Below are 57,671 nucleotides of genomic sequence, written 5' to 3' on the forward strand. Positions count from 1 at the left end.
CCGCGGGCGTGCTCGATCACCTCGAACGCCGCCGTGACACCGCCGACGGCCTCCACGACGTCGTCGGGGACGCCGTCCGGGGGCAGGTGGCCGGGGTCGGGTCGGTCGGCGGGCGTGTGGTCCTGTGTCATGCCGCCATCGTCGGCCGGGCGTGCCGGCGGCGCGCGTCGGCCGCACGGCCACGCCGCCTCCCGCGCCCGCCTGCTCCCCGCCGCTCCTCGCTCACCCTGCTCCCGCCTCCCTCCTTCGATTCCCGCTCGCCTGCTTCCGCTCCCCCTGCCGCGACCCGTCCGTGTCAGACCCCGGGTCGAACATGTGTTCTATGGATGACGGCATCGAGGACGGCGGGCCACGACGGGCGGCGATCCTGCACGCCGACCTCGACGCGTTCTACGCGGCCGTCGAGCAGCGGGACGACCCGCGCCTGCGCCGGCGGCCCGTGGCGGTGGGCGGCGGCGTGGTGCTCGCCGCGTCCTACGAGGCGAAGCGCCGGGGCGTGCGGACGGCGATGAGCGGCCGGCAGGCCCGCGCCCTGTGCCCCGGCCTCGTCGTCGTGCGCCCCCGGTTCGACGCGTACGTGGCGGCCAGCCGCGCCGTCTTCGCGATCTTCGAGGACACGACGCCCGCGGTGCAGGGCGTCTCCATCGACGAGGCGTTCCTCGACGTGCACGGGCTGCACCGCATCGACGTCCCGCCCCTGGAGATCGGGGCCCGGCTGCGAGCCCGCGTCCGCGACGAGGTCGGCCTCCCGATCACCGTGGGCGTGGCCCGTACCCCGTTCCTCGCGAAGGTCGCCAGCCGCGTCGCGAAGCCCGACGGCCTGCTGCTGGTCGAGCCCGACGGCGAGGAGGCGTTCCTGCACCCGCTGCCGCTGGAGCAGCTCTGGGGCGTCGGGGAGGTCACGGCGCGCAAGCTGCACGCGTACGGCCTCGTCACGGCGGGCGACGTGGCGGCCCTGCCCCGGCAGGTCCTCGTCGCGGCGCTCGGCCCCGCGCAGGGCGGGCACCTGCACGCGGTCGTGCACGGGCGCACCCCCGAGCGGGTCGAGACCGGCAGGCGGCGCGGGTCCGTCGGGGCGCAGCGTGCGCTCGGCCCCGGGCCTCACCCGCCGGAGCAGGTCCGCGCGGCACTGCTCGGCCTGGTGGACCGGGTGTGCCGGCGCCTGCGGACCGCGCACCGGCTGGCGCGGACGGTCGTGCTCCGGCTGCGGTTCGCCGACTACACGACCGCCACCCGCTCCCGGTCGCTGCCCCACGCGACGGCCGCCGGCACCCACCTGGCGGCGCTGGCGGTCGCGCTGCTCGACGAGGTGGCTCCGCTGCTCCGGGAGCGTGGCCTCACCCTGGTCGGCGTCGCGCTGACGAACCTGGAGTCCGACGCGCACGTCCAGCCCCAGCTCGACCTCGACGGGCCGGACCGCAGCGCGCTGGACACGGCCGTCGACGCGGTCGCGCGGCAGTTCGGCAGCCGCGCGCTCACCCGCGGCGCGCTGCTACGGCGCGGGTCCGGGACGGAGGTGCCGCTGCTGCCCGACTGACCCGCACCGGCGCAGCGACCGGCCCGGCGCGAGGTCACCCGTTCGAGTGTCGGGATCGCGGAGCGGCGCGTACGGTCGCACCAACGACCGCGCGGGGGTCCGGCAGGACCGTCCGGCGCACCGTGCAGGACCGGACGGGGGTGCGGGTCCCATGTCGGAGGTGATGAGCCCGGAACGCGTCCTCGCGCTCGGCACGCGGGCGACCGCCGGCGCCTACCGGCTCGACCTGCGCGACGGCGCGTGGTGGTGGTCCGACGAGATCTACGCGATGCACGGGTTCGAGCCGCACGAGGTCGTGCCGTCCACAGAGCTGCTCGTCGCGCACCAGCACCCCGCCGACCGCCGACGGGCCAGCGACGCCCTCGAGGAGGCGATCCGCACGGGCGCGCCGTTCTCGTGCGTGCACCGGATCGTGGACGCGCAGGGCCGGGAGCGCGTCGTGACGGTCGTCGGCGAGGGGCGCGAGCGCGGCCGGGACGCCGGCCGGGCGACCGTCCTGACCGGGTACTTCGTCGACGTCACGGAGGTCGTGCGGGACCGCGCCCAGGCTGCCGCCTCCGAGTCGATCTCCGCGGCCGCGGAGAGCCGGGCGACCATCGACCAGGCCGTCGGCGTCCTCGCGTTCACGTACGGGTACGAGCCCGCCGCGGCGTTCGCGGTCCTGCGGGCCGCGTCCAACGACGCCAACGTGCCGATCCGGCTCCTGGCCCGGGCGATCGTCACCGCGCTGCCGTCCCTGCGGGGGGACCCGCGCCGGGTCTCCGCCTTCGTCGACGGGCTGCTCGCGCCGGCGCACCGGGGCGACGGCGCGAGCAGCTGAGCCGTCAGACGGCGGGCACCGCGACGACGACCTCCTTGGTCGACGCCCCGTTCACCTTGGCGGCGCCGCTGTAGACGGCGGTGATCTTGTGGGTGCCGGGCGCCAGGTCGAGCTGCACGCGCGCGGACCCGCCGACCAGCGAGCCGGAGGCGATGACCGCGCCGGCCTCGACGAGCGTGTACGTGCCGGTCACGGCGCTGTTCGCGGGCGCCTTGACGGTGACCGTCGCGGTGTAGTCGGTGGTGACCGCCGTGCGCGCCACCGGGGTGACCTGCAACAGCACCTGGGCGGCGACCTTGGCCACCGCGGGCGGGGCGGGCTTGGCCGGGGCGGCCTTGACCGCAGCGGGCTTCGGGCGGCGGGGCCGCGACGCGTGGCGGCGGTGCCGGTGGACAGGGCGAGGAGGAGGGCGGCGGCCGCGACGGCGCGGCGGGGCATGGGGGTCATGGGGCTGTCTCCGTGGGGGGCACGACGAGGGCGCTTCCTGCCCTCGCTACCCCATCGCCCGCTCCCCCGGCCGCGTGACCGCTTCACCGCGCGATCACCCGGGTGAGGCGTCCCGCGCCGTCCGCGACCCGCTGCGGCAGGATGGCGCCGCGGGGACGCCCGGCCGGGCAGCCGCACGAGGAGGACCATGCCGCCGGCGACCGACCCCGCGCCGACCCCCGCGACCGATCCCGCGTCCGATCCCGCGTCCGACCGAGCGCCGACCCCCGCGGCGGCCCGGACCGGCGCACCCGCGGTCGGACGCCGGGTCGTCACGCTCCTGCTCGCCGCGCACCTGGCGCCGGCGGTCGCCGTGACCGCCATCGCCGGGGCGTACGCCGCCGGGCCGGCCGGGGGTGATGCCGGGCGCGCGCTGCTCGTGGCCGCGGCGGTCGGCGCGGGCCAGCTGTCGATCGGCTGGTCGAACGACTGGATCGACGCCGACCGCGACCTCGCGGTGGGCCGCACGGACAAGCCGGTCGTGCGCGGCGAGGTCACCCCTGCGCTGCTGCGCCGCTCCGCGCTGCTGGCCCTGGTCGCCTGCGCGGCGCTGTCCCTGGCGCTCGGCTGGCGGGCCGCCCTGCTGCACGCGGTGCTGGTCGCGGCGGGGTGGGCGTACAACGCCCGGCTCAAGGCCACCGCGTGGTCCTGGGCGCCGTACGCGGTGGCGTTCGGCGCGCTGCCCTCGGTCGCGACGCTCGGCGTCCCGGGCGGTGAGGACCTGGCGCCCTGGTGGGTGACCGCCGGTGGCGCGCTGCTCGGCGTCGGCGCGCACCTCGCGAACGTGCTGCCCGACCTCGAGGACGACGCCGCGACCGGCGTGCGCGGGCTCCCCCACCGCCTCGGCCGGCGCCGGACCGCGTTCGGCGCGGCGATCGTCCTGCTCGTCGCCGTGCTGGTCGTCGTGCTCGGCGCCCCCGGCGACCCCGGACCGGCGGCCCTCGCGGCGTCGGCGGGCGCGACGGCCCTCGCGGGGTCGGCCGTGGCGGTCGCGTTCGCCCGCCCGAGCAGCCGGTGGCCGTTCACCGCGGCGATGCTCGTCGCCGGGGTCGCCGTCGTGCTGCTGGTCGCGACCGGCTGACGCCAGCGAGGCCGCCCGCTCGCGTGCCGAGGCGCCCCCGGTCGCGTCCCGCGGTGCCCCCGGGTCGCGTCCCGCAGCGCCCCCGGTCGCGTCCCGCGGTGCCCCCGGTCGCGCGCCGCGGTGCCCCCGGTCGCGTGCCGCGAGGGCCCGCGAGAGGATCCGGGCATGTCACGCGTCGTGTCCGTCGCCCCGGTGCTCCCCGAGCACGCGTACCGGCAGTCGGAGATCACCGCCGAGATCAGCGGGCTGGTGACGCGGGACCCCCGCCGCCGGGCGCTGCTCGAGCGGGTGCACGCGTCGAGCGGCATCGACACGCGGCACCTCGTGCTCCCGCTCGAGAAGTACGCGGGCCTGTCGTCCTTCACCGAGACCAACGACGTGTTCCTGCGCGAGGGCGCCGAGCTCGCGGCCCGCGCCGTGCTGGACGCCCTGCGCGCCGTCGGGCTGCGCCCCGCGGACGTGGACCACCTGTTCTTCACGACGGTGACCGGCGTGTCGGCGCCGTCGCTCGACGCCCTGCTGGTCGAGCGGCTCGGCTTCCGGACGGACGTGCGGCGGGTGCCGTCCTTCGGCCTCGGCTGCGCCGGCGGGGCCGCGGGTCTCGCCCGGGTGCACGACCACCTCGCCGGCCACCCGGACGAGGTGGCCCTCCTGCTGTCGGTGGAGCTGTGCTCCCTGACCCTGCAGCACGACGACGACTCGACGGCGAACCTCGTGGCCTGCGGGCTGTTCGGCGACGGCGCGGCGGCGGCCGTCCTGGTCGGGGACCGGCGCGCCGCGGAGCTCGGGCTCGACGGGCCGTCCGTGGTCGGCACGCGCAGCGTCCTGTACCCGGGCACGGCCGGCGACCTGGGCTGGCAGGTCGGCTCCTCGGGGTTCCGCATCGTGCTCTCGGGCGGCATGGCCGACACGGTCGCCGCGCACGCCGCCGAGGACGTGGGCGCCCTGCTCGCACCGCTGGGCGCCACCACCACCGACGTCGCCCGCTGGGTCGTGCACCCGGGCGGGCCGAAGATCCTCGACGCCGTCGAGGACGCGCTGGGCCTGCCCCCCGAGGCGCTCGTGATCAGCCGCGACGTCATGGCCAGGACGGGGAACCTGTCGTCGGCCGCGGTCCTGCACGTCCTGGCGGGCACCCTCGCGGGACCACCGCCGGGGCCCGGTGCGCTCGGCGCGGTGCTGGCGTTCGGCCCCGGCGTCGGTTCGGAGCTGGTGGCCCTGCGGTGGCCCGAGGAGGAGGCGGCATGAGCTCCGTGCTGTGGTTCGACGTCCTGGTGGCGCTGACCGCGCTGGAGCGGCTGGCGGAGCTGGTCGTGTCCGCCCGCAACGCGCGCTGGTCGTTCGAGCGCGGCGGGGTGGAGTCCGGGCGTGGGCACTTCCCGCCGATGGTCGCGCTGCACACCGGGCTGCTGCTCGCCTGCGTGCTGGAGGTGCACCTGGCCGACCGCCCCTTCGTCCCGTGGCTCGGCTGGACCGCGCTGGCGCTGGTGGTCGCCAGCCAGGCGCTGCGCTGGTGGTGCATCGCGACGCTCGGGCACCGGTGGAACACCCGGGTGATCGTGGTCCCCGGGCTCGACCTGGTGCGGCGCGGCCCGTACCGGTGGATCCCGCACCCGAACTACGTGGCCGTCGTGGTCGAGGGCGTGGCGCTGCCGCTCGTGCACACCGCGTGGGTCACGGCGCTGGTCTTCACCGTGCTGAACGCGGTGCTGCTGCTCGGGTTCCGCATCCCGTCCGAGGAGCGCGCGCTCCGGGCGGCCACCGGCCCGGCACCGGCCACGGCACCGCCCGCGGGCCGGTGAGCGCCGACGTCGACGTCCTCGTCGTCGGCGGCGGGCCCGTCGGACTGGCCGCGGCCGTCGAGGCGCGGCTCGCGGGGTTGACCGCCCTCGTCGTCGAGCCGCGGCAGGGGCCGGTCGACAAGGCGTGCGGCGAGGGGCTCATGCCGCAGGCGCTCGTGGCCCTGCACCGCTTGGGCGTGGACCCGCCCGGCCACCCGCTCGCCGGCATCGCGTACGTGCGCGGCGACCTGCGCGCCGAGCACCGGTTCGCCGGGCCCGCCGGCCGCGGGGTCCGGCGCACGGTCCTGCACGCGGCGCTCTCCGACCGGGCCGACGCGCTCGGGGTCCAGAGGATGACCGGCCGGGTCGCCGCGCTGCACCAGGACGCCGACGGGGTGACGGCCGCCGGGGTCCGGGCGCGCTGGCTGCTGGCGTGCGACGGGCTGCACTCCACGGTGCGGCGGCTCGTCGGGCTCGAGGTGCCGGCCCGCGGCGCGCACGGCGGCACCGGCGCGCGCGGCGGTACCGGCGGGCGGGGCCCGAGCGCCCCCGGCGGCGCCCGCGACCCGCGCCGGCGGTTCGGCGTGCGGCGGCACTACCGCGTCGCGCCGTGGACCGACCTGGTCGAGGTGCACTGGGGGCGACGCACCGAGGCGTACGTGACGCCCGTGGCGCCCGACCTCGTGGGCGTCGCGCTCCTGGGGCCGGCCCCGCTGGACGTCGACGCGGAGCTCGCCGGCATGCCCGCGCTGGCCGAGCGGATCGCCGGCGCCCCGGTTGACGCCGCCGACCGCGGGGCCGGGCCCCTGCGCCAGCGCACGCGCGCCCGCACCGCCGGCCGCGTCCTGCTGGTGGGCGACGCCTCGGGGTACGTCGACGCGCTGACCGGCGAGGGGCTGCGGCTCGGGTTCGCGCAGGCGCGCGCCGCCGTCGCGCACCGGGACGACCCCGCGGGGTACGAGCGGGCGTGGTCCGCGGCGACGCGCGACTACCGCCTGCTGACCAGCACGCTCGTGGCCGCCGCGACCTCCCCGCTGCGGGGCGCGCTGGTCCCCGCGGCCGTGCGGCTGCCGCCCGTGTTCGCCGGCGCCGTGGAGCTGCTCGCCCGGTGACGCGGCGCGGTCGGTGACGCGGCGCGGTCGGTGACGCGGCGCGGTCGGTGACGCGGCGCGGTCGGTGACGCGGCGCGGTCGCGTCACGCCCCACCGCGTCACGCCCGGACGCGACCGACCGCCAGCCGCATCGTGTTGCGGAACCGGTACCCACCCTGCGCCGTCCGGTACGGCCGGGCGGCCGCCACGACGACCGGCCCCCGGTCGGCCAGCCCCGCGGCGTCCTCGCCGAGCAGCACGCCGGCCACGAGCTCCGCGTCGTCCGCCGCCTGCCACGGCACCCCGACCAGCTCGACCCGCTCGACGGCCAGGCCTGCCGAGCCCATGAGCTCCCGGAGCGGTCCCTCCTCGCGCAGCGGGTGCTCGGGACCGAGGGGCTCGCCGTCGTCGAGCGCGAGCGCGGCCTCCACGACGTCGATCTCGTTGCGCTCCCGCTCCGCCCAGCCGCCGACGGCGACCAGGCCGCCGGGCACGGTGACGCGCACGGCCTCCGCGAGGGCCGCCGCGGGGTCGTCGGTCAGCTGCAGCACGTTCACCGCGGTGACCACGTCCACGCTGCCGTCCGGCCACGGCAGCGCCTCCGCGGGCGCCACCCGCACGTCGGCACCGGGGGCGGCGCGGCGCGCGAGCGCGACCATCCCGGGCGCAGCGTCCGCGCCCGACACCACGGCACCGCGCGCCGCGGCGAGCGCGAGCAGCTCGCCGCTGCCGCACCCGACGTCCAGCACGCGGGTGCCCGGCCCGACGTGGCACGCCCGGAGCAGGGCCTGCCGGGCCGGGTCCGCGAACGAGCCCCACAGCGCCGCCCACTGCGCCGCGAGCGGCGACCACACGTCCGTCTCGTCCACGCCCGGATCGTCGCACGCGGGCCCGGCGCCGTCCGCCGCCGGGCTCAGTCCGCCCACACCCGCAGGTGCTCGAACCGGGCCGTCGCCTGCGGGTCGGTGCCGTTCCAGCCGTGCGCGACGAGCCCGACGCGCAGGTCCGTGCCCGCCGGGAAGGTCCACACCCCGCCGGCGACCCAGGTCTGGCCGTCGGTGCTGGTGAGCGCCTGCACCTCGTGCTCCCCCGCGTCGTCCGTGCGGTGCACGAGCCGCAGCCAGGTCGTCTCCGCCGGCGGGCCGACGATCGTGCCGCCGTACTGGAGCCGGCCGGCGTACGGGGTCTCGTACCCGAACTCCGTCTGCCGGGTGTTCCAGATCGCGACGTGCGACAACCGGGCGAACAGGTCGTCCCCGGCGTACGCCACCAGGCCGGCCTGCTGGAAGTTCCGGATCGCGTCGGTGCCCAGGTCGACCTCGACCACCGTCTCCGCCGTCCAGTCGCCGTCCGGGACGTCCCGCAGCAGGACGCCCGCGGTGTTGCCCGCGCCGACCAGGTCGCTCTGCTCGACCGGCCACACCAGGTCGCCGCCCTCGACGGTCACCTGCGGGTCGCGCACCGGCGTCCAGCCGTCACCGAGCCCGTCGTCGAACGTCGCCTCGTCCACCAGGGCCCCGGTCGACGGCAGCGGCACCGGGTCGCTCGCCGGGCGGGCGAGCGGGAGCGCGCTGAGGTCGTCGACGTGCACGCCGGCACCGCGCGCCACGGCCCCGGCCGCCCCGGACGGCACCCGGCGCGGCAGGTCGAGCGTCACGACGGCGAGCGGGTCGCCGAGCCGCGCCTGGCTCACCTCCGCGCGCGCGGTCCGCCCGTCCAGCTCCAGCACGACCGCGTGCCAGGCCGACCAGTCCACGCCGGCCGGCAGCGGCGCGGTCGCGTGCAGGCCGCCGGACTGGAGCACCAGCTGACCGGCGGCGGGGTCGACGACCGCGCTCACGCCCGACGGCCGGCCGTGGCCCCCGCGTCCGCCGTCCGCGCGGGCCCAGTCGGCGTCGTCGTACCGGTCGCCCCGGCCCGAGCCCGTGACCCCGGCGACGACGCCGCCCGCCGCACCGCCGTCGAGCCGGACGTCTGCCTCGACCCGCACGGCCCCGTTGACCGCGTGCTGGGTGACGAGCGTCCCGGGCCGTGTCGAGACGGCGTGCGGCCCGCCCTGCGGGTCGTCGGTCACCGCCGCCCACGAGGCTCCGCGGAAGGGCTGCCGGATCCCGTCGTCGAAGCCGGTCACCGCGCGCCCGCCGGTCGCCGGGCCGGGCTGCTCGCCCTCGGACGCCCACGCGCCGCCCCGGACCGTCGGCCAGCCGTCGACCCAGTCGAGGCGGTCGATCAGCATCGGCCGCTCGTTGATGCCGTCCGTCCCGTCCAGGTACGGGTCCGCGCGGTCGATGGCGTGGTAGACCATCCAGTCCTGCCCCGCCAGGTCGGTCACCACGGCGTTGTGGCCCGTGCCCACCCAGGCGTTGCCGTTCGGCGCGAGCACCGGCGTCCCGCCGGCCCGGGACTGCAGCAGCGGCACGCCCTCGCGGTCCAGGTAGGGGCCGGTCAGCGACTCCGAGCGCCCGACGTGCACGCTGTAGCCGGTCGTCGGCCCGGCGCAGCAGTTCGCGGACGACGCGAACAGGTACCAGTACCCGTCGCGCTGCAGCACGTACGCGCCCTCGTACGTGTTGTCGATCGCCACCTGCACGGGCGCGCCGACCGCCTCGGTGCCGGTCGCGTCGAGCTCCGTCACCCAGATCCCGCCGTAGTAGGAGCCGTAGAACAGGTGCTCCGTGCCGTCGGGCCCGACCACGTGCGACGGGTCGAACGTCCACAGGAAGTCGTCCGGCCCGCCGGCGCCCGGTCGCGGGTCCACGATCGGGTCCCCGGAGTCGGTCCACGGCCCGGTGGGCGTGGGCGCCGTCGCGACGCCGATCGCCCCGTCGTTCGCGCCGGGGGTCACCGTGGTCTGCGTGACGACGTAGTACATCCGGTACTCGCCGTCGACGTAGCGGATGTCCGGCGCCCACAGCGCCGCGAGCCGCGCCGGGTCCGTGTCGGCCCACGCCGGCAGCGAGTCCTCCGTGAACGCGTCGCCGACGTACTCCCACGTCACGAGGTCCGTCGACCGTGACATCGGCAGCAGGTGCCGCGAGCCCTCGCCCTCCCGCAGCGGGTCCGTCGTGCCGTACGCGTACCACCAGCCGTCCTGCCCGCGGATCACGGCGGGGTCGGCGTAGGTGTCGGCGAACGTGGCGCTGACCGGGTTCGTGTACGGGGTGCCGGTGACGTCACCACCGCCACCGTGCCCCGGGTGCCCGCCGCCGCCGCCGTGCCCCGGGGTCCCTCCCGCCAGCGCGGGCGGCCCGGCGAGCGCCAGACCCAGGACGAGGAGCGCGGTCGCGGTCCGGCGCAGGACGAGGCGCCCGGTGGTCTGCTTCATCGCAGGTTCCTGCCGTTCGACGGGACGGGTCGGTCCTCTTCTACGCCCGTCCGCGCCCCGGCGCCACCGGGGGCGCGCCGTCAGCGGTCGGCGACGGTGGACCCGCGGACGGCGAGCTCGACCGGCAGCAGCTCGACGCCCGACCCCAGCTCGTCGCCGGACAGGGCGGCGAACAACCTGCTCGCGGCGGTCCGCCCGAGCAGCTCCAGCCGGGTGTCGACGCTGGTCAGCTCGGGGCGCGTGTTCGTCACGACGAGCGACCAGTTGTCGTGCCCGACGACCGCGACGTCCTCGGGCACGCGCCGGCCCTGGTCCCGCAGGATGTCCAGCGCGGCGCGCGCCAGCTGGTCGGAGGCGGCCACGACGGCGTCGAGGTCGGGGTGCTGCTCGAGCAGCCGCGCCATGGCCGCACGACCCCACCGCTCCGTCCAGTTCCCGGACGCCAGGCCCGCGCCCAGCAGCGCCGCCCCACGCTCGGCGAGGGCGGCGGCGGCGCCGGCCTCCCGGTCCCGGGACGCGCTGTAGGTCGGGTCGCCGCCCACGTAGGCCACGTGGCGGCGGCCGATGTCCCACAGGTGCTCGGCGGCGAGGCGGCCCGCCTGCACGTTGTCCGCGGCGAGCGACAGGTCCTGCGGGTCCTGCGACGGCGCGTACGCGTAGACGACCGGCACCGGGAGGTCCTGCCCGAGCGACGGGCGGGGGTCGGTCCGCGGGCCCCCGACCACGATCAGCCCGTCGATCTGCCGCTCCAGCAGCGTCCGCAGCTGCTGCTGCTCCCGGATCGCGTCGCCGCGCGCGTCCGTCAGGATCACGGAGATCCGGCCCGCACCGAGCGCGTCCTCGGCGCCCATGAGGATCGGGATGACGAACCGGCCCTCCAGGTCGTTCGTGAGCACCCCGACCGTGCCGGTGCGGCCGCTGGCCAGGTTCTGCGCGAGCACGGACGGCGTGAAGGACAGGGCGTCCGCGGCCTCGAGCACGCGCCGGCGGGTCTCCGGGCGCACCTCGCCCCGGCCGTTCAGCGCCTTGGACGCGGTCCCCTTCGAGACCCCGGCCCGCCGCGCGACGTCGGCCAGCGTGGTGCGCCCGGGCGCCCGCTGCTCCACGACGTCGCCGCTCCCCGCACCCATCGGCCGTCGACTCCCGTCGCCCGCGTCGCGGCCCCGCCCGGAGGTGCCGGGCGAGGCCGTCGTGACGTCCACCTGTGTCCGCCGACCCTAGCGGGACGCGACGGTGGCGCGGGTCCGCTCGCGCCAGCGCGCCCGCAGGTCGGTGGTGCCGTACCGGCGCAGCACCTCGTCTGTCGCGTCGATCCCGACGGCGGAGATCCACGGCAGGCACGTCTTGTTGCCCTCGCCCTTGCCCCGGCCGCCGAACCCGGTGTCGACGAACATCGGGTCGTCGACCAGCCACCAGCTGACCAGCAGCCCCTCCTCCTGCAGCCCTGGCCGCGCATACCCCCAGTCGCACGCCTCGGTGGCGACCGTCTCGTTCGACCCGTGCAGGACGAGGTCGGCGACCTCGGCCAGCACGTCGTCGTCCGCGAGGAGCGCGGCCTCGAAGAGGTCCGGCACCGCGTGCAGCTCGTAGGGGTGGATGTAGCCCGCCCCGGCGGTGTCGCACGCGCTCCAGCCGGTGCTGCGGAAGCCGAACCGCGCCATGGTGCTGCCCGGGGGCAGCGGCACGTCCCACAGGTAGACCCAGGTGGCGAGCACCCGGGCGGCGTCCACCGCGGCCGAGCGCAGGTCGTCGTCCCCGGTCAGCTCGGCACCCGCGAGGCACGCGCGCAGGGAGAACAGGATGCTCTCCGAGTCGACCAGCTGCGCCCGCGCGTAGATCGAGTCGTGGATGCCGCCGTTGAACTTCAGCCCGCGCACGAAGTGCTCCGCGACGAACCGCGCGGCCCGGACCGCCGCCTCCTGCCACCGGGGGTCGCCGGTCGCCCGGTGCAGCTCCTCCAGGAACGGCACCGCGGTCGCGGTCGACGACTTCTGGTTGAGCTCCGCGCGACCGAACCAGGAACGCGGCTCCACCAGCGCCGATCCGTCGAAGGCGTACGCGCGGCGCCAGGAGCCGTCGGGCTCCTGCGCCCCGAGCAGGAACTCCCCGAAGGACCGGGCCACGTCCAGCCACCCGGCGTGCTCGGTGCCCGCCTCGCGCTCGGCGGCGTACGCGCGCAGCAGGGCGTGGTGCTCCTCGGCGACGCAGCGCAGGTACGTGCCGTCCGGCGCGCCCTGCAGCGCGTCGATCGCGTAGCCCATGTGCTCCACGACCGGGCCCATCAGCTTCTGCAGGTCGGCGCCCTCGTCGGCGTAGGCCAGCGGGAGCAGCAGGCCGCTCCACCAGCTGGCGTCCCGCTGCGTGTCGAAGTCGTACAGCGTGTGCACCAGCCCGAGCGGCGACGCGCCCGCCCGCCGGACGAAGCTCTCGACCGTCCGCAGCGCCTTGGCCCCGGCCTCGGCGTCGTCGAGCTCGGGCGCGTGCCGCAGGACGTGCAGCGCGTTCAGCACCGTCTGGCCCGTGAACCCGTACTGCAGGACGTCCCCGAGCTGACGGCCGTCCTGCGGGTGGCAGTTCGTGACGAAGCCCGCGGTCGTGGCGTTCTCCCGGTAGTACGGCAGCAGCGCGTCGAGGCGCAGCGCGGTGAGGTCCTCGACCGCCACCGGCAGCTCGACCCGGCGGGGCTGCAGGTGCTCGACCCGGGCCCGCCACAGCTGCCACAGGGCGTCCGTCGCGGATTCGCCGGTGACCACGCCGACGCCGTACGAGACGCGGAGGTCCGTCGCGTCGTCGACGGGCCAGAACGCCCCCCACGGCTCCCGGTCCCGCACCGTCAGGGCGTGGGACCGGGGACGCTCCACGAACGGGTAGGCCGCCGTCAGCGACCAGCCCCCCGGCCGGGGGACGAGGCCGAGCGAGCCGATGTCGGTCCGCTGCGCGAACGCCTGCTGGCCGCGGGCGCGGTCGGGCACGTCGTCGTGCGACGGGAGGTCCTGGCGCGTCAGCGCGAGGCCGATCCCGCGCCCCGCGGCGTACGCGAGGACCGCGAGGCCGGTGAGCCGGTCGTCCCGGAAGACCAGCTCGCGCGTGTCCAGGTAGTCCTCGACCCCGTCGCCGTCCACGTCGTTGAGGTCGTAGAGCGCCGGCGGCGCGAACACCTGCGCCCTCTCGTCGAAGCCGTTGCCCACCACGTCCAGGTCGAGCACGGCGCGCACGGCGGTGCCGGGCACGGCCGCGTGCACGCGCACGCTGCGGTCCACCCGGACGCCGTCGCCCTCGGGCGCCCACCGGTCGAGGACGTCGACCTCGCCGGCCGCGGTGGCGATCCGCGCGGAGGCGAGCAGGGCGTCGCCGTCGCGCTCGGCGTGCGTGTAGCCGCGGGCGACGCGCGTCCCCCTCCAGTCGGACGGGTCGCCGTCGTGGATCTCGAGGACGACGGGTGACCCCCCGGCCAGCAGGCGCTCGGGGCGGCCGGCGGGGTCGGCCCACAGCTCGATGCCGAGCGCGTCGTCGGGGCCGGTGGTGCGGATCTCGATCACAGGGGTGCTCCAGGTGGTGCTCGTGGCGCGCTCGTCGCGCGCGCCTGCGGAAGGAAGGAGTGCGGGTGCGGGCGCTCAGCCCTTGGTGGCGCCCGCGGTGAGGCCGGAGATGATCCCGCGCTGGCACAGCAGCGTCAGGACGAGGACGGGCAGGAGGTAGACCACCGCGGCGGCGGTCATGTCTCCCCACAGCGTCTGGAACTGGGTGATGTACCCGGCGATCCCGACGGGCATCGTCTGCGCGTCGGGGGTGCGGGTCAGCGACAGGGCGATGACGAACTCGTTCCACGCCGCCAGGAAGCCGAACAGCGCCGCGACGGCGACCGCCGGCGTCGAGATCGGCAGCACGATGCGCAGGATCGTGCCGATCGTCCCGGCGCCGTCGAGCCGGGCCGCCTCGAGCAGCTCCTCGGGCAGCTCCCGGAAGAAGCCCTCCAGCATCCAGATGATCAGCGGCAGCACGATCGGGATGTACGCGATCGCCAGTCCGAGCGACGTGTCGATCAGGCCGAGCTGGCGGAACTGGAGGAAGAACGGCAGCGCCAGCGCCACCGGCGGGAACATCCGGGTCACCAGCACCGAGCCCAGCAGCACGCCGGAGAACCGGTACCGGAACCGGGCGAACCCGAACGCGGCCGGCACCCCGAGCAGCAGCCCGACGACCGTCGCGCCGCCCGCCGCCACCAGGCTGTTGCGGAAGAACCGCAGCACGGTCTCGTCGCCCAGGACGGACGTGAAGTGGGCGGCCGTCGGCGCCTGCGGCAGGACGGTCGGCGGGATCGCGAAGATCTCGACGTCCGGCTTGAGCGAGGTCGCGACCACCCAGACGACGGGCAGCAGGAACAGGAACGCGGCGGCCACGGCGACGAGGACCGATGCGGTCCTGCGGGTGACCCGGCGCGCGGTGACGGGTGCGGCGGTCAGGGTGGTCATCGCTCACCTCGCGGGCGCAGCCAGAGGAAGACCGCACCGGCGCTGACGCCGATGACGATCACGAACAGCACCGACGTCGCCGCACCGCCACCGAAGTCGGTGGAGGTGAACATCTGCCGGTACAGGAAGGTGCTGAGCACCTCGGTCGACGACCCGGGCCCGCCGCCGGTCATCACGTACACCGCGTCGAACACGCGGAACGCGTCGGCCAGCCGGATCACGAGGACGATGAGGATGGACGGGCGCAGCAGCGGCAGGGTGATCCGCCAGAACGTCTGCCACGGGGAGGCGCCGTCCGTGCGGGCTGCCTCCTCGAGCTCGCCGGGGATGTTCGCGAGGCCCGCCAGCAGCACGAGCACGACGAACGGCACCGCGAGCCAGGCGTTGGTCACGAGCACGGTGGTCCGGGCGAACCACGGGTCGGCGAACCAGGCGGGGCCGGTGATCCCGACGAGCGCGAGTCCCTCGTTCACCAGGCCGTACCCCGGGGAGAACAGGAACTTCCAGGCCATCGACGCCACCACCGGCGCGATCATGAGCGGCAGCGCCAGCACGAGCCGCATCGCCTTGCGGCCGCGGGTCTCGCGCTGCAGGACCAGGGCGATCGGGATGCCGACCGCCAGCTCGACGACGAGCGTCGTGACGACGTAGCCGAGGGTCTGGGTCAGCGCCGTCCAGAAGGCCGGCGACCCGAGCACCCGGCTGTAGTTGTCGAGCCCCACGAACGACGGCGCGGGGCCGCCGACGGCGACGCTGAACTCCTGCAGGCTCAGGGACACCGTCCACAGCAGCGGGTACAGCGCGGTCGCGGCGAGCGCGAGCAGCGCGGGCAGCGTCAGCAGGACGCCGGCCCGTCGCCTCCCGGCGAGCAGGCTCCCCCGCCCGCCGCCGCGGCTCGCTGCCGGGGCGGCCGGTGTGGTCGTCCCCGCATCCCCGGTCCCGCCGCGGGTGGCGGGACCGGCCGGTGCGTGGTGGCGGGCGGGCGTCCCGGACCGCCCGCCACCACGCAGGTCAGCGGCCAGCTGCCTGCTCCATCTCGGACTGCGCGGCGGCGAGCGCCTCGTCGGGCGTCTGCTGCTGCGACATCACCGCGGAGACGGCCTCCGCGATGGCGGTCTGGTACTGCGCGTAGGCCGGTGTCATCGGCATCGTCGTGCTGTTCTCGACGGACTCCGAGAACACCGCCAGGGCGTCGCGGTCGGCCTGCGACAGCTCGGCAGAGCCGGCGAGCGTCTCCATCGACGACGTGCGGGGCACGGGCGAGAGCTGCTCGATCGCCTTGCGCGCGAGCACGTCGCTGCTCGTGGCCCAGCTGACCCACTGCCAGGCGGCGTCCTGCGCGTCGGACGACGCGGACACCCCGAAGCCCCACGAGAACGTCGTGCCGACCTGGTCGGGGTTGCCCGGGTTGAGCGCGACCGCGACGTCGTCGGCGATCTTCGACTGCGCCGGGTCGGTGGCCTGCGCCCACAGGTACGGCCAGATGGAGATCATCGCGACCTTGCCCTCGAGGAACTGCCCCTGCATGGCGGACAGGTCGTGCAGGCCCTCGGGGCTGGAGCCGTCCTCGAACTGGATGCCGGTCATGAGGTCGAACGCCTCGCGCGCCTCGGGCGAGTCGATCGCGGGGGCGCCGTCCTCGTCGACGATGTCGCCGCCGGACTGCTGGATGTAGCTCTCGAACCGGGTCGCCACCTCGCCGTCGCGGTTGCCCGGCACCATCGTGCCGAACACGCCGGTGGCCGGGTCGGTGGTCGCCGCCGCAGCCGCGCGGTACTCCTCCCAGGTGGTCGGCGGCCCGTCGACGCCCGCGGCCTCCAGCATGCTGGGCCGGTAGTAGGTCACGAGGTTGTGCACGAGGAACGGCAGACCGTAGAGCTCGTCGTCGTAGGTCACCGTGTCGAGCGTGTGCTCGACGAAGTCGTCGCGGTCCGCGTCCTCGAGCCGGTCGCCCAGCGGGGCGAGGTACCCGTTCTGGGCGAACTCGGCGATCCACGGCTGGTCGACCGTGAGGACGTCGTACGCCCCGCCACCGGCGATGGCGTCGGACAGGAACTGCTGGTGCATGTTGTCGTGCGGGACGCCGAGGATCTCGACGTCGATGCCGGTCTCCTCCGTGAACTCCGCCGCCATCTCGCGGTAGAAGGCCTCGTGCGGCGAGCCGGCCTCCATGCCGACGGTGATGCTGGTGGCGTCGCCGGCCGAGCCCGAGCCCGCGCCGGAGGGGGTGGACGGGGCGGACGGGGCGCACGCGGTGAGGGCGAGACCCGCCGTGCCGACCACTGCCGCGACCGCGAGGCCCCGGGACCACCGAGGTGTGCTGGACATGTCTAGCTCCCTTGCTAGGTCGTTTCGCAACCGGTTTCGGTAGCGCGACGCTAGCCCGGGCCGCGCGGGGTGTCAACGCGCGAGGACCGCCGCCACGCGGGTGATCCGCCGCCCGTTCGCCGGACAGCGCCGCCCCGGCTCCCCTACCGTCGTGCCCGCCGACGGGCGCCGACCGGTCCCGTCATCTCACGAAGGGGGCGTCGTGCTGCGTGCGCTGCCGGTCCTGATCCAGCTCGGGCTGCTCGTGTTCTGCCTGGTGGACTGCATCCAGACCGACTCGGTCCTGGTGCGGAACCTGTCGAAGACCGCCTGGATCCTGCTCATCGTGTTCCTGCCGCTGGTGGGCGGGGTCGCGTGGCTGGTGGCGGGACGTCCCGCGCGCGGCGCGCAGGCGCCGCGGGTGGCGTGGCCCAGCACCGCGACGGCCGGCTTCCCGGAGTACGAGCGGCCCCGCGCCGCCGGGCCCGACGACGACCCCGCGTTCCTCGCCGGGCTCCGCGCCTCCGACGACCAGCACGAGCGCATGCTGCGCGACTGGGAGGCCGACCTGCGCGCGCGGGAGCGGGAGCTGCGGTCCGACCCGCCGGCGGACGGCACGGACCAGCCCCGGGCCTGACCCGGCCCCACCGCGCGGGGCGCTGCGGGGTCGCCTAGCGTGGCTCGGGACCCCCGTCCCCCGACCCCGCGGCGCGTGCCCGCCCATGACCGACTCCCGGCCCCCTCAGCTCCCCCGGCACGACGTCCTCATCATCGGCGGCGGCAACGCGGGCCTCTCCCTCGCCGGTCGCGTCCGGCGCGACGGCTGCCGCGACGTCGCGGTGGTCGAGCCGAAGGACATCCACCACTACCGCCCGCTGCTGTCCTACGTCGCGTCGGGTCAGGCGACCCTCGCCGACCTGCGCCGTCCCCAGGTCGAGGTGCTGCCCGAGGGCGTGCACTGGTACCGCGACCGGGCCGTCGACGTCGACCCCGGGCGCTCGGTGGTCACGCTCGCCGACGGCACGGAGCTGACGTACGGGGACCTCGTGGTGTGCCCGGGCTCCCGCGTGGACTGGGACGCGATCCCGGGGTCGCAGGAGGCGGTCGCGACCCCGCACGCGTCGACGAGCTACCTGCTCGACCTCGCGCCGAAGACGTGGACGATGCTGTCCGACCTCGCATCCGGCCGCGCCGTGTTCGTCATCTCCGACCGGCACGTCCCCTGCGCCCCCGTCGGGCTGAAGCCGCTGTTCGCCGCCGCGGACCACTGGCGCCGGGCCGGCGTGCTCGGGGACGTCGAGGTCGACCTGCTGGTCGAGGGCCCGTCCCTCGTGCACCACGCGGAGGCCGACCGTGAGCTGCGCGCCGCGGCCGACCGCTTCGGCGTCCACGTCCGCACCCGCACCACGGTCGAGCGCGTCGACCCCGCTTCACGCACCCTGCACCTCGTCGGCGGCGGGTCGCTCACCTACGACGCGCTGTACCTCGCGCCCCCGCACCGCGCGCCCCACTGGGTGGCCGCGAGCGGCCTGGACTCCCCCACGAGCGACGGGTTCGTCGCCGTCGACCCCGAGACGCTCCAGCACGTCGAGCACGCGCGCGTCTGGGGCCTCGGCGACGCGGCCACCGTCGGCACGTCGTCCTCGGGCGGCGCGCTGCGCAAGCAGGTCCCCGTGGTGGCGCGGAACATCCAGGCGCGCCGCACCGGCGCCCCGATGCGGCGCTACGACGGCTACTCGGTCGCCCCGGTGCTCACGTCGGGGAGCAGGCTGCTGCTCGCGGAGTTCGACCGCGACGGGAACGCCGAGCCCACCGTGCGGTTCCCCGACCTGGCGCGCCCCCGGCGGAGCCTGCGGCTCTTCGACCGGTACCTCGAGCCGACGATCTACTGGAACCGGCTCCTGCAGGGCAAGGTGTCCTGACCGCCGCTGCCGTGCGTCCCCGATCTGCGCCGCACGGGTGAAATCGCACCCGTTCACGCATCTCGACGCAGGTCGGTGCCATAGCGTCCCCAGGCCGCATCCCGCGGACGAGAGGAGCGGAGCCGTGCGCACCCATGTCGTGATCCCCGCGCCCGCCGTGGTCGAGCGACGCGCCGGTGCCCGATGACGAGCCGTGGCCGGTCGCGCCGAGCGGTGCGGCCGCCCCTGCTGGCGGACACCCTCCGTGCTGCCGGCGCGGTGAAGGACCAGTACCCGGATCCGTCCCAGCACGACCTCACGGACGCCGACTACGACGCGGCGTTCGACGTCGACGAGCTGAACGTGACCGTCATCGGGGGCATGTGGGGCGACCGGCTGACGCCGGAGGCTCGGGAGCACGCTCGCGAGCTGGCCACCGCGCTGTTGAGCGACCCCCGCGCGACCGCAGCGCAGCGCGCCCCGCTGATCGAGCTCGTTGACCTGCTCGAGGCGTGGCGACGAGCTGGCGGCTAGACCCGGCTCAGGCCACCCGGCCCAGGGCGATCGCCGCGTACATCAGCGCCGCCACGGACTCGCCGTCGGTGATCGTCCCGTCCCGCACGAGCCCGAGCACCTCCGGCCAGGGCAGCACTCGCGTCCCGACGATGCCCTCCTCGTGCTGGCCCTCCGCCTCGACCGGCGCGCGCAGCCCCCGGGCCAGGAGCACCCGGCCCGGCGCGTGGCAGACGCCGTTCAGCGAGAACACCGCACCGAGGTCCTGCCAGTCGTCCGCCAGCAGGCCGGTCTCCTCCAGCAGCTCCCGCCGAGCCGCGACCAGCGGCTCCTCCCCGTCCGACCCGCCCGCCGGCACCTCCAGCGACAGGGCCCCGGTCGTGTACCGCTCCAGCTCGACGAGCACGACCTCGTCGTCGTCCGTGACCGGGACGACGAACACCGCCGGGTGCCGCACCTCGACGACGCCGTAGATGCCGCTGCCGCCGTCCGGCCGGGTGACCGCGTCCTCGCGGACGCGGATCCACGCGTTCTCGTAGACGGTCGTCGAGCCGTGCGTCTGCCAGGAAGCCACGAGGCCGGTCCTCCGGTACGGGGATGGGGGTCCGTGCGAGCGTATCGAGCCGCGCCCGGGTGGTCGTCGCCCGGCCGGCCGCTGGCGGTGCGGCACCGCGCGGGCGCAGGATGACCCCATGCAGCTCGACGACATCCCGGTGCGGACGCTCCGCGGGCAGGACACCACGTTCGGCGAGCTGACCGACGGGCGGGTGGCGCTGGTCGTCAACGTCGCGTCGCGGTGCGGGCTCGCGCCCCAGTACGAGCAGCTCGAGGCGCTGCACACCGCGTACGGGCCGGAGGGGTTCACGGTCGTCGGCGTCCCGAGCAACCAGTTCCTGCAGGAGCTCGGCTCCGAGGACGCGATCGCCGAGTACTGCTCGACCACGTGGGGCGCGACGTTCCCGATGACGGAGAAGGTCAAGCTCAACGGCCGCGGGGCGCACCCGCTCTACCGCCAGCTCACGCAGATCCCGGACGACACCGGCAAGGCCGGGCGCATCACCTGGAACTTCGAGAAGTTCCTCGTCGCCCCCGGCGGCGGCGCCCGCCGGTTCCGGCCGCGCGTGCTGCCGGACGCCCCCGAGGTGGTCGCGGCGATCGAGGAGCTGCTCGGCGACCGCCACCCCGCCTGACCGAGCGAGCCGCGCCCGCCCGGGGCACACCAGGCACGCGGCGCCGATCAGCCCGACGTCGTCGTGGTGGTGATCGTGGCCGCGGTGACGCCCGCCATGATCGCGGCCGTCGAGGCGGCGATCGCGTCCTTGACCGCCTTCGCCGCCCACGCGCCCTCGGCGACCTGCTTCGCGCGCCGCCGCACGTCCCGCGCCGGCACCCCGGGGTGGTCCACCGCGGCGGGAGCCTTGTCGACCGACGAGAGCAGCGCGGCGAGCGCGCCGGTGCGCTGGTCGGGCTCCGCGCCCTGGACGAGCACCGCGGTCAGCGCCCGGCGCAGCTCCTGCTCGTGCGCCGTGTCGGCGGGCAGCCACCGGGTGCGCGGGAACAGGCCGAGCACCCGGTCGTCGTGCCGGGCGAGCACGCCGCGCTGCGCCAGGCGGTCGGCGAGCGCGTCCTTCGCCCCCTTGCCCAGCCGCCCGACGAGGTCGCTCGCGGACCGCTCCCGTTCGGCCACCGTCGCGAGGGCCGCCTGGAGGACGGGGTCCTCGACCGTGGCGCCCGGCCGCGCGACGACCTTCGCGCCCGACCAGATGCTGGCTCGCTCCCGCACCACGACCGCGTCGGCGAGGGCGAGCTCGAGCAGCAGCGCGCCGCCGAGCACGGTGTCGAGGTACGAGGAGGTCGACGTGCCCTTCTCGTCGTCGAGCAGCAGGAGCAGCAGGTCGTCCGCGATGAGCGTGGCCATGGCCCGAGACTAGCCAGGCCCGCGGGCCCTCACCCGGCCAGGTGCCCCCAGCGCCCCGCGAGCTCGCGCCACGGCCCGACGGCCGCGACCTCCCCGTCCTCGAGCACGACGACCCGGTCGGCGCGGGCGAGCGCGGCCCGCTTGGACGTCGACCCGACGACCGTGGTGCCACGCTCGCGCAGCGACTGCCACAGCTCGATCTCCGTGGCGGCGTCCAGCGCGCTGGACACGTCGTCCGCGAGCAGCACCTCGGACTCCGTGGCGAGCGCCCGGGCGAGCGCGAGCCGCTGCACCTGCCCGCCGGACAGCCGCACACCGCGGTGGCCGACCAGTGCGTCGGGTCCGCCGGCCTCGGCGACGTCCTGGGACATCCGGGCGGCGTCGAGCGGGCCGGCGACCTCCCGCGGGTGGTCGAGCGCCACGTTGTCCGCGAACGTGCCGGACAGCACCCGCGGCACCTGGGCGACGTGCGCCACGCGGCCCGGTCGGAGGAGCTGCTGGGCGTCCGCGACGTCCACGCCGTTCCACACGACGCGGCCGGTGTGCTCCATCAGGCCGGCGAGGGCCGACAGCAGGCTGGACTTGCCCGAGCCGACGCGGCCGAGCAGCAGCACGAGCTCTCCCCGCTCGAACGTGAGGTCCACGTCCCGGACGCCGATCGTCCCGTCGTCGTGCACCGCGGCGAGGCCGCGCAGCTCCAGCCGCTCGAACCGGTCCCGGCTGTCGGGCTCGGGCCGCGGCGCGCGACCCGACGCGAGGTCGACGCCCGCCGGCACGTCGGCCAGGTCGGTGCCGCCGGCGAAGGTCGCCGTGGCCCGCTGCCAGGACCGGGTGCCGGGCGCCTCGGTGACGACCGCTCCCGCGACCACGCCGAACCAGTTGAACCCCGCGACCGCCCCGGCGACGAGCAGCGTGCTGCCCAGGTCCCACACGCCCGCGAGCAGCGCGCCCCAGGCCACGACCACCCCGACCTGGACCATGATGATCGGCACGCCGTCGAGGACCGCCTGGACGCGGTGCTCGAACACCGCGGCCCGGACCCGACCCGCGTCCACCGACCGCAGGTGCGCGTGCACCTGCGGGGTGCGCGCCGCCAGCTTCACGGTGCGCGAGGCGTCGAGGGCCGACACGAGCGCGCGGCCGAACACCGCGCGCGCCGCGGCGGAGCGGGTGGCGGACCGGCCGGCGATCGGCCGGCCGATCAGCGCGCACGCCGCGCTGACGACGAGCACGGACAGCAGCACGCCGCCGGCCAGCAGCGACCAGCTCAGCAGGGCCGCGACGGCGACGAGCACCAGGCCGTTCACCAGGTCGACCCACCGGTCGGCGTACTGCACGAACCGGTCGGCGTCGAGGGCCCGCGCGACGACCTCCCCCGGCGGGGTGCGGCGCAGCCGGTGCTGCCGGGTCTGGCCGACGAGCACGGACATCCGCACGCGCAGCAGCAGCTCGATCCACCACTTCGGGTACAGGCGGAACGCCAGCGAGTTGCACGGCGCCACGAGCAGCAGCAGCACGACGAGCACGGCGACGAGCACCGTGGTGCTGCGACCGTCCTGGAGCCCCTCCACCGTGCGCCCCCACAGGAAGCCGGTCACCGCGCCCTGCGCCGCGAACAGGCTCGACAGCAGGAACAGGGCGGCACCGACGACCCCCCAGCGAGGGCGCACGACCAGCGCGTGGGCGATCCCGCGGGCCAGGCTCGGGCCGCTCCCCGGGTCGGGCAGCTCCGGCGGCGGGCCGGTCCGGCGCGGCGCGCCGAGCCCGTCGGTCGAGCCGAGCCCGTCGGTCGAGCCGAGCCCGTCGGTCGAGCCGAGCCCGTCGGTCGAGCCGAGCCCGTCGGTCGAGCCGAGCCCGTCCGTGGACCGCAAGCCGTCGGTGGGGTCCAGCCCGTACGTCGGGTCCAGCCCGCCCGTCGGGTCCGGGTGCGTCGGGCGGCCGGCGCGCTCCTCCGCGTCGTCGTCGAGGTCGTGGCCCTCGCTCCGGCTCGCGGTGAGCAGCGCGCGGAACGGCCCGTCCTCGCGGGCCAGCGCCTCCCGCGGCCCCTGCTGCACGACGCGCCCGTGGTCGAGCACGACGACCTGCTCGGCCCGCTCGACGGTGCCCAGGCGGTGCGCCACGAGCACGCCGGTGCGCCCGCCCAGCAGGCGCTCGGACGCGGCGACGACCCGGGCCTCGGTGAGCGGGTCCATCCGGGCGGTCGCCTCGTCCAGCACGACCACCTGCACATCCCGGACGAGCAGCCGGGCGAACGCGACGAGCTGCTCCTCCCCGGCGGACAGCGACGTGCCCCCGGGCCCGAGCAGGGTGTCGAGCCCGTCGGGCAGGCCGGCGACCCAGTCGGTCAGGCGGAGCTCCGCGACCGCGTCCTCGACCACGCCCCGCGGCACGTCGGCGAACAGCGCGATGTTCTCGGCCAGCGTGCCCGCGAGGATCTCGGTGCGCTGGGTGACCACGCCGACGGCCGCGCGCAGCGCCTGGAGGTCCACGTCGCGCACGTCGACGCCCCCGAGCAGCACCGACCCCACCGGCGGCTCCACGGCCCGGGACAGCAGCGAGGCCAGCGTCGTCTTGCCGGACCCGGTGCGGCCGACGAGCGCGACGGTGTGGCCGGCCGGCACCCGCAGCCGCACGCCGCGCAGCGCGAACGCGCCCTCGGTGTACGCGAAGTCCAGGTCCCGCACCTCCAGGTCGAGCGGCCCGTCGGGCAGGGCGCGGCCGCCGGCCGGCTCGGGCGGGGACTCCAGGAGCTCGCGGATGCGGATGACGGCGCCGACACCCTCCTGGATGTCCGGGAGGTGCCGGGCGAGCATGTCGAACTGCCCGACGAACGACGCCGTGACCAGGAACAGCGTGACCAGGCGGGCGACCGACAGGTCCCCGGCCCCCGCGAGGGCCACGCCCGCCACGGTCACCCCGCCGAGCAGCGCGTGCAGCAGCACCCCGGCGCGCGCGGTCATCCGCGTCTCGACGGCCAGCACCTGGTCGAGGGTGCGGTGCACCGCGGCGGACGCCTCGGCGAACCGCCGGACCGCGAACGCCTGGCCACGGCTCGTGCGCAGGTCGTCGCGGGCGGCCACGGCCTCCTCGAACGCGGCGGCGTTGTCCGTCCACGCCCGCTCCTCCACGACCTTGCGGCGCGCGATCTCCCCGAGCGACGGGCGCACCACGAGCAGCGTGAGCCCCCCCAGCAGCGGGAACAGCAGCCACGCGGGCCACCACGTGACGCCCGCGACCACCCACATCGGCAGCACGCCGGCGACGGTGCGCCCCGCGCCCCACAGCTGGCGGCGGACGAGCGTGCCGACGGCGTGCGTGTCGTCGTCCACGCGGTCCAGCACCTCCCCGACCGCCTGCTCGGTGAGCGTCTCGAGCGGCTGGTGCAGCGCCGCGCTGAGGAGGTCGCCGCGGAGCCTGCCCTCGGCGCGGTCCACGACGCCGGCCCACCCGACCTGCCCGACGGTGTCGACCAGCGCGGCGCCCACGAGGCACAGCGCGAGCAGGGCCACACCCGCAGCCGTCGGGTCCTCCGCGATCCGGCCGGCGACCACCGTGCCGAGCGCGGACCCGACCGCACCGACGGTGAGGGCCAGCAGCGCGAGGAGCGCGACCGGGCCGCGCAGGCGGCGCCAGTCGAGCCGCCGCGCGGGGTCGGCGGGCAGGCCGGACGTGCCGGCGGCGCGCGTGCGGTCGGTGGGCGGTGCGGTGGGGGCCTCGATCATCGTGCGTCGACCCTAGGCCGCAGGTCCGACAGGCCCGAAGCGTTTTGTCGCGTCGCGGTGACCGCCGGGGGCCCGAGCGCCCGCCGTCCCGCACTACGGTCGGCGCATGATCCTGTGGACGACCGCGTTCCTCGACAGCCCCGCCGACGCGTGGGACCGCACGCTGGAGCACTGGCAGGCGGTCACGGCCACGACGCTGTCGTCGCGCCGCGGCCCGGACGGCGAGTTCGTCACCCTCGTGCCGCGCGACGGCGACCCGTTCCTCCGCGCGCAGCGGACGCGGACGGGCGGGCCGGGCGTGCACCTCGACCTGCACGTCGCGGACGTCCGGGCGTCGGCCGACGCCGCCGTCCGCGCGGGCGCCCGCGAGGTCGCCGCGTCCGACCACGTGGTCCTCACGTCGCCCGGCGGGATGCCGTTCTGCTTCGTCACCGCCTCCGAGCGGCACCGCCCGGGAGCCGTCGCGTGGGACGCCCCGGGCGGGGCACGGTGGACGAGCCTGCTCGACCAGTACGCGGTGGACGTGCCCGCGGAGCACTGGGCGGCGGAGCGCCGGTTCTGGGCGACGGTCACCGGCTGGGAGGAGCAGCCGTCGGCCCCGGAGGACGAGCTGGTCCCGCTGGTGCGGCCGGCCGGGCAGCCGCTCCGCATCCTGCTGCAGCGGCTGGACGAGCCGACGGGCACGGTGCGGGCGCACCTCGACCTGGCGTGCGACGACCGCGAGGCCGAGACGGCCCGGCACGTGGCCCTCGGCGCCCGGGTGGAGCGGGTCCGCGCGCAGTGGACGGTCCTGGTCGACCCGACGGGCCGCCGCTACTGCGTCACGGACCGCGACCCGGTGACCGGCCGGCCGTCCTGACCCCGACCGTGCTCGGCTCCTAGCCCCGGCCCCCACCCGGAGCACGGTCGAGCAGCAGGGCCGTCCCGGCGCCCAGCACCGCCGCGGCGAGCAGCACCGACGGCCAGGCCCCGAGCGTGTCGGCCAGCAGGTGCGACGCCACGAAGCAGACGGCACCGAGCACCACGACCGCCGTCACGCGGAGCACGCCCGAGGCGGGCAGGGCACGCCACGCGCACCACGCGACGCCGGCGAGCAGCACGAGACCGCCCAGCGCCCGCACGCCGGTGCCCTGCGCGACCGCGAACCCGAGCACGAGCGTCACGGCCGCCGGCACCGCCGTGGGCACCCCCGCGAGCGGACCACGTCGCCGGGCGGCGCGGGCCTGGCTCGCGGTCGGGGCGACGTCGGGCGGGGCAGGAGTGCGGCGGTCCATGCCGCCATCCTCCCCCGCCCGCACGCCGACCCGCGCGGTCAGGCGTTCTCCTCCACCACGGCGCCGGCGAACTGCGACTGGTAGAGCCGGTGGTAGGCGCCGCCGGCCGCGATGAGCTCGTCGTGGTTGCCCTTCTCGACGATCGCGCCCTTCTCCATGACGAGGATGAGGTCGGCGTCGCGGATCGTGGACAGCCGGTGCGCGATCACGAACGACGTGCGCCCGGCCCGCAGCGAGGCCATCGCCCGCTGCAGGAGCCGCTCGGTGCGGGTGTCCACGGACGAGGTGGCCTCGTCGAGGATCAGCACCGAGGGCTGCGCGACGAACGCGCGGGCGATCGTGATGAGCTGCTTCTCCCCCGCCGACAGGTTCGCGGCGTCCTCCTCGAGCACGGTGTCGTAGCCCTGGGGCAGCGAGTGCACGAAGCGGTCGACGTAGGTGGCGCGGGCCGCGGCCAGCACCTCCTCGTCGGTGGCGGTCTGCCGGCCGTACCGGATGTTCTCCCGGATGCTCCCGGCGAACAGCCACGGGTCCTGCAGGACCATGCCGGTGCGGGCCCGGGCGTCGTGCCGGCTCAGCGTCGCGATGTCCTGGCCGTTGACGAGGATCCGGCCGCCGTCCAGCTCGTAGAACCGCATGAGCAGGTTGACCAGGGTCGTCTTGCCGGCGCCGGTCGGCCCGACGATGGCGACGGTCTGCCCGGGGCGGACCGTGAACGACAGGTCGGTGATCAGCGGGTGCTCGGGGCTGTAGGAGAAGGCCACGTGGTCGAACTCGATCGTGCCGTCGCCCTCGGCGGGTGCCGGCGCGTCGGTGGCGTCCGGGTGCTGCTCGTCCTCGTCGAGCAGCTGGAACACGCGCTCGGCGGAGGCCGTGCCGGACTGCACGACGGCGGCCATCCCGCCGAGCTCGGACAGCGGCTGCGTGAACATCTGGGCGTACTGGATGAACGCCTGCACGCTGCCCAGGCGCATGGTCCCGTTGGCCACCATGAGGCCGCCGAGCACCGCGATGCCGACGTAGGTGAGGTTGCCGACGAACGACATGCCGGGCCAGATGATCCCGGACAGGAACTGCGCCTTGAACGAGGCCTTGTACAGCTCCTCGTTCTCCTCCTTGAACCGGTCGGCGAAGTCGCGCTGGCGACCGAACACCTTGACCAGGGCGTGCCCGGAGAACGACTCCTCGACGCGCGCGTTCAGCCGGCCGACCTTGCGCCACTGGATGCCGAAGGCCTTCTGCGACTTCGGTCCGATGATCCCGAAGATGACGCCCATCAGCGGCAGGGACACCAGCGCGACCAGCGCGAGCTGCCACGAGATCGAGAACATCATCACGAGCACGCCGATGACGGTGAGGATGGACGTGAGCGCGCTGGACAGCGACTGCTGCATCGTCTGCGTGATGTTGTCGATGTCGTTGGTGACCCGGGAGATCAGCTCACCGCGCTGCACCCGGTCGAAGTACGCCAGAGGCAGCCGGTTGATCTTGGCCTCGACCTGCTCGCGCAGCCGCCACATCGCGCGGACCATGACGACGTTGATGATGTACCCCTGCAGCCAGGTGAGCAGCGCGGCGGCCACGTAGAGCGCCAGCACGGTCGTCAGCAGGCCGCCGAGCCTGTCGAAGTCGATGCCGGCGCCCGGCACGAGCTGGTCCATCGCGGCGACCATGCCCGCGAGCTGGTCCTGGCCGTCGGCGCGCAGCCCCTCGACCGCCTGCTCCTGGGTGATCCCCGCCGGCAGCTGCCGGGAGATGAACCCCTGGAACACCACGTCGGTCGCGCGCCCCAGGATGCGCGGGGCGAGGACGGTCAGCACCACGCCGGCCGCGCCCATGAGCGTGACGGCGACGAGCGCGACCTTGTACGGGCTCAGCAGCCCGATCATGCGGCCGAACGACTCCTTGAAGTTGTCGGCCTTGCCGGGCGCGACACCCTCCCAGGAGTCGGACGCGATCCGGGCCTGCTCCCCGAGCTCGATCTCGAGCTTCTCCTCCTCGGTGAGCTCGGGCTCCCGCTGGGCGGTCTTCTCGCTCATGCGCCGGCCTCCACCGCGAGCTGGGACTCCGCGATCTCGCGGTAGGTCTGGTTGGACTGGAGCAGCTCGTCGTGGGTGCCGAGCCCGGCCACCCGTCCGTCGTCGAGCACGAGGATGGCGTCCGCGCCGGTCACCGTGGACACGCGCTGGGCCACGACGATCTTGGTGACCTCGGGCAGCTCGCGCCACAGCGCCTGCCGCAACCGGGCGTCGGTCGCGAGGTCGAGCGCCGAGAACGAGTCGTCGAACACGAGGACGTGCGGGCGCCGCACGATCGCGCGCGCGATGGCGAGCCGCTGCCGCTGGCCGCCGGACACGTTGGTGCCGCCCTGGGCGATCCGGGCCTCGAGCCCGCCGTCCATCTGGGCGACGAAGTCGCTGGCCTGCGCGATCTCGAGCGCGTGCCACAGGTCCTCGTCGGTCGCGTCCTCCTGGCCGAGCCGGAGGTTCGACGCGACGGTGCCGGCGAACAGGAACGGGCGCTGGGGCACCAGGCCGATGCCGGACCACAGGGTCTCGAGCTCCACGTCGCGCACGTCCACGCCGCCGACCCGGACGGTGCCGCCGGTGGCGTCGAACAGGCGCGGGATCAGCGACACCAGCGTCGTCTTGCCCGCGCCGGTCGAGCCGATGATCGCGACGGTCTGACCGGGCTGCGCCGCGAAGGTGATGCCGGAGAGCACCGGGTGCTCGGCCTCCGGGTAGGCGAACGTGACGCCGTCGAACGCGACCTCCCCGGGCCGCGGCACCGTGTGCACCGGCTCGGCGGGCTCGTCCAGGGTGGACCGGCTCTGCAGGACCTCGGTGATGCGCTCGGCCGACACGGCGGCGCGCGGGATCATCACGGTCATGAACGAGGCCATGAGCACGCCCATGAGGATCTGGCCGATGTACTGCATGAAGGCCAGCAGCGTGCCGATCTCCACGTTCCCCGCGTCGACCTCGATGCCGCCGAACCAGATGACCCCGACGACGGTCACGTTGAGCACGAGCATCGCGAGCGGGAACAGCACCACGAACAGGGAGCCGATCTTGCGGCCGACGACCATGATGTCGGTGTTCGCGACCCGGAACCGGCCGGCCTCGATGTCCTCGCGGACGAACGCGCGCACGACCCGGACGCCGGTGAGCTGCTCGCGCATGATCCGGTTCACGGCGTCGAGCTTGGTCTGGTACGACCGGAACAGCGGCACCATCCGGCTGATCACCGCCCCGGCGATCACGAGCAGCGCCGGCACGGAGACCGCGATCAGCCAGGACAGCCCGACGTCCTGGCGCAGCGCCATGACGACGCCGCCGATGGCGAGCAGCGGCGCGGTGACCAGCATGGTCGCGCCCATCATCGCCAGCATCTGCACCTGCTGGACGTCGTTCGTGTTGCGGGTGATCAGCGAGCCGGCGCCGAACCGGGAGATCTCCCGCTCGGAGAACCCGCTGACCTGCGCGAACACGTCGTCGCGGATGTCGCGCCCCACCTGCATGGCGGCGCGTGCGGCGAAGTAGGTCGCGATCACGGCCGCGACGATCTGCCCCAGCGACACCGTGAGCATGAACGCCCCGGTCCGCCAGATGTACCCGGTGTCCCCGCGCGCGACCCCGCGGTCGATGATGTCCGCGTTCAGGCTGGGCAGGTACAGCATGGCCAGGGCCGAGCCGAGCTGGAACACCAGCACGCCGGCCAGGAGCCATCGGTAGGGGCGCAGGTAGCGCATCAGCAGTCGTCCGAGCACGGGGTCTCCTAGGTGGGGGGCGGCGGGCTCCGCGACCGCGGGAGGCTGGGGGGCACCGCCCGGGATCGGCTCCGACGAAGGCTACGCACCCCCACCGACACGCACAGCCCATTTCTGCCGAGGGCAGCACCGGAGGTCAGTCGGGGGGTAGGTGCTCCCGCGCCCACAGCGCGGCGCTGGTGCGGTCGCCCACGCCGAGCTGCCGGAACACGTGCCCGACGTGCACCTTCACGGTGCGCTCGGCGATGCCCAGCTCCCGCGCGATCTGCTTGTTCGCCATCCCCTGCGCCAGCAGGCGGAGCACGTCCCGCTCCCGCGCGCTCAGCCGCTCGCCGGGCCCCGGCTCCGCCGAGGGCAGCAGCGCGCCGGCCACCCGCGGGTCCAGCGGTGCGTGCCCCCGCGCCGCCGAGCGGACCGCCGCCACCAGGTCGGCCGGGTCGCAGTCCTTGAGCTGGTAGCCGACGGCGCCGGCGGCGAGCGCGGCGGCCACCCGGTCGCGGTCGGAGAACGACGTGAGCACCACCACGCGGGTGCGCGGGCGCGACGCGCGGACGCGCCGGGTCGCCTCGACGCCGTCGACGCCGGGCATCGACAGGTCCATCAGCACCACGTCGGGGGCCAGCTCCGCGACGAGGGCCACCGCCTCGGCGCCGTCGGCCGCCTGGCCGACCACGCGCATGCCGGGTGCCGCGTCGACCAGCCCGGCGAGGGCCGAGCGCACGAGGTGGTGGTCGTCGGCGAGCAGCACCGTGATGTCGTCGGTCATCGCGCGTCGTCCTCCCGCACCGTCAGCCGCCAGCGCGTCCCGCGGCCGGCGGCCGACTCGACCGACAGGTCCGCCCCGGAGGCGGTGGCGAGGTCGCGGAGCAGGCGCAGCCCGAAGTGGCCCTCGACGGGCGCGTCGAGGGCCGCCCGGACGTCGAAGCCGGTCCCGTCGTCCTCGACCTCCAGCACGACGGTGCCGTCGCCGCGGCTCAGGCGGACGCGGACCAGGTCGGCGCCGGCGTGCGCGACGGCGTTGCGGACCGTCTCCTGCGCCACGCGGTAGACCAGCTGCTCGACCTCGGGGGCCGTCCCGGCGACGCCCTCGTCCGGCACGTCGAGCTCCACCCGCACGCCGCGGGACGCGAGCCCGCCCACCAGGTCGGTGAGCGCCGCGGCCAGACCGGCCGACCGCAGGCTGTCCGGGTAGATCGCGACCAGCAGGGACCGCAGCCCCCGGATGCTGGTGCGCACCGTCTCGGCGGACCCGCGGATCAGCTCGGCCGTGCCGCGCGACCCCGAGCGGTCCGCCTCGTCCGCGGCGCCCGACAGCGCGAACGACGCGGCCACGAGCTCCTGCACCACCCCGTCGTGCAGGGTGGCGGCGATCCGGCGGCGCTCGGCGTCCGAGGCGTCCACCGCCTGCTGCAGCAGCTCCTCGCGCTGCTGCTGCGCGCGCCGCAGCCGGTCCAGGAGCGTCCACAGGACCGGCAGCAGCAGCACCACGAACAGCAGCAGGCTCGTCAGCGTGACCGCTGCGAAGCCGCGCCACACCGCGGCCGCCCGGTCGCTGACCACGTCGTAGCGGCTGTACGTCTCGAACAGCAGCACCGTCCCGTCGGGCGTCCACACGGGCCGGTAGACCTCCAGGAGCCGGCCCTCGTCGCGCTCCAGCCGGTTCTCCGGCTCGTCGAGGTCGCTGACCTCGGCCTTGGTGGCGGGCTGCGCCAGGACGGCCGTCTCGTCGTCGCCGAGCGGGAACACCTCGCCGATGAGCTCGGGGGCGTCGGAGTAGACGATGCGGCCGTCGGCGTCCCAGAGCTTGACGCGCAGGACGGCCGGCCCGAGCACCCGCTCCCGCACGACGGCGTCCAGGGCGGCGACCGCGTCCGGGTCACCGGTGAGCAGCGCGTCGGTGAGCGCCGGCTGCACGACCGCGTCGGCCAGCAGGTCCGTGCTGCGGGCCGCGTCGTTCACCGACTCCTGCTCCGCGATCCGCCGCGCCGCGCCGAGGCCCAGCACGGCCACGAGCGCGAGCACCACGGCCGCGGCGGCGCCCACCTGCGCGAACACGCGCCAGGTCCGCACGGGACGGCGCCCGGCAGCCGCGGGGGCCGCGCGGCTGAGCACGACCCGGCCCGCGTCGGCCGCGGACCGGGAGGGCTGCACAGCGGCCACCCTATGCGGCGGCGCCGGGGCGGGTGGCCCACCGGGGTGCGGCACCGTCAGTCGTCGCTGCCGTGGCCGCCGCGACCACCGTGGTCGTCGCCGCCGCGGTCGTCCGAGCCGGACCCGTCGTCCGAGCCGGACCCGTCGTCCACCCGTCGGTCGTCGCCCGGCTCGGTCCGGAGGTCCCGGTCGAGCAGGCCGCCGTGGTCGTCGACCGGCGCGCCGGGGACGGGCGACGGGCTCGGGACGGCCGACGGGCTGAGGTCCGAGGACGGCGTGGCGCCGGGGACGGCGGCCGGGGCCGTGCCGTTGACGTCCCGGTCGTCCCCGGGCTCGGTGCGCAGGTCCCGGTCGACGCGGCCGCCCTGGTCGTCGACGACCGCGGGCGCCTGGCTGGGGACCGTGACCGGCACGGCGCGGCTGAGGCTGGGGTTGGCGGTCAGGCCGATGATGGCGGGCGCGATGGCGACGGCGGCGGCGGCGGTGAACACGACGGTGCGCTTCATGAGGACTCCTCGGCGGGACGTGCGGATGACGACGAGTCCTTTCTCCCGCGCGCCGGGTACCGCGCACCATCGGACCTTGGTACTAGTACCTCGGCGGCGCGTCGACGGGAGCGCGCGCCGGACGACCCGCACAGCCGAACCGGAACCGCCCGGCCGCCGGCGTTTTCACCCGGGCGGAACTCACCCGCCCGGGTGACGGGGAAACCGCCCTTGTCCCCCGGACGGCTCAGCGCCTATGGTCCTCGTGTCCAAGATGTCTGAAATGTCCGTTTAGCGGATCCGGCAGCGGGTCCTGGTCGACGCACCGCCCCCGGGGGCGGTGCGTGCCGGCCGGGCCGGTCCGGCCCCGCACGCCGGGCGCGACCGGAGGACCAGACGACGATGTCCCGCTCCTCGACGCGCGACGCGGCCGCTCCCGGCCGGGCCCCGCCCCGCGCCCGGCGCCCGCGGACGCACCCCGCCGCGGACGCGCGTCGCCCGGTCCCTCCCCGAGCCCCGTGCTCCCCGGCGCGCCCGCCGCGCCCCTGCTGCAGCCGACCACCCACGGACGGTGACGCATGAACGCACGCCCGGCCTGGCCGCGTGTCCTGCTCGGCGGGACGCCGGTCGACCTCTTCGAGACCCCCGACGCCGTGGCCACCATCGTCGCCCACGCCACGGCCGGCTCGCCGTGGCCCCTCGGGGTCATGAGCGCGAACCTCGACCACATCCACCACTTCGGCTACCACGGACCCTCCTCCCTGGTGCCGTTCGTCTGGGCGCACCCGGGCGCGGGCGAGCCGTTCCCCGGCACGTTCCCCGAGGCGCTGCACGCCCGAGAGCGGCAGTCCGGGCCCCCCGTCCGCTGGCTGAACCTGCTCGACGGCGCGCCGCTCGTGCGGCACGCCGCCCACCTGACGGGCAGGACCTGGCCCCGGCTGGCCGGCAGCGACCTCATCTCCCCGGTCCTGGACGAGGCCGAGTCCCGGGGCCTGACCGTCGGGTTCCTCGGCGGCCGGCCCGAGGTGCTCGACGCGCTGTCCCGCACGCTCGCCTCCGAGCGCCCGGGCCTCGCCGTGCGCGGCCTGTGGTCCCCCGACCGCGGCGACCTCGACGACGCCGAGCGCTGCAGGGTCTGGGCGGAGAAGGTCCGCGCCGCCCAGGTGGACGTCCTGGTCGTCGGGCTGGGCAAGCCGCGCCAGGAACGGTGGATCGTCCGCTACGGTCCCCTGACCGGCTCGTCCGTCCTGCTGGCGTTCGGGGCGGTCGTCGACTTCCTCGCCGGTGCGGTGCAGCGGGCCCCGGAGGTGGTGCGCGACCACGGGATGGAGTGGGCGTGGCGGCTGGCCCTCGAACCCCGGCGCCTCGCGCGGCGGTACCTGCTCGACGGCCCACCCGCGTACGACGTGCTCGCGCGGCGCAGCTTCGTCCTCACGCCGTGCGCCGTCGCCCGGGCGCCCGCCCTCCCGGCCCTCGCCCTGCCGGCCGGGCTGTCGTGACCACGCAGGCGGAGCGCGGCGCCGCGCCCGCGCCGTCCTTCGCGGGTGCCGCCCCGGCGACGCTCGGCGTGGTCGTCGTCACCTTCGACAACGAGGCGCACCTCGGCCGGCTCCTGCGCAGCCTCCGGCGGGAGGCGGCGGGCACCGCGATGCGGGTCGTGGTGGTCGACAACGGGTCTGCCGACGGCACGCTGGACGTCGCCCGCGCGCACCAGGACGTCCTCACCGTGTCCGGCCACGGGAACCTCGGGTACGCCGGCGGCATCAACGTGGGGACCGAGCGGCTCGGCGACGTCGACGCGGTCCTCGTGCTGAACGCCGACCTCGTCGTCGAACCGGGCTCCGTCGCGGCCCTGCTCCGTCGCCTGGACCGCGCGGAGGCGGGCGTGGTGCTGCCGATGCTGCTGGACGAGGAGGGCGTCGCGCAGCCCTCCCTGCGCCGTGAGCCCTCCGTCACCCGGGCGCTCGGGGACGCGGTGCTCGGGCGGTTCCTCGGGGACCGCCCCGCGTGGCTGTCCGAGACGGTCCGCGACCCGACCGCCTACGCGTGGCCGCACCCCGTCGACTGGGGAACGGGCGCCGCCGTGCTCGTCCGGGCCGAGGCGGTGCGGGCGATCGGCGCGTGGGACGAGCGGTTCTTCCTGTACTCGGAGGAGACCGACTACTGCCGCCGGGCACGGGAGGCGGGCTGGGAGGTGTGGTTCGAGCCGGCCGCGCGCGTCCGGCACGCGCAGGGCGGCTCCGGGCGATCCCCCGACCTCACCGCGCTGCTGCAGGTCAACCGCGTGCGGTACGCGCGCAAGCACCGGTCCGCGGGCGCCGCCGGTGCGACGCTCGCCGTGACGACGCTCGGGTCGCTGGCCCGCGCGTGGGACCCCGGCCACCGGACCGCCGTCGCCGCGCTGCTCGTGCCGGCCCGGCGCCGGGCGCTGCCCCGCGGCGGTCCGGTGCCGGTTTGCCCACCAGCGACCAGCCCACCAGCGACCAGCCCGGCGGCGACCAGCCCGGCAGCGACCAGCCCGGCGCCGTCGCACCCGCAGGCGACCCCGCCCGCCGACCTGAGCACCCGCGTCCACGGCGCGGTGATCGTCCCCGCGCACGACGAGGCCGCCGTCATCGCCCGGACCCTCGCGCCGATCGCCCCGTGGGCCCGGCAGGCGGGGGTGGACCTGCTGGTGGTCTGCAACGGCTGCTCGGACGGCACGGCGGACGTGGCGCGCCGCTTCCCGGGGGTGCGGGTGCTGGAGCTGCCGGAGAGCTCCAAGACCCGCGCGCTGAACGCCGGCGACGCCGCGGCCGGCGCGTTCCCGCGGGTGTACCTCGACGCCGACGTCCGGGCCGAGCCCGCCGCGCTCGCCGCGACGCTGCGGGCGCTCGCCGACGGGCCCTGGCTCGCCGCGCGCCCGCCCGCCGAGGTGGACGTCGCCGGCGCGACCGCCCCCGTGCGCGCGTTCGCCCGGGCGCGGCGCCGCCTGCCCGGCACGCGGACCGCCCTGTGGGGCGCCGGGGTCTACGGGCTGTCGGCCGCCGGGCACGCGCGGCTCGGCGCGTTCCCCGACGTGGTGGCCGACGACCTGTGGGTGGACGGCCTGTTCTCCCCGGACGAGAAGGCGGTCGTCGACGCCCCGCCGGTGCGGGTGGCCGGCCCGCGCACCGTGCCGAGCCTGCTCGCGGTGCTGCGGCGCACCTACCGCGGCAACGCCGGTGTCCGGGCACGTGCGGGCTCGCGGGGCGGAGCGGGCACGACCGGCACCCTGCGGGCGCTCGTGCGGACGGTGCGCACCCCGGCCGGCGCGGTGGACGCCGCGGTGTACGCCGCCCTGGTCACGCTCGGCCGCGTCCGGCGGCGGGGCGGGACCGGCCGCTGGGAGCGCGACGAGAGCACGCGGCGATGACCCGCGGCCCGGCCCCGGTGCGGGCGGAGCCGCGCGCGCCCGCGGCGGACGTGCGCGCGCCGAGCCGACCCGCGCGCGGCGTGGTGCTCGGCTACCTGGTCCCGGAGTTCCCGGGGCAGACGCACGCCTTCTTCTGGCGGGAGGTCGCGGCGCTGCGCCGCGACGGTGCGGAGCCGGTGCTGGTCTCCACCCGCCGCCCGCGGGGCGCGGCGGCGGCGCACGCCTGGGCGCCGTCGGCGGCCGCCCGGACGCGGTACCTCACGGACTGGTCCCCGCGCGGTGCCGCGGCCGCCGTGGCGGTGCTGGCCGGGTCGCTGCGCGGCCCACGGCGGCGGGACGTCGCGCGCGAGGCACGCGCGGCCGCGGCGGACGGCGGGGTCGCGCGCACCGCGGCGCTGCTGCTGGCAGCCGCGCACCTGGCCGCCGTCGCGCGGCGGGAGCGCTGGCAGCACCTGCACGTGCACTCGTGCGGGCGCGCCGCCCAGGTCGCCGCGCTCGCGCACGCCCTCACGGGGCTGCGCTACAGCGTGTCGCTGCACGGCCCGCTCGCCGACTACGGCGGGAACCAGCGCGGCAAGTGGCGCGGCGCCGCCTTCGGGCTGGTCATCACCGAGGGCCTGCGCCGGGAGGTCGCGGTCGCGCTCGCGGGCGACCTCCCGCCGGTCGTGGCGGTCGCGCCGATGGGCGTCGATCCCGTCCGGTTCGCGCGGGCCGCGCCGTACGCCCCGTGGGCTCCGCCCGGCCGCCTCCGGGTGGTCAGCTGCGGCCGGCTCAACCCCAGCAAGGGGCACCACGACCTCGTCCGCGCCGTGCGCCTCCTGACCGACGCGGGTCGGGACGTCGAGCTGGTGGTCGCCGGCGAGGACGAGCAGGGCGGGGCGGGCTACCGGCGGGACCTCGAGGCGCTGATCGACCGGTCGGGCCTGGGTGGCCGGGTCCGGCTGCTCGGCAGCGTCGGCGAGGACGAGGTCCGGGCCCAGCTGGAGCGCGCGCACGTGTTCGCGCTGGCGAGCCACGCCGAGCCGCTGGGCGTGGCCATCATGGAGGCGATGGCGCTCGAGCTGCCCGTGGTGGTGGGCGCGGGCGGCGGGGTCGGCGCGCTGGTCGAGGACGGCGTGACCGGCCTGCTCGTGCCGCCGCGCGACCCGTCCGGCATCGCCGCCGCCCTGGCGCGGGCCGCCGACGACCCGGTGCTGGCCGTCGCGCTCGGTGCGCGCGCCCGCCGCCACGTGGTCGCCACCTTCTCCAGCGAGCGCGGTGCGCGCACGCTGCTGGACCTCGTCGAGCGGTCCACGACCGAGGGGAGCCGGACGTGAGCACACGCAGGACGAGAGCCCGCTGGACCGTGGCAGCCGGGGCGGTGTGCCTGGCGGCGTGCGCGCCGTTCCCGAGCGAGCCGCCGCCCGACGACCTGCCCACGTGGCGCGCCGTCGACGGCGGCGCCGGCTACTACGCCCAGTTCGCCCCCTCGCTGCCCTCCTCCCCGGAGTACTTCCCGGTGGGCGTCTGGCTGGAGAGCCTCACCGACCCCGGCAACGTCCAGCTCGACCAGCAGGCGGGACTCACCACGTACGTCGAGCTGACCGAGGACTCCGACCTGTCGCTGCTCGACGGCACCGCGGCGGTCGCGATGGTGGGCCGGGACGACCCCCTGGCCGACGGCTTCGTGCTCGCCGACGAGCCCGACATGTGGGCGGGTGCCGGGGACGCCGGGTGGACCGGGCTGTGGCCCGGGCAGGGCGAGGTCTGCGCACCCGTGGGCGAGGAGACCGCGTGCGGGTACACCGTCCAGGACACGATCCGCTCCCGGCTGCCCGGCAACGGCCTCACCTACGCGAACTACGGCAAGGGCGTCGCGTTCTGGCTGCCGGACGCCGAGGCCGCCCGGTTCGTCAACGAGTTCCAGGACGTCGTCTCGGTGGACACGTACTGGTTCACCGACCCGAACATCTGCGGGGCGGGCGAGGGCGGCGCGCTGCTCGCCGGCGGGCGGGCGCTGTCCCCGGAGGAGTGCCGGCGGGCCGCCAACTACGGGGCGACCGTCGACCGGGTCCGCGAGCTCGTCGAGCCGGCCGGCAGCATGCCGGTGTGGGCGTTCGTCGAGCTCGGGCACCCGTTCTCGGAGGACGACGCCCCCACCATCACCGGCCCCCAGGTGCGCGCGGCCGTCTGGAGCAGCGTGATCCACGGCGCCCGCGGCATCGTCTACTTCAACCACAGCTTCGGCGGCGACTGCGAGTCGTTCCACCTGCTGCGCGAGGCCTGCGGGGACGCGGTGCGCCCGTGGGTCGCCGAGGTGAACCGCCAGCTCGTGGAGCTCGCCCCCGCGCTGAACGCGCCGTTCCTGGACGGGGCGGTCACCGTCGACGGGCCGGTCGACACCGCGGTGAAGGTGCACGACGGGCAGCAGCACCTGCTGGCCGCCGCGACGCGGGACGGCGCCGGGGACGTGACGTTCCACCTGCGGTGCGCGACCGACGGGACGGTCACGGTGCTCGGCGAGGACCGCGAGCTCGCGATCGTCGACGGCGCGTTCACCGACACGTTCGCCGACGGGCTCGCCGTGCACCTGTACCGCTACGCGCACGCGCCGGGCGCGGCAGCCGGGTGCGTCGCCCCGTGACGACCACGGTCCCCGCCGTATCCCCGGCCGCGGCCCCGGCCGCGGGCCCCGCGACCGGCCCAGCGGGCACCGTCCCCCTGCTGCTGCGCGCCGCGCTGCTCAGCATCGGCGTCGTCCCCGCCAGCATGGTCGTCGAGCCCATCGGGGCGGCCGGCACCGTGCCGATGCTGCTCGCGCTGCTGCTCGGCGCGTTCTGGGTCACGTCGTGGGCGTGGGGCCTGCACGACCCGGTCCCGGCCCGGCACCCGGGGCGGATCGCGGTGGGCGCGCTGCTGCTCGCCTCGGTCGCCTCCGCCGCCGCCCTCTACGTCGGGACGACGGGCGGCAGCACCGACGTCACCCGCGCCGCCGGCGAGCGGTGGCTGCTCCTGGTGCTCGCCAGCGCGGCGCTCATCACGGTCTGCGGCGAGTGCGTGCGCAGCCTCCCCGACCTCGCGCAGTGCGTGCGCGCGCTGCTGACCGGGGCGTTCGTGTGCTGCCTGGTCGCGCTGGTGCAGTTCCTGCTCGCCGTCGACCCGGTGGACTGGGCGCCGTACCTGATGCCGGGGTTCACGGACAACGGCGGCAGCACGCCGTTCCAGCCGCGCGGGTCGCTGGTGCGTGTGGCCGGGATCGCGTTCTCCCCCATCGAGCTCGGGGTCGTCGCGGCGATGCTGCTGCCGCTGTCGCTGTGGCGGCTCGTCTTCGACCGGGTCGGGCGCCCCTGGGTGCGGTGGACGCAGACCGTCGCCCTGGTCCTGGCCGTGGCCGTCAGCATCTCGCGGTCGGGGATCCTCGGGCTGGCGGTGGCGCTCGCGGTCGCCGTGCCGTTCCTGCCGCGGACGGCCCGGCGCTGGGTCCTCGTCACCGCCCCGGTCGCGGTCGCCGGCCTGTTCCTCGCCGTGCCGGGGCTGCTCAGCACCCTGGGCGGGGCGCTCGGGGCCGACAGCTCCGACCCGTCCATCGCGACCCGCCTCGACAACTACCCCCGGGTCGTGGCGATGTTCGACGCGCACCCGTGGCTCGGCCTCGGGCCCGGCAACTACATGCCCGAGGACGCCCTGCACATCCTCGACAACCAGTACCTGAACTCGCTGGTGACGATGGGCGCGGTGGGGGTCGTCGCGACCGTCGTCTACCTGGTGCTGCCCGGTGTGGCCGGCCTGCACGCCGCGCGGACCGCCCGGTCGGCGAGCCTGCGGTGCCTGGCCGGCGCGCTGGCGGCGGGCACCCTCGCCGGCGCGGTGTGCTCGCTGACGTTCGACTCCCTGTCCTTCCCCGTCTTCGCCCTCACGTTCCCCGCTCTGGTGGGCCTGTCGGGGGCAGCATGGATGCTGGTGCGCCGCGAGGAGGAACGATGGACCCGACCGACGTCCTGAGGGTGCTGTGGCAGCAGCGCCGCTACGTCCTGCCCGCGGTGCTCGTGGCGCTCGCGGCCGTCGCGTACGTCTACCAGCTGGCGCCCCGCACCTACGAGTCGACCGCGACGTACGCGCTGGTCAACCCCGCGGTGCCCACCGAGGAGGAGCTCGAGGCGGACCCGGAGCTGGCGGCCGTGGACAACGACAACCCGTACCTGCGGTCGGCCGACACGAACCTCGTCACCGACGCGCTGATCGCGCGGCTGACCGCGGAGTCGACGGTCGCGGCGCTGGAGGCCGCGGGCGTCGGCACGGACTACGGGGTGGGCCCGGGGGTCGGCGGCAACGGCTTCGTCGTGGACATCACCGGCGTCGGGTCCACGCCCGAGGAGTCGGTGGCCACGACGACCGCGATCGGGGCGGTCCTGGCCACGGAGCTGCGGGCCCTGCAGCAGGTGAACGGCGCCGACGACCGCTACCTGTTCACGGCGATCCCGCTCGCCACGCCCGACGGGGCGACCGAGCAGTTCTCCAGCCGGCTGCGGGCGGTGATCGTCGTGCTGCTGGGCGGCGGCGTGCTGGTGTTCGCAGCGGCGGTCGGGGCGGCCCCGCCGCCCGCCCGGGGCCGGCCCCCGGGCCGCGGCCCCGCGGGGCGAGCCCGCCGGCCCCGCCGCGCCGGCCCCGCCCCCGTCCCCCGAGGTGGAGCTGCCCGGCGTCATCGGCTCGGCGTCGGCGGACAGGGGCTCGCGCCGCCAGGGGCTGCCCACCGCGTGGCGGCGCGGCTGATCCGCGCGGTCAGGCCCCCGCCGCGAGCTCGGCGACCATCCGCCGGCGCAGCGCGGGCGAGGTCCCCGACTTCGCCGAGACCATGACGGCCACGTCGTGCTCCCGCACCCCCGCGAGGAACGCGGCGAGCCCGTCCCGGTCCAGCGCGCGCTCGTCCGAGTGGCTCGGGCAGCGCATGTCGGCCGTGCGGGGCACGTCCCGGTCCCGCGCCTCGACCGCGTCGACGAACACGCCGTACAGCACCATCTCCGACACGTGCAGCTCCCGGCCGACCGCGGTCGCCCACGGCAGGCCGGTCGCCTGCTCCACGCGGGACAGCATCCGGCGGACGACAGCGGGCTCCCACGCGCAGGGCCAGCAGATGTAGTCGGGCCGCACCGGCGCGGCGGACGGCGCCAGGCCCAGCAGCCGCCGGGCCGTGTCGTCCCACAGCATGTGCCGCGGCATCCGTGCGGACACCGCACCGGCGCGGCGGTACAGCGGCACCACCCCGTCCGGCGCGAAGGTCGCCGCCCCGAACGGCCGGACGAACGCGAGGTCGGAGTCGGCCAGCAGCACCAGGTCCTCGCCCGCCCCGGCCACGGCGGCGAGCTTCACGATCTGCTGCGCGACCCACCCGCGCACCGGGGGCAGCGGCCGGCGCGGGTTCACCCACAGGTTCAGCCGCGGCACCTTGCGCAGCTCCCGCGGCACGACGTCGCGCACGTCCAGCACCGCGGTCCGGCCGCTCGCGAGCGGGCCGAACAGCCCCCGGTCGGCGGACGGGACCACGATCGCGTGCCGGACGTCGGGCGGCGCGAACCGCAGCACCGAGCGGTTGAGGTCGACGCACAGCTCGTGGTCCGGGCGGTAGCTGGGGGTGAGCACCAGCATGGACAGCGCGCTCACCGCGCCACCGCCGCCCGGACGCCGGCGGGGCCCCGCACGTGCTGCTCGACCAGCTGCACCAGGCGGGCCTGCGAACCGGCCCACGACCGGCCGGCGACGCTCGCGGACACCTCGGCCGCGCGCCCCACGGGGTCGGGGTGCCGGACGGCCGCCGACAGCGCCTCGGCGACGGCCGCGGGGGTCGGGGCCGCCCACAGCACGTGCGGGTTCGGCAGGTCCGCGCGGGCGTCGGGCGCGTCGTTGACCACCGGGACGGTGCCGGCGGCGAGCATCTCCTCCGCGACCAGCGAGATGTTCGTGAAGGACATCGCCAGCCCGGCGAGCGTCGTGCCGTACAGGGCGTTCAGCTCGGCCGGCGCGAGGCCGCCGTGGCGGGTCACCGGCACGGACAGGTCCCGCACGGGGTCGCCGTAGACGTGGATCTCCTGCTCCGGGTGCCGGGCGTGGAACCGCTCGAGCGCCAGCCGGGCGAGGTCGTACCCCCGCCGCGCGACGTCGGGCTTCGCGTACAGCACGACGCCGTGCCGCTCCGTCGCCCCCGAGGCGCGGTAGACGTCCGTGTCGCACCCGAACGGGACGACGTCCACGTCCGCGCCGAGCGCGCGCAGGTGCCCGGAGACCATCTCCCCGAGCGCGAGCACGCGGAAGCCCAGCCGGTAGGACTCCTCGGCCAGGGCGTGCTGGGTGCCCCGCGGGTAGAACCACGGCTCGTAGTCCTGCACGAAGTACAGCCGCCGCATGGGGTCGGTGCCGCGCCGCGCGAGCACGTGCGCCGACTGCCAGGACGTCGCCACGCACGCGTCGACCCCGTGGACGCCGTCGGCGACGTCGCGCACCTCCGCGCGGACCGACGGCCAGCCCTGCCGGATCACGGCGGCGCGCTCGCGCACGTCCCCGCCGTGCCGGTCGTACAGGTAGAGCACGCACCGGTGACCCGCGTCCTCCAGGGCGGTGACCATCCGGAACATGGTGGTGTGGCCGCCGGACCGCGCCCCGGGCGGCACCGTCAGCCAGCCGATCGTCAGCGGGCGCCCGGCCGCCGGCGGGACTTCGGGCTCCGCCCGCGCGGCGCCGGCGGCGTCGGCGACGTCCCGGGCGAGCAGCGGGAAGTCGAGGGACGCCGCGCCCGTGCGCTGGTACAGCCGCGCCGCGACGCGCTGCGCCGTCTCGTGCGGGCCCATGGCGCGCACCCGGCGCGCGGTGGTGACGAGCCGGTGCGGTGGCGACCAGGCGCTCATGCGGGGATGCCCTCCCGTCCGCGGGTGTAGGTGCCGGTGCGCTCCCACCGCCGGACCCGCCGCACGTCGTCCGCGCGCACGAGGGCCGCCCGCGCGAGGCCCGTGAGCCGCTGCACCGGCCCGGAGGTCCCGTCCAGCGCCGCGTCGAGCCGCGCCCACGCCGCGGTGCTCCCCAGGCCCGGGTCGAGCTCCAGCGCCCGGGCCATGAGCGCGCGGACCCGCGCGGGGTCGCGCCGGCCGCGGTCGACCTCGTACCGGCACGCGCGCAGCACCTGCCGCACCAGGGCCCGGTGCGCGGCGGCGCGCATCTCCGCCATCCCGGGCACGTCCGCGGCGACGCCGCCGGCCAGCTCGGCGAACACCGCCACGCGCTCGCCGAAGTCGGTCGCGTCGTCCACCTCCCGCGCGGACAGGCTGGCGGGGTGGTCGCGGTGCCACGCCTGGTCCGCCCCGCCGACGTGCGCGACGTCCGCGAACGCGGCCAGCCGCAGCCACATCTCCATGTCGTGCGCGTGCGCGAGGGGGCGCTGCCCCCCGGCCCGCGCGACGACCGCGCTGCGCATGAGCACCTCCGGCGAGGTGATGACGTTGTAGCCGTCCACGCACCGGTCCCGCAGCCACTGCCGGCCCGGCCACACGGTCCACCGCGTCGCGCGCGTCCGCGCCGGCGGCGGCGAGGCGGTGAAGTGCAGCGGGTGCCCGTAGACCAGCCCGACGGACGGGAACGCCCGCGCCACCGCGACCGCGCGCGCGAGGGACCCCGGGGTCAGCAGGTCGTCGGCGTCCAGCCGCACCAGGAACTCCCCCGACGCCCGCGCCAGCCCGTCGTTGAAGGTCGCGACCGGGCCGCGGTTCGCGGGGTGCGCCAGGACGGTCACGCGCGGGTCCGCCGCGGCGAGCCGGTGCGCCACGCCGAGCGAGTCGTCCGTCGAGGCGTCGTCGACGACCACCACCTCGACCTGCACGCCGTCCTGGCGCAGCGCGCTGCCGACGGCCTGCGGCAGGAACCGCCCGTAGTTGTAGCAGGGCACGACCACCGTCACGGTCGTCCCCCGCGTCGCCGTCGGGCGCGGACGCACCCGGACCGTCCGCCGCACCCCGGCCCCGTCGGCCCCCGCGGTGGTCGTGGCACCGGCGCCCGCGGTGGTCACGGCACCGGCGCCGGGTCGGGTGCGCCCACGGCCCCGCGGGCGCGCCGTGACGCCCGGAGGTCACGGACCAGCGGCCGGCCGACGAGCGCCGCGTACACCAGCGCGCCCGCGAGCCCGCCGAGCAGCAGGCCGGGCACCAGGCCTTCCACCAGGCGGGACACCAGGAGCGCCGCCGCCACGGTCGGCGGCGCCGCGACCAGCGGCAGCCACGTCGCCGCGGCCAGGCCGCGCAGGTCGGCCCCGCTCCGCCGCACGGCGACGAGGTACAGCGGCAGCACCACGGCGAGCGCGACGGCCACGTGCGCCCACCCGACGCCGGCGGAGCCCCACCACCGGGCGCCGAGGACCAGCGCCGGCACCAGCACGACGAGCCACACCACCTGGATGCCGAGCACGGGCCGGGTCGACCCGCGGGCGATCAGGTACGTCGCCATGAGGTCGAACAGCACGCGCACCGCGCCGAACGCCGCCAGCGCCGTCAGGGCCGCCGCCGCGGGGAGCCACCGGTCGCCGTAGAGCAGCACCACCACCTGGCCGCTCAGCACCCCGAGCAGGCACGCCACGGGCACCGCTCCGGCCCACGTCAGCCGCACCGCCAGGGACAGCCCGCCGTCGGCCCCGGCGCCGGCGTCCGCGTGCGCGTCGCCGCCCGTGCCCGGACCGCCGCCCGGACCACCGCCCGCGCCCGTCTCCTGCCCACCGCCCCGGTCCAGCCGCGCGAACGCCGCCAGCGCGACCGGCCGCACCGCCTGCCCGATCACCGTCATCGGCCAGCTCGCCACGTTGAACGCGAGCACGTAGTACCCGAGCGCGACCTCGCCGGCGCCGCGGGCCAGGACGACCTTGTCGACCGCCAGCAGCGCGATCGAGACGAGGTTCGCGCCGGCCAGCGGCAGCCCGTACGCCACGGCGCCCCGGGCGAGCGCCGGGTCGAGACCGAACCGCGGCCGCGTGCGGGTCAGCACGAACTGCGCCGCCGTCGCGCACGGCTGCGCCACCAGCCGGGACACCGCCAGCGCCATCGGCCCCCACCCCGCCAGCACGAGCGCCAGGGTGACGACCGTGCCCACCACCAGGTCGACCAGGCCGGTCGCGAAGATCTCGCGCTGCTGGAAGTCCCGCTGCATCCGCGCGTACGGCACGACGCCCGCGGCCGACACCACCAGCGTCACGGCGAGCACCGCGATCACGGGCGCCGCCTGCTCGCTGCCCAGCGCCCGCGCGACCGGCTCGGCTCCGAGCGCCATCGCGCCCGCCATCAGGACCCCGGACGCGAGGCTGAGGGTCGCGACCGTCGGCTCCAGCCGGCGCGGGTCCGGCGAGCGCACCAGGTCGGCGCTGAGCCCCAGGTCGACCACCGTCACCAGCACGCCCTGGACCGCCAGCGCCAGCGCGAACACGCCGAAGTCCTCCGGGGCCAGCAGCCGCGCCAGCACGATGCCGACCAGCACGTTCCCGAACCGCAGCACGAGCCCGCCGGCGCTCCCCCACGCCAGCCCGCGGCCGACCTGCCGCCCCAGCCCCGGGGCGCCGGTCATGCCGGTCCCCCGCCGCGCGCCGCTGCGGCCCGCCCCGGCCGCGCCGCCGCGAGCCGCTGCCGGGCCAGCGCGAGCTTGAACTTGCTCACGTCCACCGCGCACCGCAGCAGCGCGTCGCGCCGCACCTCGGGGCTGGGCCGGCGGGCGACGGCGTCCGCGTACACCTCGTCCTGCCGGCGCGCGGCCGCCCGCAGGCTGTACGCGTCCAGCACGACCCGGCGGCCCAGGGCCCCCCGGTCCGCCCGGGCGCCCGCGTCGGCGAGCAGCAGCCGCAGCGCGTCCTCGAGCTCCCGCCCGTCGCCGGGGCCCTCGCACATCCAGCCGTCGTGCAGGAACCCGTCCAGGGTCGCGCGCTCCAGCGGCGCCCAGTGCCCCCGGTCGCCCTGGACCACCACCGGCTTGCCGAACGCCATGCCCTTGAGCACCGAGCTGCCCATGCCGAGGACCACGTCGGCGGCGTCGTAGGCGGGCCGCGGGTCCAGCAGCTGGCCGGCCACGACCACCACGGGCGCGCGGGCCGCGGCGTTCACGGCAGCGGCGCGGTCCTCGACCCGGCCGGCCGCCGGGCCCGTGCCGACCACGAGCAGCCGCACCGGCAGCTCCGCCGCGAGGCGTCCCACCACGTCCACGGCCTCCAGGACGCCGCCGACCTTGCCGAGGTCGGTCGACAGCCGGCCCACCACGGTCACCACCAGCTCGTCCGGCGCGATGCCGAACGCCGCCCGCGGGTCGGCGCCGCCGCTGCCGCCGCTTCCCGGCGCGTTGAGGTCCGTGTCGATCGGCGGCTCGATCAGGTGCACGCGGTTCCGCACCCCCCGCTGCTGCTCGTGCAGCCGCCGCGTGCCGACGACGAGCGGCTCGTGCCGCGGGATGTGGTCCGGGACGTCCATCGACAGCACGGTGGTGACCAGCGGCGTGCCCAGGCGGCGGTGCGGCCCGAACGCCAGGTCCAGCGACGGGCCCCACTCGTACCCGTGGACCAGGTCGACGCGGCGCTCCGCGACCAGGTGCTCGAGCGCCGCCATGTTCCGGCGCGACGGCCACCGCCCCTCCTGCGGGGCGCGGAAGTACTCCAGGCCGAGCTCGCCGACCAGCGCCACCAGGTCGCCGTCCGGCCCGAACAGCACCACGTCGTGCCCGTCCAGCGCCGCCTGGTGCGCGAGCTCCACGGCGTTGATCTGGCTGCCGCCGACCTCCATCACCCCGGGGTACACGAGGATCCTCATCGTCCCTCCCACCCGTTCACGCGACCGCGCGCCGCAGGGCGTCGACGACCCGGTGCTGCTGCTCCGGCGTGAGGTGCGGGTGCAGCGGCAGGGACAGGATCCGGCGGGCCGCCGCCTCGGCGACCGGGAACGCCCCCGGCCCGAGCCCGAGGTGCCGGTACGCGCCGGTCAGGTGCACCGGCGTCGGGTAGTGCACGCCCGCGCCGATCCCCGCCGCGTGCAGGGCGGTCAGCACCCGGTCGCGGTCGTCGACCTGCACCACGTACAGGTGCCAGACGTCCTCGTTGCCGTCGGCGCTGACCGGGGTCCGCACGCCCGGGACGTCCCGCAGCAGCTCCGTGTACGTCGCGGCCGCGGCCCGCCGGCGCGCGTTCCACCCCTCCAGCCGGCGGAGCTTGGCCTCCAGCACCACGGCCTGGACGGTGTCGAGCCGCGAGTTCATCCCGACGACCTCGTGGTCGTACTTGCGCGCGCTGCCGTGCGCGGCGAGCACCCGCACCGTCCGCGCGACGTCCGCGTCGTCGGTCGTGACCGCCCCGGCGTCCCCGGCGGCGCCGAGGTTCTTGCCCGGGTAGAAGCTGGTGGCCGCGGCGAGCCCGACGCTCCCCGCCGGCCGGCCGCGCCGCCGGGCGCCGTGGGACTGCGCCGCGTCCTCGACCAGCGGCACCCCGGCGTCGGCGGCGGTCTTCGCCAGCTCCTCCACCGGCGCCACCTGCCCGAACAGGTGCACCGGCACGACCGCCCCGGTCCGGGGCCCGACCGCCGCCCGGGCCGCGCCGGGGTCCATGAGCAGGTACCGCGGGTCGACATCGACCGGCACCGGCACCGCACCGATCCGGGAGACCGCCTCGGCCGTGGCGACGAAGGTGTTGGCGGGCAGCACCACCTCGTCGCCGGGTCCGACGCCGACCGCGCGCAGCGCCAGCTCCAGCGCGTCGGTGCCGTTCGCGACGCCCACGCAGTGCTGCGCCCCGGCCGCGGCGGCGTACGCCTGCTCGAACCGGGCGACCGCGGGCCCGCCGATGAACGCCGTCGTCGCGAACACCTCGTCGAGGCCCGCGCGGACCTCCGCGTCCACCTCCGCCTGCTGCGCGGCCAGGTCGACCAGCGGGATGCTCACACCGCCACCGGCCTCTCGTCGCGGCCGGCAGGCCGGTGCGCGGCGGCCGCGTCCGCGACGGGCCGGGCCGCGACGGCCCCGCCGAGCAGCGGGCGCGCGGGGACGCCCGCCCACGTCTCGCCGTCGGGCAGGTCGGTCAGCAGCGCCGCGCCCATCCCGAGCGTCGCCCCGGCCCCGACCCGCACGCGCTCCCGCACCGCCGCGTTCATGCCGAGGTACGCCCGCTCGCCGACCACCACGCCGCCGCCGAGCGACACCCCGGCGGCCAGGGTCGCGAAGTCCCCGACCCGGTCGTCGTGGGTCAGCGTCACGTGCGGCATCAGGACCACGTGCGCCCCGACCCGCACCGCGGCGGTCAGGACGACACCCGCGAGCAGCACCGACCCGGCGCCCACCGTGCACCCCGGGGGGACCTGGGCCGACGGGTGCACGACCGTCGCGTACCGGTCCGCGCCGACGCCGAGCGCGGCCAGGCGCCCGACCAGTTCGGCGCGCCCGGAGCCGCGCCCGACGCAGACCAGCACGTCGACGTCCGTGCGCCGCGCCAGCGCGTCCGGCGTGCCGAGCACGGGCACCCCGTCCACGTCCTCCCCGGCCCGCTCCGGGGCGTCGTCGACCACGCCCGCCACCTCCAGGGCGCCGTGCTGCCGGACCACCGCGAGCACCTCGCGCGCCAGGCCGCTCGCCCCGACGAGCACCAGCGGCCGGCCCGGGGCGCTCACCGGGCCGCCGATCGCAGGGCGTCGACCACGCGGGCCTGCTCGGACTCCGACATCCGGTGGAACAGCGGCAGGATCAGCGTGCGGTCCGTCAGGCGCTCGGTCACGGGGAGCGCGGCGGGGCCGTGGTCGCCGGACGCGTACGCGGGCTGGCGGTGCGCGGCCATGATGCCCCGGCGGGCGGAGATGTCCGCGGCGGCCAGGTGGGCGAGCAGCGCGTCGCGTCCCACCGGGAAGCCGGGCGCCACCTCGACCCAGTACGACTGGAAGTTCGACGTGCCCCAGGGCGGGTCCGCCACCGGCCGGAGCCCCGGCACCTCGGCGAGCTGCTTCGCGTACACCGCGCCGAGCGACCGGCGCCGGTCGACCGCCTCGGGCAGCCGGCCGAGCTGCACCAGCCCGACCGCCGCCTGCAGGTCCGTCATCCGGTAGTTGAAGCCGACCTCGGCGTACTCCTCGGGGGGGGCCAGCACGCTGGCGTGCCGGTCGGCGGCGGACACGCTCATCGCGTGCTCGCGCAGCCGGCGCGCGCGGGCCGCCCAGTCGGACCTCGACGTCGTGACCATCCCGCCCTCGCCGGTCGTGAGGATCTTGCGGGGGTGGAACGACCAGGTGGCGATCTCGGCGCGCTCCCCCACCGGCCGGCCCCGGTAGGTCGAGCCCGCGGCGCACGCGGCGTCCTCGACGACGACCACCCCGCGCGGGTCGGTCACCGCGCGGATCGCGTCCAGGTCCACCGGCACGCCGCCCTGGTCGACCGCGATCACCGCGCGCGTGCGGTCGGTGAGCACGGCCCCGACCGTGGCGGCCGTGAGGTTCCCGGTCGTCGCGTCCACGTCCGCGAACACCGGCCGCGCGCCCACGTAGACCACGGCGTTGGTCGTCGCGATGAACGAGAACGACGGCACCACCACGTCGTCGCCCGGCCCGACCCCCGCGACCACGAGCGCGAGGTGCAGCGCCGCCGTGCACGACGAGACGGCGACCGCGTGCTCGGCGCCCTGCGCGCGGGCGAACGCGTCCTCGAACGCCGCCACCCGCGGGCCCTGCGCGACCCACCCGGACTCCAGGACCTCCGTGACCGCGGCGACCTCCTCCGCGCCGAGCCACGGCTGCATGACGTGGAGGCGGCTCACCGCGCCACCGCCCGCGCGCCGGTCCCGGCGCCCGCGCGACCGGCCGCGACCGCCTCGCGCTGCGGCCGCCACCAGGCCACCAGCTCCCGCAGCCCGTCCTCCAGCTCGACCCGCGCCTCGAACCCGAGGTCGCGGCGCGCGGCGGACGTGTCCGCGAGCCGGCGCGCCACGCCGTTGACCGCGCGCTCCGGTCCGTGCTCGACGGGCAGGTCGCTCCCCATGGCCCGCAGCAGCGCCTCGGCCAGACCCAGCAGGCTCGTCTCCGTGCCGCTCGCGACGTTGTAGACCCCCTCGACCACGTCCGAGCCGGCGGCCAGCAGGTTCGCGCGGGCCACGTCGCCGGCGAACACGAAGTCCATCGTCTGCCGGCCGTCCCCGAACACCAGGGGCGGCAGGCCGTCGGCGATCCGCTCCATCCAGCGCACCAGCACCTCGGTGTACAGCCCGTGCACGTCCATCCGCGGCCCGTAGACGTTGAAGTACCGCAGCAGCACGTAGTCGAGCCCCGACATCGCCCGGAAGCTGCGCGCCATGCCCTCGTTGAACGACTTCGCGGCGCCGTAGAACGTGTCGTTGTTGTGGTGGTGGTGGCGCTCGCCGGTCGGGAACTCCTCGGCCAGCCCGTACACCGACGCGCTCGACGCCGCGACGAGCTTGCCGACCCGGTGCTCCGCCGCCGCCTCCAGCACGGTGAACGTCCCGTCGACCAGCACCTCCAGGGCCAGGCGCGGCTCCTCGGCGCACTGCGTGATCCGGATCGCGGCCTGGTGGAACACCACATCCTGGCCGCGCACCAGGTCGTGCACCGTGTCCCGGTCCCGGATGTCGCCCTCGACCAGCTCGACCCGCCCGGTCGCCAGCGCCGGGGCGAGGTTCTCCCGCCGCCCGCGCACCAGGTTGTCCAGCACGACGACGCGCCCCGCACCGGCGGCGAGCACCTGGTCGACGATCGTCGAGCCGATCGTCCCGGCGCCGCCGGTGACCAGGACGCGGGCGCCTGCCAGCGCCGTCACGACGCGGCTCCCGGGCCCACGGGCAGCGCGGCCAGCTGCGGCGTGACGAGGGGCGGCGGCGCGACGACCAGCTGCGACGCCACCGGCTGCCGCACCACCGGCACCGTCCGGCCGCCGTCGGCCAGGCTCAGCGACGCCGACTCCAGCACGTCCAGCACGCGCAGCCCGGCGTGCCCGTCGGTCTGCGGCGCCCGGTGCTCGCGGATCGCGGCGCCCAGCTCGGCCACCATCACCGACAGCGCCTCGCGCTCCTGCAGCGCCGGCGCCCACGCGTCGCCGATCCGGTACGAGACGGTCGCCTCGGTGCGGTCCGGCAGGCTCTGCCCCAGGTCGACGCCCCGGTCGTACACCGTGAGCCGCTGCTGCGGCGCGAGGTCGTCCCAGACCAGCGTCCGCCGGCTGCCGCCGACGACCATCCGCCGGATCTTGGTCGGGCTCAGCCAGTTGACGTGCACGTGCGCGATCGCGCCGCCGGGCAGCGGCAGCGTCAGGTACCCGACGCAGGCGTGCCCGACGTGCAGCGGGTCCCCGCCCTGCGCCGCGACCCCGGTGGGCAGCAGCCCGCCGGGCAGCACGAAGTCGAGGATCGACAGGTCGTGCGGCGCCAGGTCCCAGAACACGTCGACGTCCGGCTGCACGATGCCCAGGTTGATCCGCACCGAGTCGACGTACTGGATGTCGCCGAGCGACCCGTCGGCGACCAGCTCCCGGATCTTGCGCACCGGCGCGGTGTAGCAGAACGTGTGGTCGACCATGAGCACCCGGTCGACCTCGGCGGCCCGGGCGACCATGCGGCGGGCCGCGGCGCCGTCGTGCGCGATCGGCTTCTCGACCAGCACGTGCTTGCCGGCGTCCAGCGCGGCCAGCACCAGGCCGACGTGGGTCGCGGCCGGCGTGGCGACGGCCACGGCGTCGAGGTCGTCCCGGGCGAGGAGCGCGTCGGTCGAGGTGACGACGTCGACCGTGCTGCGCGGGCCGGCGACGTGGCGGGCGCGTTCCGCGTCCAGGTCGCAGACCGCCACCAGGTCCCAGCCGGGGGCCGCGCGGAAGTTCCGTGCCAGGTTCGGGCCCCAGTACCCTGCGCCGATCACCGCGACCCGGAGCGGATCCGTCATGACGGCCTCCTTCGACAGCGCCAGCGTGGCCATCCGAAACGGACATGTCACGCAAATCGGGACATTTCACCCTCTCGACGGCCAGGGCCGCGCGGCCGTAGGGTCCGGCTCACCCCGACGCGTTCCCGGCCGGGAGCCCCCCGAGCCCCGGGAGCCCGCATGGACGACGACGCCGCGGCCACCGGGGGCGCCCTCCCTCCGCCGCAGATCGCGCCCGGCGCCGACGTCGACGCCCGCGCCACGGTCGGCCCCGGGACCCGGGTCTGGCACCTCGCGCAGGTCCGGGAGGACGCCGTCGTCGGCACGCAGTGCGTCATCGGGCGCGGGGCGTACGTCGGCCCCGGGGTGCGCGTCGGCGACCGGTGCAAGATCCAGAACCACGCCCTGGTCTACGAGCCGGCCGTGCTCGAGGACGGCGTCTTCGTGGGGCCGGCCGTGGTGCTCACCAACGACCTGCTCCCCCGGGCGGTCAACCCGGACGGCTCGCTCAAGACCGCCGACGACTGGCACGCCGTCGGCGTGACCGTCCGCGAGGGCGCCTCCGTCGGCGCGCGGGCCGTGTGCGTCGCGCCGGTCGTGGTGGGCCGCTGGGCGCTGGTCGCCGCCGGGTCCGTGGTGACCCGCGACGTGCCGGACTTCGCGCTCGTGGTCGGGTCCCCGGCCCGGCGGGTGGCGTGGGTCGGCCGGACCGGCGAGCGACTGGTCCCCACCGGTGCGGGGAGGTGGCGCTGCCCCACGACCGGCGAGGAGTTCGCCGAGGCCGACGGGGTGGTTTGGCCCGCTCCGTAGGGGCAACACCACTCAGCCGCACCACCTACACGGCCACCGTGACCACCTAGTCGCGCGGGATCCACCACTCAGCCGAGGTGACCCGCCACGCAGGTGCGCGCGTCGACGCCGGCGCGCGCGTCACGCCCCGCTTCACCGCCCCGCCGGCACGTCGCACCGCCGCGACCCGGGCGTTCACCGCCCGCCGGACGGGGCCCGAGGTCCCGGGACCACGCGCCGCGGCCCGTCGCGGGGCGACCGGCGCGGCGCGCCCGGGACCTTCGTCCCACTCCGCTCGCCGGATCGATGTGCAGAGTCATGAGTAGCACACGATGTGTGCGAGCCGGTTGAACCGAGACCCGCAGCGCGCGAGCACCGCTCCTGACGCGCTGGTCCCGCGCCCGGCCCGCACCGCACCCGCGCCTCTGCGGCGGGTGCCGCCCCCACCGGGCCGAACGAGTGCCGCCCCCTCTCACGTCGACCAGCCGCCCCCGTGCTCAGTCGCTCCCGGTCCCGCGCCCGTCCCGGCGCAGGTGCCCGGCGATGCGCCACGGGTGCGGCGGAGAACGGATCCCGCCATGGACATGCCCCTCGGTGCCGACCGCCCCGACCCTGCCGCGCTCACCGCCGGCCCGCGGCTCGACAGCCCGCGGAGCCGGCACGGGCGCGACCGGTCCGTCCACCTGCGAGGCGCGCGGTGACGCAGCGGACCTCCCGAGCCGGCTCGGTCGCAGCGATCGCTCGTGCGCCGCGGCGGCTGCTCGCCGGCGCCCTCCTCACGGTGGTCGTCCTCGCGCTGACCCTGCTGACGGTGACGACGACCGCCACGCCGGCCCGGGCGCTGGACGACGTGGGGTACGGGCCCGCGAAGGGCTGGACCGCGTCGGGGGGCGTCGCGACCACCCGACTGCCCGGCAACGCGGCGGCGCTCGGCGAGATCAGGGTGACCGCGCCCGGGCAGGTCGTCACGACCCTCAGCGGCGGGACGATGGCCCAGGCCTACCCCGCGCTGTCCGCACTCACCCCCGGCTGCATCACCGACCGCCGGACGGTGGGGATCGTGTACGAGTGCGGCACCTTCCCGGTGACCGTCACCCTCCCCCGGGCGGTGGCGAACCCGGTCCTCCGCGTCAGCCTCGCCGGAGGGGCCCGGGGCATCCACGGCGAGCAGATCCCCACCGCGAGCTGCGTGCACGGCTGGCCGCAGGCCACCGTCCGCAGCGTCAACGGCGCGGCACCGACCCCGGCCGACGTGTCGTTCCTGAGCACCACGCACCCCGCCGGCGGCTTCACCGACAACGTCGTCACGCTCAACCAGGACGACTGGCAGTCCCGGGTCTGCGGCGACGCCAACGCGGCGCTGGTGAGGCTGCGGTTCAACGGACTCGTCGACACGATCACCTTCGACCTGACCATCTACCAGCGGCTCCACAAGTTCGTCAGGACGTACGACGGCGGCCTCGCGCCCGTGGCCGGCATCTCGATCGACGTCGAGGTCCCGCGCGCGGACCTCGCCATGCAGAAGAGCGGGCCGGCGGTGGTCGACGCCGACGGCGCAGTCACGTGGGACCTCGCCGTGGTGAACAACGGGCCCGCGGACTCGCACGGCTTCGTCGTCCGGGACGCGGTGCCCGCCGAGGTCACCGACGCGACCCTCGTCGACGCCCCGGCGGGGTGCGAGCTCCGCGGACGCGACCTCGTGTGCGCCCAGGCTCCCCCGACCTGCACGGCGACCCAGAACCCGACGGTCGCCACCTGGGCCGACCTCTCCTGCACGCAGCGGACCGCACCGGACGTCCCCGCCCTGGGCCGCGGCCAGACCTCGGCCACGATCACCCTGCGCGGCACGGCACCGCACGCGCCGGGCACCGTGCTGACCAACACCGCGCGCGTCTCCGGCGCGGACGTCGACCTGGACACCGCGAACAACACCGCCACGGCGACGTCGCGGGTCGAGGCGCCGACGCTCACCGTCCGCAAGGAGCTCCCCGAGCGGGCGGCGGCCCGGGACCAGTTCACGGTCCGGGCGGTCGACCCCGGTGACGCGGCCGACCCCGGTGACGCCACCGTGGCTTCGGTGACCACCGCGGGCACCGCGACGACCGCGTCCAGCACGCCGGTCCAGGTGCAGCGCGGCGAGACGTACACGATCACCGAGGCCGTCGCGCCCGGGTCGGTCAGCGGCCTGGAGCGGTACCGGGCGAGCCTCACGTGCGTCGACGACTCCACCGGAGCGCCCGTCCCGGCCGAGCCCGCGGGGTCCGGCTGGACGTTCGTCCCCACCGAGAACCACCCCTACACCTGCACGGTCACGAACACGCCCGCGCCCGACGTCACGATCCGGGTCGCCAAGGTCGGCGAGAGCGCCGACGGCGAGGTCGTCCGCATGGCCGGCTCCGGCTTCGAGCTGCTCGCCGACGACGACGGCCGGGCCGGCGACGTGCTCGCCGACCCCGCGGCCGTCGAGACCGAGACGGGCCTGTTCGAGCTCGCCGACCTGCCCCCCGGCACCTACTGGCTCCGCGAGACGGTCGCGCCCGAGGGGTTCGCCCTGCTCGCGCAGCCGGTGCGGTTCACGGTCGACGCGGACGGCGTGGTCTCGCTCACGGACCCCGAGTCGAACCCGCAGGTCACGGCCGACGGGGACCTCATCACCGTCCACGACGTCCCGCGCTACTCCCTGCCGGAGGCCGGCGGGGCGGGCCCGTGGGCCCTCACGGTGGCCGGCGGCCTGCTGCTCGCAGCCGCAGCCACCCTCACCACCGTACGGGCGCGTCGCGTCCGTCGCACCACCCGAGAGGAAAGCAGGAACCACGCATGAAGGCACGACACCTCCGCGGCGTGAGGGCGCTGCTGGCGGCCGGGGCGGGCATCGCGATGCTCGCCGTGGCGGCCGGACCGGCGACCGCGGCTCCCGTGATCGACCCGGACCGGCGCGGCTCGATCACGATCCACAAGTACGAGCAGCCGGACGACGCCACCGGGCTCCCCAACAACGGGACGCTCCTGCCCAACGAGCAGCTCGGCGACCTCACGCCGATGGACGGCGTGCAGTTCACCGTCCAGCAGGTCGACCCGACGGTGTACGACCTGACCACCAACGCCGGGTGGACGGCCCTCGAGGCCCTCACCCCCGCGGCGGCGAAGACCCAGCTGTCCGGGCACTCGGCGACGGTGACCACCGCGGGCGGCGGCACGGCCACCGCGGGCAACCTGCCCGTCGGCGTGTACCTCGTGACCGAGACGGTCTACCCCGCCGGCGTGACGCCGTCGGCGCCGTTCCTCATCACCGTGCCGCTCACGGACCCGACGAACCTGAACACGTGGCTGTACGACGTGCACGTCTACCCGAAGAACGAGGTGACGACCTCCTCCAAGACGGTCGACGAGGGCACCGGCACGAAGCTCGGCGACACGGTGCAGTTCACCATCACCGGTGACATCCCCGACGTCGAGGTCATCGACGGGTACAAGGTCGTCGACCAGCTCGCCGACGCGCTGCGCTACGAGAGCGCCACGGTCACGCTGAAGGACGGTCCCGCGCTGGACGCGGGCGACTACACGCTGACCCACGTCGCCGGCACCGTCACGGTGCAGTTCACGCCGGCCGGTCTGCTCAAGCTCGCGGCCAACAGCGACGCGCAGGTGCAGGTGGTCATCTCCACGACGGTCATCGCGGTCGGCGAGATCCTCAACGAGGCCGTGGTGTACCCGAACCTGCCGAGCTTCACGATCGAGCCCGGCGAGCCCGGCGGTCCGTCCGTCACCCCCGAGGTCGTCACCAAGTGGGGCAACGTCACGCTGAAGAAGGTCGACAGCGAGGACGCCGCCGCCCTGGCGGGAGCGCAGTTCCGCGTGTACCTCACGGAAGCCGACGCGCGCGCCGGCACCAACCCGCTGACCATCGACGGCGTCAGCACCTGGACCACGGGCGACGACGGTCTGCTGACCATCTCGGGTCTGCGGTACTCCGGGTGGGTCGACGGCGCGGCTGTCGCCGTCGGTCAGCCCGGCTACCAGTCCTACTGGGTCGCCGAGGTCGCCGCGCCGAGCGGCTACGAGCTGCTCGCCGCGCCGGTCGAGGTCCACGTCGACGACGTGGACACCCAGGTCGACCTCACGGTCGAGAACGTCGCCAGCAACGGCGGCTTCACCCTCCCGCTGACCGGTGCGGCCGGCACGGCCCTGTTCGGGTTCGCCGGTGCGCTGCTGGTCACCGGTGCCACGCTGCTCGCCCTGCGTGCGCGCCGCCAGCGGGTCGCCGCCGAGGCCTGACCTGAGGCGACACGGGCCGGGGACGCACCGTCCCCGGCCCGTGTCGGACCCGCACCCCATGACGAGACCCCGCCCCCGCGCGACCGCCGCACGGTCCCGACGCCGCTCCGGCGGCTGGCAGGCCGTGGTCGTCGGCGTGCTCGCGTTCGCCGGGGTCGTCGTGCTGGCCTACCCGTCGGCCGCCCGCTGGTTCACCGACCGCACCCACGAGCGAGAGGTGACCGGCTACGTCGACGCGGTGGCCCAGCTGCCGGACGCGGCCCGCCGCGACCTGCTCGCCGACGCCCGCGCGTACAACGCCGACCTGCCGCGCGGCCCGCTCCGGGACCCGTACACCCTCGGGCCCACCGGCGAGCAGCAGGCCGCGCGCGCCGAGTCCGACCGGTACGACCGGCAGCTCCGGCTCGGCGGAGAGAGCGTCATGGCCCGCCTCCGGATCCCCGCCATCGGCGTCGACCTGCCCATCCGGCACGGGACGTCGGCGCAGACCCTCGCCGAGGGCCTGGGTCACCTGTTCGGCACCTCGCTGCCGGTCGGCGGCCCCAGCACGCACGCCGTGCTGACCGGCCACTCCGGCCTGGTGGACGCCACCATGTTCGACGACCTCGGCGCGCTCGAGGTCGGCGACAGGTTCACGGTGGACGTCGCGGGCGAGACGCTCACGTACGAGGTCGACGAGATCCTCACCGTGCTGCCCGACGACGCGTC

The 57,671-nt window shown here is 76.4% G+C and carries 49 protein-coding genes (2 of these 49 running past the window's edge); 21 read left to right on the forward strand and 28 right to left on the reverse strand.

Annotated elements, in window-relative coordinates:
* Positions 1 to 131: the start of a hypothetical protein gene (locus QNH85_RS01940; RefSeq protein ID WP_282944209.1), read on the reverse strand. It extends 322 nt beyond the left edge of the window; the window shows 131 of its 453 coding nt (coding positions 1–131); it begins with the start codon at positions 129 to 131; its stop codon lies off the left edge, out of view.
* Positions 132 to 322: 191 nt separating this feature from the next.
* Between QNH85_RS01940 and dinB the strand changes: the two genes are divergently transcribed.
* Both dinB and QNH85_RS01950 read left to right on the forward strand, forming a co-directional pair.
* The gene (gene dinB / locus QNH85_RS01945) at positions 323 to 1,537 is read left to right on the forward strand and encodes a DNA polymerase IV (RefSeq protein ID WP_282944210.1); all 1,215 of its coding nucleotides are present in this window, start codon (positions 323 to 325) and stop codon (positions 1,535 to 1,537) included.
* 151 nt (positions 1,538 to 1,688) lie between these two features.
* Positions 1,689 to 2,357: a PAS domain-containing protein gene (locus QNH85_RS01950; protein ID WP_282944211.1), complete on the forward strand. Its 669-nt coding sequence runs from the start codon at positions 1,689 to 1,691 to the stop codon at positions 2,355 to 2,357.
* Positions 2,358 to 2,361: 4 nt separating this feature from the next.
* Here QNH85_RS01950 and QNH85_RS01955 read toward each other — a convergent pair whose 3' ends face one another.
* On the reverse strand, positions 2,362 to 2,661 hold the full coding sequence (locus tag QNH85_RS01955) for an Ig-like domain-containing protein (RefSeq protein ID WP_282944212.1): 300 nt from the start codon (positions 2,659 to 2,661) through the stop codon (positions 2,362 to 2,364).
* Positions 2,662 to 2,991: 330 nt separating this feature from the next.
* Between QNH85_RS01955 and QNH85_RS01960 the strand changes: the two genes are divergently transcribed.
* From QNH85_RS01960 to QNH85_RS01975, 4 genes are all read left to right on the forward strand, one after another.
* Positions 2,992 to 3,924, forward strand: a complete 933-nt coding sequence (locus QNH85_RS01960; protein ID WP_282944213.1) for a UbiA family prenyltransferase — start codon at positions 2,992 to 2,994, stop codon at positions 3,922 to 3,924.
* A gap of 165 nt (positions 3,925 to 4,089) precedes the next feature.
* The gene (locus tag QNH85_RS01965) at positions 4,090 to 5,172 is read left to right on the forward strand and encodes a type III polyketide synthase (protein WP_282944214.1); all 1,083 of its coding nucleotides are present in this window, start codon (positions 4,090 to 4,092) and stop codon (positions 5,170 to 5,172) included.
* Positions 5,169 to 5,726: an isoprenylcysteine carboxyl methyltransferase family protein gene (locus QNH85_RS01970; RefSeq protein ID WP_282944215.1), complete on the forward strand. Its 558-nt coding sequence runs from the start codon at positions 5,169 to 5,171 to the stop codon at positions 5,724 to 5,726. Before QNH85_RS01965 ends, QNH85_RS01970 begins: the two co-directional genes overlap by 4 nt.
* Positions 5,723 to 6,817, forward strand: a complete 1,095-nt coding sequence (locus QNH85_RS01975; protein WP_282944216.1) for an NAD(P)/FAD-dependent oxidoreductase — start codon at positions 5,723 to 5,725, stop codon at positions 6,815 to 6,817. The genes QNH85_RS01970 and QNH85_RS01975 overlap by 4 nt, the downstream gene beginning before the upstream one ends.
* A 98-nt stretch (positions 6,818 to 6,915) precedes the next feature.
* Here the strand turns inward: QNH85_RS01975 and QNH85_RS01980 are convergent, their stop codons facing one another.
* From QNH85_RS01980 to QNH85_RS02010, 7 genes are all read right to left on the reverse strand, one after another.
* A complete protein-coding gene (locus QNH85_RS01980) occupies positions 6,916 to 7,665 on the reverse strand; it encodes a class I SAM-dependent methyltransferase (RefSeq protein ID WP_282944217.1) in 750 nt (249 codons plus the stop codon).
* A gap of 44 nt (positions 7,666 to 7,709) precedes the next feature.
* A complete protein-coding gene (locus QNH85_RS01985; protein ID WP_282944218.1) occupies positions 7,710 to 10,121 on the reverse strand; it encodes a glycoside hydrolase family 43 protein in 2,412 nt (803 codons plus the stop codon).
* A gap of 80 nt (positions 10,122 to 10,201) precedes the next feature.
* Positions 10,202 to 11,323: a LacI family DNA-binding transcriptional regulator gene (locus tag QNH85_RS01990; RefSeq protein ID WP_346016283.1), complete on the reverse strand. Its 1,122-nt coding sequence runs from the start codon at positions 11,321 to 11,323 to the stop codon at positions 10,202 to 10,204.
* A 15-nt stretch (positions 11,324 to 11,338) separates the two neighbouring features.
* Positions 11,339 to 13,660, reverse strand: coding sequence for a hypothetical protein (locus QNH85_RS01995; protein WP_282944219.1), 2,322 nt, complete (start codon positions 13,658 to 13,660; stop codon positions 11,339 to 11,341).
* Positions 13,661 to 13,735: 75 nt separating this feature from the next.
* The gene (locus QNH85_RS02000) at positions 13,736 to 14,593 is read right to left on the reverse strand and encodes a carbohydrate ABC transporter permease (protein ID WP_282944220.1); all 858 of its coding nucleotides are present in this window, start codon (positions 14,591 to 14,593) and stop codon (positions 13,736 to 13,738) included.
* Positions 14,590 to 15,372 (reverse strand): carbohydrate ABC transporter permease, encoded by a 783-nt coding sequence (locus QNH85_RS02005; protein WP_282944221.1) that lies wholly within the window; start codon positions 15,370 to 15,372, stop codon positions 14,590 to 14,592. The genes QNH85_RS02000 and QNH85_RS02005 overlap by 4 nt, the downstream gene beginning before the upstream one ends.
* Positions 15,373 to 15,604: 232 nt before the next feature.
* Positions 15,605 to 16,921 carry an ABC transporter substrate-binding protein gene (locus tag QNH85_RS02010; RefSeq protein WP_282944222.1) on the reverse strand — a complete coding sequence of 439 codons (1,317 nt, stop codon included), beginning with the start codon at positions 16,919 to 16,921 and terminating at the stop codon, positions 15,605 to 15,607.
* A 202-nt stretch (positions 16,922 to 17,123) separates the two neighbouring features.
* On the opposite strand from QNH85_RS02010, the gene QNH85_RS02015 reads away from it, so the two are divergent.
* From QNH85_RS02015 to QNH85_RS02025, 3 genes are all read left to right on the forward strand, one after another.
* Positions 17,124 to 17,537, forward strand: coding sequence for a PLD nuclease N-terminal domain-containing protein (locus QNH85_RS02015; protein ID WP_282944223.1), 414 nt, complete (start codon positions 17,124 to 17,126; stop codon positions 17,535 to 17,537).
* A gap of 85 nt (positions 17,538 to 17,622) precedes the next feature.
* Positions 17,623 to 18,822 carry an NAD(P)/FAD-dependent oxidoreductase gene (locus tag QNH85_RS02020; RefSeq protein ID WP_282944224.1) on the forward strand — a complete coding sequence of 400 codons (1,200 nt, stop codon included), beginning with the start codon at positions 17,623 to 17,625 and terminating at the stop codon, positions 18,820 to 18,822.
* Positions 18,823 to 19,035: 213 nt separating this feature from the next.
* Entirely contained in the window at positions 19,036 to 19,335 is a 300-nt protein-coding gene (locus QNH85_RS02025) for a hypothetical protein (RefSeq protein WP_282944225.1), read from the forward strand.
* Between the two features lie 7 nt (positions 19,336 to 19,342).
* Here QNH85_RS02025 and QNH85_RS02030 read toward each other — a convergent pair whose 3' ends face one another.
* Complete coding sequence (locus QNH85_RS02030) at positions 19,343 to 19,888, reverse strand: NUDIX domain-containing protein (protein ID WP_282944226.1); 546 nt, start codon at positions 19,886 to 19,888, stop codon at positions 19,343 to 19,345.
* 118 nt (positions 19,889 to 20,006) lie between these two features.
* Between QNH85_RS02030 and QNH85_RS02035 the strand changes: the two genes are divergently transcribed.
* Positions 20,007 to 20,504, forward strand: a complete 498-nt coding sequence (locus tag QNH85_RS02035) for a glutathione peroxidase (RefSeq protein ID WP_282944227.1) — start codon at positions 20,007 to 20,009, stop codon at positions 20,502 to 20,504.
* Positions 20,505 to 20,551: 47 nt separating this feature from the next.
* Here the strand turns inward: QNH85_RS02035 and QNH85_RS02040 are convergent, their stop codons facing one another.
* On the reverse strand, positions 20,552 to 21,232 hold the full coding sequence (locus tag QNH85_RS02040) for a GOLPH3/VPS74 family protein (protein ID WP_282944228.1): 681 nt from the start codon (positions 21,230 to 21,232) through the stop codon (positions 20,552 to 20,554).
* A 29-nt stretch (positions 21,233 to 21,261) separates the two neighbouring features.
* The gene (locus QNH85_RS02045; protein WP_282944229.1) at positions 21,262 to 24,954 is read right to left on the reverse strand and encodes an ATP-binding cassette domain-containing protein; all 3,693 of its coding nucleotides are present in this window, start codon (positions 24,952 to 24,954) and stop codon (positions 21,262 to 21,264) included.
* Between the two features lie 106 nt (positions 24,955 to 25,060).
* Here QNH85_RS02045 and QNH85_RS02050 point away from each other — a divergent pair, with 106 nt between their 5' ends.
* On the forward strand, positions 25,061 to 25,813 hold the full coding sequence (locus QNH85_RS02050) for a VOC family protein (RefSeq protein WP_282944230.1): 753 nt from the start codon (positions 25,061 to 25,063) through the stop codon (positions 25,811 to 25,813).
* A 19-nt stretch (positions 25,814 to 25,832) separates the two neighbouring features.
* Here QNH85_RS02050 and QNH85_RS02055 read toward each other — a convergent pair whose 3' ends face one another.
* From QNH85_RS02055 to QNH85_RS02080, 6 genes are all read right to left on the reverse strand, one after another.
* Positions 25,833 to 26,228: a hypothetical protein gene (locus QNH85_RS02055; RefSeq protein ID WP_282944231.1), complete on the reverse strand. Its 396-nt coding sequence runs from the start codon at positions 26,226 to 26,228 to the stop codon at positions 25,833 to 25,835.
* Between the two features lie 38 nt (positions 26,229 to 26,266).
* The gene (locus tag QNH85_RS02060) at positions 26,267 to 28,267 is read right to left on the reverse strand and encodes an ABC transporter ATP-binding protein (RefSeq protein ID WP_282944232.1); all 2,001 of its coding nucleotides are present in this window, start codon (positions 28,265 to 28,267) and stop codon (positions 26,267 to 26,269) included.
* On the reverse strand, positions 28,264 to 29,997 hold the full coding sequence (locus tag QNH85_RS02065) for an ABC transporter ATP-binding protein (RefSeq protein ID WP_282944233.1): 1,734 nt from the start codon (positions 29,995 to 29,997) through the stop codon (positions 28,264 to 28,266). The genes QNH85_RS02060 and QNH85_RS02065 overlap by 4 nt, the downstream gene beginning before the upstream one ends.
* A gap of 136 nt (positions 29,998 to 30,133) precedes the next feature.
* Entirely contained in the window at positions 30,134 to 30,763 is a 630-nt protein-coding gene (locus QNH85_RS02070; protein WP_282944234.1) for a response regulator transcription factor, read from the reverse strand.
* Positions 30,760 to 32,148, reverse strand: coding sequence for a sensor histidine kinase (locus QNH85_RS02075; protein ID WP_282944235.1), 1,389 nt, complete (start codon positions 32,146 to 32,148; stop codon positions 30,760 to 30,762). The genes QNH85_RS02070 and QNH85_RS02075 overlap by 4 nt, the downstream gene beginning before the upstream one ends.
* Positions 32,149 to 32,204: 56 nt before the next feature.
* Positions 32,205 to 32,654 carry a hypothetical protein gene (locus QNH85_RS02080; RefSeq protein ID WP_282944236.1) on the reverse strand — a complete coding sequence of 150 codons (450 nt, stop codon included), beginning with the start codon at positions 32,652 to 32,654 and terminating at the stop codon, positions 32,205 to 32,207.
* Positions 32,655 to 33,211: 557 nt separating this feature from the next.
* Here QNH85_RS02080 and QNH85_RS02085 point away from each other — a divergent pair.
* From QNH85_RS02085 to QNH85_RS02110, 6 genes are read left to right on the forward strand one after another with little or no spacing between them, the layout of a single operon-like run.
* A complete protein-coding gene (locus tag QNH85_RS02085) occupies positions 33,212 to 34,132 on the forward strand; it encodes a WecB/TagA/CpsF family glycosyltransferase (protein WP_282944237.1) in 921 nt (306 codons plus the stop codon).
* Entirely contained in the window at positions 34,129 to 36,027 is a 1,899-nt protein-coding gene (locus QNH85_RS02090) for a glycosyltransferase family 2 protein (protein WP_282944238.1), read from the forward strand. The genes QNH85_RS02085 and QNH85_RS02090 overlap by 4 nt, the downstream gene beginning before the upstream one ends.
* Positions 36,024 to 37,343, forward strand: coding sequence for an exopolysaccharide biosynthesis GT4 family glycosyltransferase EpsE (gene epsE / locus QNH85_RS02095; RefSeq protein WP_282944239.1), 1,320 nt, complete (start codon positions 36,024 to 36,026; stop codon positions 37,341 to 37,343). Before QNH85_RS02090 ends, epsE begins: the two co-directional genes overlap by 4 nt.
* Positions 37,340 to 38,650 (forward strand): hypothetical protein, encoded by a 1,311-nt coding sequence (locus QNH85_RS02100; RefSeq protein ID WP_282944240.1) that lies wholly within the window; start codon positions 37,340 to 37,342, stop codon positions 38,648 to 38,650. Before epsE ends, QNH85_RS02100 begins: the two co-directional genes overlap by 4 nt.
* A complete protein-coding gene (locus QNH85_RS02105) occupies positions 38,647 to 40,008 on the forward strand; it encodes an O-antigen ligase family protein (RefSeq protein ID WP_282944241.1) in 1,362 nt (453 codons plus the stop codon). The genes QNH85_RS02100 and QNH85_RS02105 overlap by 4 nt, the downstream gene beginning before the upstream one ends.
* On the forward strand, positions 39,987 to 40,862 hold the full coding sequence (locus QNH85_RS02110) for a chain-length determining protein (protein WP_282944242.1): 876 nt from the start codon (positions 39,987 to 39,989) through the stop codon (positions 40,860 to 40,862). Before QNH85_RS02105 ends, QNH85_RS02110 begins: the two co-directional genes overlap by 22 nt.
* On the opposite strand, the gene QNH85_RS02115 is transcribed toward QNH85_RS02110, so the two are convergent.
* Genes QNH85_RS02115 through QNH85_RS02160 form a run of 10 tightly spaced genes read right to left on the reverse strand, consistent with a single transcriptional unit; the run spans position 40,786 to position 51,920 of the window.
* Entirely contained in the window at positions 40,786 to 41,664 is an 879-nt protein-coding gene (locus QNH85_RS02115; protein ID WP_282944243.1) for a DUF6492 family protein, read from the reverse strand. The two genes, QNH85_RS02110 and QNH85_RS02115, sit on opposite strands and share 77 nt — an antisense overlap.
* Entirely contained in the window at positions 41,661 to 42,902 is a 1,242-nt protein-coding gene (locus QNH85_RS02120) for a rhamnosyltransferase WsaF family glycosyltransferase (protein WP_282944244.1), read from the reverse strand. The genes QNH85_RS02115 and QNH85_RS02120 overlap by 4 nt, the downstream gene beginning before the upstream one ends.
* Entirely contained in the window at positions 42,899 to 44,053 is a 1,155-nt protein-coding gene (locus QNH85_RS02125; protein WP_282944245.1) for a glycosyltransferase family 2 protein, read from the reverse strand. The genes QNH85_RS02120 and QNH85_RS02125 overlap by 4 nt, the downstream gene beginning before the upstream one ends.
* Complete coding sequence (locus tag QNH85_RS02130) at positions 44,050 to 45,591, reverse strand: oligosaccharide flippase family protein (protein ID WP_282944246.1); 1,542 nt, start codon at positions 45,589 to 45,591, stop codon at positions 44,050 to 44,052. Before QNH85_RS02130 ends, QNH85_RS02125 begins: the two co-directional genes overlap by 4 nt.
* A complete protein-coding gene (locus QNH85_RS02135; RefSeq protein ID WP_282944247.1) occupies positions 45,588 to 46,817 on the reverse strand; it encodes a glycosyltransferase family 4 protein in 1,230 nt (409 codons plus the stop codon). The genes QNH85_RS02130 and QNH85_RS02135 overlap by 4 nt, the downstream gene beginning before the upstream one ends.
* Before the next feature lie 16 nt (positions 46,818 to 46,833).
* Positions 46,834 to 47,937, reverse strand: coding sequence for a DegT/DnrJ/EryC1/StrS family aminotransferase (locus QNH85_RS02140; RefSeq protein WP_346016284.1), 1,104 nt, complete (start codon positions 47,935 to 47,937; stop codon positions 46,834 to 46,836).
* Entirely contained in the window at positions 47,934 to 48,659 is a 726-nt protein-coding gene (locus tag QNH85_RS02145; protein WP_282944248.1) for a NeuD/PglB/VioB family sugar acetyltransferase, read from the reverse strand. Before QNH85_RS02145 ends, QNH85_RS02140 begins: the two co-directional genes overlap by 4 nt.
* Positions 48,656 to 49,774: a DegT/DnrJ/EryC1/StrS family aminotransferase gene (locus tag QNH85_RS02150; RefSeq protein WP_282944350.1), complete on the reverse strand. Its 1,119-nt coding sequence runs from the start codon at positions 49,772 to 49,774 to the stop codon at positions 48,656 to 48,658. The genes QNH85_RS02145 and QNH85_RS02150 overlap by 4 nt, the downstream gene beginning before the upstream one ends.
* Positions 49,775 to 49,788: 14 nt before the next feature.
* Positions 49,789 to 50,805, reverse strand: coding sequence for an NAD-dependent epimerase/dehydratase family protein (locus QNH85_RS02155; RefSeq protein WP_282944249.1), 1,017 nt, complete (start codon positions 50,803 to 50,805; stop codon positions 49,789 to 49,791).
* Positions 50,802 to 51,920, reverse strand: a complete 1,119-nt coding sequence (locus QNH85_RS02160) for a Gfo/Idh/MocA family protein (RefSeq protein ID WP_282944250.1) — start codon at positions 51,918 to 51,920, stop codon at positions 50,802 to 50,804. Before QNH85_RS02160 ends, QNH85_RS02155 begins: the two co-directional genes overlap by 4 nt.
* Before the next feature lie 159 nt (positions 51,921 to 52,079).
* On the opposite strand from QNH85_RS02160, the gene QNH85_RS02165 reads away from it, so the two are divergent.
* The 4 genes from QNH85_RS02165 to QNH85_RS02180 form a co-directional block, all read left to right on the forward strand.
* Positions 52,080 to 52,709 carry an acyltransferase gene (locus tag QNH85_RS02165; protein WP_282944251.1) on the forward strand — a complete coding sequence of 210 codons (630 nt, stop codon included), beginning with the start codon at positions 52,080 to 52,082 and terminating at the stop codon, positions 52,707 to 52,709.
* Between the two features lie 676 nt (positions 52,710 to 53,385).
* Positions 53,386 to 55,509 (forward strand): SpaA isopeptide-forming pilin-related protein, encoded by a 2,124-nt coding sequence (locus tag QNH85_RS02170; protein WP_282944252.1) that lies wholly within the window; start codon positions 53,386 to 53,388, stop codon positions 55,507 to 55,509.
* Positions 55,506 to 56,963 (forward strand): SpaH/EbpB family LPXTG-anchored major pilin, encoded by a 1,458-nt coding sequence (locus QNH85_RS02175; protein WP_282944253.1) that lies wholly within the window; start codon positions 55,506 to 55,508, stop codon positions 56,961 to 56,963. Before QNH85_RS02170 ends, QNH85_RS02175 begins: the two co-directional genes overlap by 4 nt.
* A 58-nt stretch (positions 56,964 to 57,021) precedes the next feature.
* Positions 57,022 to 57,671 carry the 5' portion of a class C sortase gene (locus QNH85_RS02180; protein ID WP_282944254.1) on the forward strand. Its footprint extends 415 nt past the window's final position, so the window shows 650 of its 1,065 coding nt (coding positions 1–650); the start codon lies at positions 57,022 to 57,024; the stop codon falls past the right edge of the window.

This window comes from Cellulomonas endometrii (assembly GCF_949769265.1).
Lineage (GTDB): Bacteria > Actinomycetota > Actinomycetes > Actinomycetales > Cellulomonadaceae > Cellulomonas > Cellulomonas endometrii.

Bases quoted from the DNA above. Each gene is read 5' to 3' on its own strand.
- QNH85_RS02040 (WP_282944228.1), bottom strand. From the start codon at position 21,232: ATGGCCACGCTCATCGCGGACGACCTGCTGCTCCTGCTGCTCGACGAC.
- QNH85_RS02020 (WP_282944224.1), top strand. From the start codon at position 17,623: ATGACCGACTCCCGGCCCCCTCAGCTCCCCCGGCACGACGTCCTCATC.
- QNH85_RS02000 (WP_282944220.1), bottom strand. From the start codon at position 14,593: ATGACCACCCTGACCGCCGCACCCGTCACCGCGCGCCGGGTCACCCGC.
- QNH85_RS02070 (WP_282944234.1), bottom strand. From the start codon at position 30,763: ATGACCGACGACATCACGGTGCTGCTCGCCGACGACCACCACCTCGTG.
- QNH85_RS02080 (WP_282944236.1), bottom strand. From the start codon at position 32,654: ATGAAGCGCACCGTCGTGTTCACCGCCGCCGCCGCCGTCGCCATCGCG.
- QNH85_RS02060 (WP_282944232.1), bottom strand. From the start codon at position 28,267: ATGAGCGAGAAGACCGCCCAGCGGGAGCCCGAGCTCACCGAGGAGGAG.
- QNH85_RS02050 (WP_282944230.1), top strand. From the start codon at position 25,061: ATGATCCTGTGGACGACCGCGTTCCTCGACAGCCCCGCCGACGCGTGG.
- QNH85_RS01965 (WP_282944214.1), top strand. From the start codon at position 4,090: ATGTCACGCGTCGTGTCCGTCGCCCCGGTGCTCCCCGAGCACGCGTAC.
- QNH85_RS02110 (WP_282944242.1), top strand. From the start codon at position 39,987: ATGGACCCGACCGACGTCCTGAGGGTGCTGTGGCAGCAGCGCCGCTAC.
- QNH85_RS02035 (WP_282944227.1), top strand. From the start codon at position 20,007: ATGCAGCTCGACGACATCCCGGTGCGGACGCTCCGCGGGCAGGACACC.
- QNH85_RS01985 (WP_282944218.1), bottom strand. From the start codon at position 10,121: ATGAAGCAGACCACCGGGCGCCTCGTCCTGCGCCGGACCGCGACCGCG.
- QNH85_RS02130 (WP_282944246.1), bottom strand. From the start codon at position 45,591: ATGACCGGCGCCCCGGGGCTGGGGCGGCAGGTCGGCCGCGGGCTGGCG.
- QNH85_RS02135 (WP_282944247.1), bottom strand. From the start codon at position 46,817: ATGAGGATCCTCGTGTACCCCGGGGTGATGGAGGTCGGCGGCAGCCAG.
- dinB (WP_282944210.1), top strand. From the start codon at position 323: ATGGATGACGGCATCGAGGACGGCGGGCCACGACGGGCGGCGATCCTG.
- QNH85_RS02045 (WP_282944229.1), bottom strand. From the start codon at position 24,954: ATGATCGAGGCCCCCACCGCACCGCCCACCGACCGCACGCGCGCCGCC.
- epsE (WP_282944239.1), top strand. From the start codon at position 36,024: ATGACCCGCGGCCCGGCCCCGGTGCGGGCGGAGCCGCGCGCGCCCGCG.
- QNH85_RS02010 (WP_282944222.1), bottom strand. From the start codon at position 16,921: ATGTCCAGCACACCTCGGTGGTCCCGGGGCCTCGCGGTCGCGGCAGTG.
- QNH85_RS01960 (WP_282944213.1), top strand. From the start codon at position 2,992: ATGCCGCCGGCGACCGACCCCGCGCCGACCCCCGCGACCGATCCCGCG.
- QNH85_RS02165 (WP_282944251.1), top strand. From the start codon at position 52,080: ATGGACGACGACGCCGCGGCCACCGGGGGCGCCCTCCCTCCGCCGCAG.
- QNH85_RS01970 (WP_282944215.1), top strand. From the start codon at position 5,169: ATGAGCTCCGTGCTGTGGTTCGACGTCCTGGTGGCGCTGACCGCGCTG.
- QNH85_RS02120 (WP_282944244.1), bottom strand. From the start codon at position 42,902: ATGAGCGCCTGGTCGCCACCGCACCGGCTCGTCACCACCGCGCGCCGG.
- QNH85_RS02150 (WP_282944350.1), bottom strand. From the start codon at position 49,774: ATGCAGCCGTGGCTCGGCGCGGAGGAGGTCGCCGCGGTCACGGAGGTC.
- QNH85_RS01950 (WP_282944211.1), top strand. From the start codon at position 1,689: ATGTCGGAGGTGATGAGCCCGGAACGCGTCCTCGCGCTCGGCACGCGG.
- QNH85_RS02175 (WP_282944253.1), top strand. From the start codon at position 55,506: ATGAAGGCACGACACCTCCGCGGCGTGAGGGCGCTGCTGGCGGCCGGG.
- QNH85_RS02160 (WP_282944250.1), bottom strand. From the start codon at position 51,920: ATGACGGATCCGCTCCGGGTCGCGGTGATCGGCGCAGGGTACTGGGGC.
- QNH85_RS02055 (WP_282944231.1), bottom strand. From the start codon at position 26,228: ATGGACCGCCGCACTCCTGCCCCGCCCGACGTCGCCCCGACCGCGAGC.
- QNH85_RS02085 (WP_282944237.1), top strand. From the start codon at position 33,212: ATGAACGCACGCCCGGCCTGGCCGCGTGTCCTGCTCGGCGGGACGCCG.